This is a genomic window from Pseudarthrobacter sulfonivorans (assembly GCF_031454915.1).
GTDB lineage: Bacteria > Actinomycetota > Actinomycetes > Actinomycetales > Micrococcaceae > Arthrobacter > Arthrobacter sulfonivorans_C.
In genome coordinates this window covers 1-57,671 of record NZ_JAVDRS010000007.1, presented here as the reverse complement: position 1 = coordinate 57,671, position 57,671 = coordinate 1, and the positions used below count along the sequence as shown (strand labels likewise).

Annotated in this window: 39 protein-coding genes and 4 pseudogenes (1 of these 43 running past the window's edge); 22 read left to right on the top strand and 21 right to left on the bottom strand. The window is 64.2% G+C overall.

What is annotated here, in order from left to right; all coding sequences use genetic code 11:
- The 6 genes and pseudogenes from J2808_RS15545 to lepB all read left to right on the top strand — a co-directional run.
- Nucleotides 1–1,374, top strand: partial view of an amylo-alpha-1,6-glucosidase gene (locus J2808_RS15545; protein ID WP_309818414.1) — the 3' portion only. The gene continues 783 nt to the left of window position 1, outside the view; 1,374 of the gene's 2,157 nt are visible here — the last part of the coding sequence; the start codon falls outside the window, past its left edge; the stop codon is at nt 1,372–1,374.
- Between the two features lie 183 nt (nt 1,375–1,557).
- Nucleotides 1,558–1,647: pseudogene (locus tag J2808_RS22355) on the top strand (CBU_0592 family membrane protein); the annotation flags it as partial.
- Between the two features lie 219 nt (nt 1,648–1,866).
- The gene (locus J2808_RS15540; RefSeq protein ID WP_309818412.1) at nt 1,867–2,328 is read left to right on the top strand and encodes an Hpt domain-containing protein; all 462 of its coding nucleotides are present in this window, start codon (nt 1,867–1,869) and stop codon (nt 2,326–2,328) included.
- A 126-nt stretch (nt 2,329–2,454) separates the two neighbouring features.
- Entirely contained in the window at nt 2,455–2,967 is a 513-nt protein-coding gene (locus tag J2808_RS15535) for a hypothetical protein (protein ID WP_309818411.1), read from the top strand.
- Between the two features lie 126 nt (nt 2,968–3,093).
- The gene (locus J2808_RS15530) at nt 3,094–4,710 is read left to right on the top strand and encodes a multicopper oxidase family protein (protein WP_309818409.1); all 1,617 of its coding nucleotides are present in this window, start codon (nt 3,094–3,096) and stop codon (nt 4,708–4,710) included.
- Nucleotides 4,707–5,267 carry a signal peptidase I gene (lepB, locus tag J2808_RS15525; RefSeq protein ID WP_309818407.1) on the top strand — a complete coding sequence of 187 codons (561 nt, stop codon included), beginning with the start codon at nt 4,707–4,709 and terminating at the stop codon, nt 5,265–5,267. The genes J2808_RS15530 and lepB overlap by 4 nt, the downstream gene beginning before the upstream one ends.
- Nucleotides 5,268–5,320: 53 nt before the next feature.
- On the opposite strand, the gene J2808_RS15520 is transcribed toward lepB, so the two are convergent.
- The 7 genes from J2808_RS15520 to J2808_RS15490 form a co-directional block, all read right to left on the bottom strand.
- Nucleotides 5,321–7,216, bottom strand: a complete 1,896-nt coding sequence (locus J2808_RS15520; protein WP_309818405.1) for a bifunctional copper resistance protein CopD/cytochrome c oxidase assembly protein — start codon at nt 7,214–7,216, stop codon at nt 5,321–5,323.
- A gap of 20 nt (nt 7,217–7,236) precedes the next feature.
- Nucleotides 7,237–9,273: a multicopper oxidase family protein gene (locus J2808_RS15515; RefSeq protein WP_309818403.1), complete on the bottom strand. Its 2,037-nt coding sequence runs from the start codon at nt 9,271–9,273 to the stop codon at nt 7,237–7,239.
- A 207-nt stretch (nt 9,274–9,480) separates the two neighbouring features.
- Nucleotides 9,481–9,807 (bottom strand): hypothetical protein, encoded by a 327-nt coding sequence (locus J2808_RS15510; protein WP_309818402.1) that lies wholly within the window; start codon nt 9,805–9,807, stop codon nt 9,481–9,483.
- A 135-nt stretch (nt 9,808–9,942) separates the two neighbouring features.
- Nucleotides 9,943–15,162: a peroxidase family protein gene (locus tag J2808_RS15505; protein ID WP_309818401.1), complete on the bottom strand. Its 5,220-nt coding sequence runs from the start codon at nt 15,160–15,162 to the stop codon at nt 9,943–9,945.
- A 104-nt stretch (nt 15,163–15,266) separates the two neighbouring features.
- The gene (locus tag J2808_RS15500; protein ID WP_309818399.1) at nt 15,267–15,755 is read right to left on the bottom strand and encodes a hypothetical protein; all 489 of its coding nucleotides are present in this window, start codon (nt 15,753–15,755) and stop codon (nt 15,267–15,269) included.
- Between the two features lie 131 nt (nt 15,756–15,886).
- Complete coding sequence (locus J2808_RS15495) at nt 15,887–16,597, bottom strand: response regulator transcription factor (RefSeq protein WP_309818397.1); 711 nt, start codon at nt 16,595–16,597, stop codon at nt 15,887–15,889.
- A complete protein-coding gene (locus J2808_RS15490; protein WP_309818395.1) occupies nt 16,594–18,045 on the bottom strand; it encodes a sensor histidine kinase in 1,452 nt (483 codons plus the stop codon). Before J2808_RS15490 ends, J2808_RS15495 begins: the two co-directional genes overlap by 4 nt.
- A 451-nt stretch (nt 18,046–18,496) precedes the next feature.
- Between J2808_RS15490 and J2808_RS15485 the strand changes: the two genes are divergently transcribed.
- On the top strand, nt 18,497–19,777 hold the full coding sequence (locus J2808_RS15485; protein ID WP_309818393.1) for a BTAD domain-containing putative transcriptional regulator: 1,281 nt from the start codon (nt 18,497–18,499) through the stop codon (nt 19,775–19,777).
- Nucleotides 19,778–19,792: 15 nt separating this feature from the next.
- Nucleotides 19,793–21,199, top strand: coding sequence for a sensor histidine kinase (locus J2808_RS15480; RefSeq protein ID WP_309818391.1), 1,407 nt, complete (start codon nt 19,793–19,795; stop codon nt 21,197–21,199).
- Nucleotides 21,200–21,643: 444 nt separating this feature from the next.
- Here J2808_RS15480 and J2808_RS15475 read toward each other — a convergent pair whose 3' ends face one another.
- Complete coding sequence (locus tag J2808_RS15475; RefSeq protein WP_309818390.1) at nt 21,644–23,776, bottom strand: fibronectin type III domain-containing protein; 2,133 nt, start codon at nt 23,774–23,776, stop codon at nt 21,644–21,646.
- Nucleotides 23,777–24,249: 473 nt separating this feature from the next.
- Between J2808_RS15475 and J2808_RS15470 the strand changes: the two genes are divergently transcribed.
- Nucleotides 24,250–25,164: an AEC family transporter gene (locus J2808_RS15470; RefSeq protein ID WP_309818784.1), complete on the top strand. Its 915-nt coding sequence runs from the start codon at nt 24,250–24,252 to the stop codon at nt 25,162–25,164.
- Here J2808_RS15470 and J2808_RS15465 read toward each other — a convergent pair.
- Both J2808_RS15465 and J2808_RS15460 read right to left on the bottom strand, forming a co-directional pair.
- Nucleotides 25,132–26,685: a carboxyl transferase domain-containing protein gene (locus J2808_RS15465; protein WP_309818387.1), complete on the bottom strand. Its 1,554-nt coding sequence runs from the start codon at nt 26,683–26,685 to the stop codon at nt 25,132–25,134. The two genes, J2808_RS15470 and J2808_RS15465, sit on opposite strands and share 33 nt — an antisense overlap.
- Before the next feature lie 2 nt (nt 26,686–26,687).
- A pseudogene (locus J2808_RS15460) lies at nt 26,688–27,182 on the bottom strand (CoA transferase); the annotation flags it as partial.
- Between J2808_RS15460 and J2808_RS15455 the strand changes: the two are divergent.
- Nucleotides 27,178–27,351, top strand: a pseudogene (locus tag J2808_RS15455) (SLC13 family permease); the annotation flags it as partial. The pseudogenes J2808_RS15460 and J2808_RS15455 sit on opposite strands and share 5 nt — an antisense overlap.
- 495 nt (nt 27,352–27,846) lie before the next feature.
- On the opposite strand, the gene J2808_RS15450 reads toward J2808_RS15455, so the two are convergent.
- Nucleotides 27,847–29,376 carry an MFS transporter gene (locus J2808_RS15450; RefSeq protein WP_309818386.1) on the bottom strand — a complete coding sequence of 510 codons (1,530 nt, stop codon included), beginning with the start codon at nt 29,374–29,376 and terminating at the stop codon, nt 27,847–27,849.
- An 84-nt stretch (nt 29,377–29,460) separates the two neighbouring features.
- Here J2808_RS15450 and J2808_RS15445 point away from each other — a divergent pair, with 84 nt between their 5' ends.
- On the top strand, nt 29,461–29,844 hold the full coding sequence (locus tag J2808_RS15445; RefSeq protein WP_309818384.1) for a MarR family winged helix-turn-helix transcriptional regulator: 384 nt from the start codon (nt 29,461–29,463) through the stop codon (nt 29,842–29,844).
- 65 nt (nt 29,845–29,909) lie between these two features.
- Here J2808_RS15445 and J2808_RS15440 read toward each other — a convergent pair whose 3' ends face one another.
- Nucleotides 29,910–30,104, bottom strand: a complete 195-nt coding sequence (locus J2808_RS15440; RefSeq protein WP_309818382.1) for a helix-turn-helix transcriptional regulator — start codon at nt 30,102–30,104, stop codon at nt 29,910–29,912.
- Complete coding sequence (locus J2808_RS15435) at nt 30,101–30,439, bottom strand: hypothetical protein (protein ID WP_309818380.1); 339 nt, start codon at nt 30,437–30,439, stop codon at nt 30,101–30,103. The genes J2808_RS15440 and J2808_RS15435 overlap by 4 nt, the downstream gene beginning before the upstream one ends.
- 98 nt (nt 30,440–30,537) lie before the next feature.
- On the opposite strand from J2808_RS15435, the gene J2808_RS15430 reads away from it, so the two are divergent.
- The 6 genes from J2808_RS15430 (at nt 30,538) to J2808_RS15405 (ending at nt 38,618) form a co-directional block, all read left to right on the top strand.
- Nucleotides 30,538–30,993, top strand: a complete 456-nt coding sequence (locus J2808_RS15430; RefSeq protein WP_309818378.1) for a nucleoside deaminase — start codon at nt 30,538–30,540, stop codon at nt 30,991–30,993.
- 195 nt (nt 30,994–31,188) lie between these two features.
- A complete protein-coding gene (locus J2808_RS15425; protein WP_309818376.1) occupies nt 31,189–32,787 on the top strand; it encodes a PucR family transcriptional regulator in 1,599 nt (532 codons plus the stop codon).
- On the top strand, nt 32,784–33,716 hold the full coding sequence (locus J2808_RS15420; RefSeq protein ID WP_309818374.1) for a glutaminase: 933 nt from the start codon (nt 32,784–32,786) through the stop codon (nt 33,714–33,716). The genes J2808_RS15425 and J2808_RS15420 overlap by 4 nt, the downstream gene beginning before the upstream one ends.
- Before the next feature lie 73 nt (nt 33,717–33,789).
- Nucleotides 33,790–35,310 carry an amino acid permease gene (locus tag J2808_RS15415; RefSeq protein WP_309818372.1) on the top strand — a complete coding sequence of 507 codons (1,521 nt, stop codon included), beginning with the start codon at nt 33,790–33,792 and terminating at the stop codon, nt 35,308–35,310.
- Between the two features lie 55 nt (nt 35,311–35,365).
- The gene (locus J2808_RS15410) at nt 35,366–37,120 is read left to right on the top strand and encodes a thiamine pyrophosphate-dependent enzyme (protein ID WP_309818370.1); all 1,755 of its coding nucleotides are present in this window, start codon (nt 35,366–35,368) and stop codon (nt 37,118–37,120) included.
- A gap of 214 nt (nt 37,121–37,334) precedes the next feature.
- Nucleotides 37,335–38,618 carry a M20 family metallo-hydrolase gene (locus J2808_RS15405; protein ID WP_309818368.1) on the top strand — a complete coding sequence of 428 codons (1,284 nt, stop codon included), beginning with the start codon at nt 37,335–37,337 and terminating at the stop codon, nt 38,616–38,618.
- A 63-nt stretch (nt 38,619–38,681) separates the two neighbouring features.
- Here the strand turns inward: J2808_RS15405 and J2808_RS15400 are convergent, their stop codons facing one another.
- The 3 genes from J2808_RS15400 to J2808_RS15390 are packed head-to-tail and all read right to left on the bottom strand — an operon-like array spanning nt 38,682 to nt 42,972.
- Nucleotides 38,682–39,947 (bottom strand): ArgE/DapE family deacylase, encoded by a 1,266-nt coding sequence (locus J2808_RS15400; protein WP_309818366.1) that lies wholly within the window; start codon nt 39,945–39,947, stop codon nt 38,682–38,684.
- Between the two features lie 8 nt (nt 39,948–39,955).
- Nucleotides 39,956–41,281, bottom strand: coding sequence for an MFS transporter (locus J2808_RS15395; RefSeq protein ID WP_309818365.1), 1,326 nt, complete (start codon nt 41,279–41,281; stop codon nt 39,956–39,958).
- Between the two features lie 2 nt (nt 41,282–41,283).
- Nucleotides 41,284–42,972, bottom strand: a complete 1,689-nt coding sequence (locus J2808_RS15390) for an amidohydrolase (RefSeq protein ID WP_309818363.1) — start codon at nt 42,970–42,972, stop codon at nt 41,284–41,286.
- Between the two features lie 126 nt (nt 42,973–43,098).
- On the opposite strand from J2808_RS15390, the gene J2808_RS15385 reads away from it, so the two are divergent.
- From J2808_RS15385 to J2808_RS15375, 3 genes are all read left to right on the top strand, one after another.
- Nucleotides 43,099–44,298: a PucR family transcriptional regulator gene (locus J2808_RS15385; RefSeq protein ID WP_309818361.1), complete on the top strand. Its 1,200-nt coding sequence runs from the start codon at nt 43,099–43,101 to the stop codon at nt 44,296–44,298.
- A 123-nt stretch (nt 44,299–44,421) separates the two neighbouring features.
- On the top strand, nt 44,422–46,170 hold the full coding sequence (locus J2808_RS15380) for an ABC transporter ATP-binding protein (RefSeq protein ID WP_309818359.1): 1,749 nt from the start codon (nt 44,422–44,424) through the stop codon (nt 46,168–46,170).
- Entirely contained in the window at nt 46,167–48,221 is a 2,055-nt protein-coding gene (locus J2808_RS15375; protein WP_309818356.1) for an ABC transporter ATP-binding protein, read from the top strand. Before J2808_RS15380 ends, J2808_RS15375 begins: the two co-directional genes overlap by 4 nt.
- Before the next feature lie 221 nt (nt 48,222–48,442).
- Here J2808_RS15375 and J2808_RS15370 read toward each other — a convergent pair whose 3' ends face one another.
- The 4 genes from J2808_RS15370 to speB are packed head-to-tail and all read right to left on the bottom strand — an operon-like array spanning nt 48,443 to nt 53,732.
- Nucleotides 48,443–49,771 (bottom strand): D-arabinono-1,4-lactone oxidase, encoded by a 1,329-nt coding sequence (locus J2808_RS15370; RefSeq protein WP_309818354.1) that lies wholly within the window; start codon nt 49,769–49,771, stop codon nt 48,443–48,445.
- Complete coding sequence (locus J2808_RS15365) at nt 49,768–51,273, bottom strand: aldehyde dehydrogenase family protein (RefSeq protein WP_309818352.1); 1,506 nt, start codon at nt 51,271–51,273, stop codon at nt 49,768–49,770. The genes J2808_RS15370 and J2808_RS15365 overlap by 4 nt, the downstream gene beginning before the upstream one ends.
- A 12-nt stretch (nt 51,274–51,285) precedes the next feature.
- On the bottom strand, nt 51,286–52,737 hold the full coding sequence (locus tag J2808_RS15360) for a purine-cytosine permease family protein (RefSeq protein ID WP_309818350.1): 1,452 nt from the start codon (nt 52,735–52,737) through the stop codon (nt 51,286–51,288).
- Complete coding sequence (gene speB / locus J2808_RS15355) at nt 52,734–53,732, bottom strand: agmatinase (protein ID WP_309818348.1); 999 nt, start codon at nt 53,730–53,732, stop codon at nt 52,734–52,736. The genes J2808_RS15360 and speB overlap by 4 nt, the downstream gene beginning before the upstream one ends.
- Before the next feature lie 177 nt (nt 53,733–53,909).
- Here speB and J2808_RS15350 point away from each other — a divergent pair, with 177 nt between their 5' ends.
- Nucleotides 53,910–55,403, top strand: coding sequence for a PucR family transcriptional regulator (locus tag J2808_RS15350; RefSeq protein ID WP_309818346.1), 1,494 nt, complete (start codon nt 53,910–53,912; stop codon nt 55,401–55,403).
- Between the two features lie 54 nt (nt 55,404–55,457).
- On the opposite strand, the gene J2808_RS15345 is transcribed toward J2808_RS15350, so the two are convergent.
- Nucleotides 55,458–56,897: a GntR family transcriptional regulator gene (locus tag J2808_RS15345; RefSeq protein ID WP_309818344.1), complete on the bottom strand. Its 1,440-nt coding sequence runs from the start codon at nt 56,895–56,897 to the stop codon at nt 55,458–55,460.
- Nucleotides 56,898–57,274: 377 nt separating this feature from the next.
- Here J2808_RS15345 and J2808_RS15340 point away from each other — a divergent pair.
- Nucleotides 57,275–57,580: pseudogene (locus tag J2808_RS15340) on the top strand (ABC transporter ATP-binding protein); the annotation flags it as partial.
- Nucleotides 57,581–57,671 lie beyond the last annotated feature (91 nt).

Genomic DNA, 57,671 nt, shown 5'->3' with positions numbered 1-57,671 from the left:
CGCATCGAGGATCCGGCCCATCCGGAGCGGGTGGTGGTGGCCGCCGGCGCGCCCTGGTTCATGACGATCTTCGGACGGGACTCGCTGTGGGCCTCGGAAATGGCTCTGCCGGTGGACCCCTCGTTGGCACTCGGCACCTTGCAGACGCTGGCTGACCGGCAAGGCAGCGTGGTGGACCCAATGAGCGAGGAAGAACCGGGCAAAATCCTGCACGAGGTCAGGCTCGGCGTCTCCAGCGGGCTCTCCCTGGGCGGCAAGTCCGTTTACTACGGCAGTGTCGATGCGACTCCGCAGTTCGTGATGACCCTCGCGTCGGTTAGCCGCTGGGGCTTTGCCAAGGACACCATCGCTGCGCTGCTGCCCCACGCCGACCGCGCATTGGACTGGGTCAGGAATTATGGCGACAAGGATGGTGACGGGTTCGTTGAGTATGAGCGCCTCAACGAACAGGGCCTGATCAACCAAGGCTGGAAGGACTCCTGGGACGGTATCAACTTCGCTGACGGCCGCGTGGCCGAGCCACCAATCGCGCTGTGCGAAGTCCAGGCATTGGCCTACACCGCGTTTTTGTCCCGGGCATGGATGGCGTACGACGCTGGCGACCCGGCCTTGGCCGCCCGGCTCACCGACGAAGCGGCGCGGTTGAAGAAAAAGTTCAACGACGAGTTCTGGATGCCTGACCGCGGCTACTTCGCCATCGCACTCGACGGCAAGAAGCGGCAAGTCGACGCGTGCGCCTCCAACATGGGTCAATGTCTGTGGCACGGCATTGTCGATGAAGACAAGGCGCCCCAGGTGGCCGAACGGCTCATGTCCCCCGAAATGTTCAGTGGCTGGGGCGTGCGGACACTCGCAAGCGACATGGGCGCCTACAACCCCGCCAGTTACCACAACGGTTCAGTCTGGCCGCATGACAACGCGATCATCGCCGCCGGCCTGATGCGCTACGGTTTCGTTGAGGAAGCACAGCGAATCTCTACCGCCCTCTTCGAGGCCGCCGATTACACCGACGGCCGGCTCCCGGAACTGTTCTGCGGCTTCAGCCGTGACCAGGTGGCTGAGCCCGTGCCGTATCCGACCGCATGCTCCCCCCAGGCCTGGGCGGCGACCACACCGATCATGCTGGTGACCAGCCTGATGCGGTACGACGCCCATATTTCCCACGGCGGGTTCTGGATGGACCCGGCACTCCCGGACTCCTATGGCGACCTGCACATCTCCAATGCGCCCATGGCGGGAAGCCGGATCACCATCGACATCACGGGTTCCGAACCTTCCGTGCAGGGACTGCCCGGAGGAGTGGCATTCCACCGTGCACACCGGCCATGGCTAACAGAACTCATAGAGCAGGCCGCGCTGGGAAAGGATGACTGAAGGGTCAGGGAGACCCCGGCCATGCTTACCTCCAAGTCGAGGAGTCACCAGGCGACGCCGCGGCGCAGGTCCTGCCCGCAGATTCAGGGTTGAAGACCTTCCGAGCCAGCCAAATGTATGGCGATTGAGCAACGAAGACCAGGCTGAAGGGGGAGCCCAAGCAGCGTCCAAACAAACAGTGCCAACGGTGCGGCCCACGAAGCGTGGCCGTCCGTGGTCACGAATATTGCCTGGTTCCTCATTTCCGGCATCGCACTTCTTCGCATGCGATCATTACGGCTGCCGTTCACGGTGACGTCGAGGGACGCACGGCTGTATGCCAAGCAAGCCTTCGCGACGGCCACGCCATGGACTCTGCGCACCCAAACACCTGACCTGCCGGGTTCAGACCGCCCGCAGTGACGGAGTCACGGACCGGTCCAAGGAGAACAGTAGGAAACCACAAGTCGGCCCGCAGGGTTCCCCCAATATCCGGTCCGTACTGTCCAAAGCATGCTTACTACAACCCAGCTGCACGAGATGAGTTGGTCCCGGCCCGCCGGGACATCACCCTTGATAGGGGCCGAGGAAACCTCCCAGCCCCTCTTGGACCACAAAGTGTTGGACAAGTTGCGCGAGGACCTCGATGAGTTCGAGGTCTGGAGGGTGTTTGTGCAGAACTTCATCACCGCTTTGCCCCTGAGGATCGAAAGTGTGCGTCTGACTTTGACTACCGGCGATGCGGTGGGCGCCATGGATGCGGTCCTCAGCCTCAAGAGCGCCAGCCAGATGGTGGGCGCCGGACGCCTCGCGAGTCTCGCCTACGGCCTCGAGGTGGCGCAGCGTGAGGGCATCCGCGTCGCTGCCCCGTCTGTTGTCCTGCCTCAGCTTGCCGTGGACCATCTGCAGCGAATCAAGCAACGCGCAGAACAAACCTCCTACGTCCTCGAGGCACATCTCCGCACAGCTCCATGACCGCGGACCGCCGGTGTCCGCGGCTGACCGGACCGGCTGGCTGTTCGGCCTACTCAGGAACCTGCATCCAGGCTCGCGCTTCGGGCTCCAAGGGATTCCCTAGGAGCCGGCAGGAGACTGGCCGGCATGGCATCCGCAGCATTGATTAAGCGCACAAAGATTCTTGTTCCGGCGATCTTGCTGGCCCTCGTAGGGACCCTGGTGGCCAGCGTCCTGACAGCCGCGCCGCGGACGCCTCCTGCCATGTTGGGGGCCTCAGCGAGCCTCACCGGCGGTCTGGCACGAATCCACGGAGTAATTCCTATCGAGGCCGATGGATGGATGCCCCCCACACCTTCCGCAGCGCTCGCCAATCCACCCGGCGACGAACTGCATCGCGTCCGCATACTGCTGGAGCTGACCGCAATGGAGGTGGACGGCCTTTCCTTCGACCCGGCAGAGTACGCCGTCTCGGCCCTGGGCACCCGCACGTGGAAGGCAGTCTGGTTTTCTCCCGCTCCCGCGACCGCGCGCCAAGGGGAAAGCATCAACGCCACGCTCGTGTTCGAGCTCCCGGACCGGGCCATCGATCTGACCCTGGAATTGCCAGGAGGACCCGGGCTGTCCCTCGGTAAGGGACATCACCGGGGCGGCGAATAGTCCGTCTGCCAATTCAGGGGCTTTCACTGCGGCTTTCAGGGTTTCTCCAAGAAGTGGGGGCCTTGCGCAGGAAATTTGCAAGTTGGGTGCGGCAGTGTCGGGGTACTGAACAAAAGGAGACCGATCGTGACAATTTCACGCCGTCAGGTTCTGTTGATCGGGGGGCTCGGAATCCTCGGAGCAGGTGGTGCCATGTTGCCCACGGGGTCGGTGGAGGCCAAGTCGGCCAGCCGGCTCAGTGACGGGGAGATGCCCCGGCCATACCAGGCATCCTTTGTCCAGGCGCCAATCCTCGAGCCTTATTCAAAAGGCACCGATCCCGTGGACGGATTGCCGGTCAATTACTACCGTTTGACGCAGAAGGCCGCCATGGCCAATATCCTGCCGCGGCTGAGCACCCCCATTCTTGGCTACAACGGGCTGTTCCCCGGGCCCACGATCAGCCTCGACCAGGGCACAAAAGCTGTCATCAGGATGCGCAACCAGCTTCCGGCCACGCATGCGCTGGACGGGCACGCCCTCTCCACGTCCACCCACCTGCATGGGTCCGCATCGCTGCCGCAGTATGACGGCTATGCCAGCGACATCACGCACCCGGGGTTCTACAAGGACTATCACTACCCCAACTTCCAGCCGGCCCGCACGCTCTGGTACCACGATCATGGTGTCCACTTCACGGCCATGAACGCCTATTCCGGCCTTGCGGCGCAGTACCACATGCACGATCCCATCGAACGGCAGCTGCTTCCGCAGGGGCGCTACGACGTGGCATTGACCGTCAGTGATGCAATGTTCGCCTCGAACGGCGCCCTGGGCTACGACGACAACAGCCATTCGGGCCTTTGGGGCGACGTGATCCTGGTTAACGGCAAGCCCTGGCCCGTCATGAAGGTGCAGAAGCGCGTGTACCGGTTCCGGATCCTGAACGCTTCCATCTCCCGCTCCCTGCGGCCTGCCCTCAGTACCGGCGATCCGCTGGTGGTGGTGGGCACCGACGGCGGCCTGGTTCCGGTGGCGCAGAGCGTTGCGAACTACCGCCACGGCGGGGCGGAACGGTATGAGGTCCTGATCGATTTCCGGAAGTACAAAACGGGGCAGCGGATCGAGCTCCGGAACCTGTCCAACAAAAACAACGTGGACTACGACTACACCAACAGGATCATGGCCTTCGATGTCACGGACGAGCCGGTGGACACTGCGGACCCGACCTGGAACCGTATCCCCACAACGCTGGTGGGCAGCGAAACCATGTCGCTTAAGACAACGCAATCCGTGAAAACACGGAGATTCCGGGTCAAGCGGAACGACACCACCAACCTGTGGACCATCAACGACGACAGCTGGCAGGACGTCATCGCCAGCGGGTACAAGAGAGTCATTGCCGATCCCGCCCTCAACTCGGTGGAAATCTGGGAAATCGAAAACAAGTCGGGCGGCTGGTTCCATCCGCTGCACATCCACCTGGTGGATTTCCAGGTCATCAGCCGCAACGGAAGGGCGCCCTTCGCCTACGAGCGCGGCCCGAAGGACGTGGTTTACGTCGGTGAAGACGAGACTGTAAAGCTCCTGATGAAGTTCACGCCGCACAAGGGCGTTTACATGATGCACTGCCACAACCTGCCCCATGAGGACCACGACATGATGGCCCAATTCCGGGTAGGCCTCAAGGCAACCGATGTGGATCCGGACGATCCCATGACAGCGGCCAAAGCTGAATGGGACGACGAAGAAGCAGAGGATTGAACACGGTAGAGGTCAAGCGCCACGGCAGGCGGCGGCTCCCGGGCCGCCGCCTGCCGTGGCCGGACCTGCGGTTAACCAAGGGACGGTGGCCCCGCGTCGTTGTGTTCGCGTTGATACCTGGCCTGGTGGTTCTTGCCGCGCGCGCTTGGCTGGTGGAACCTGTCACTGTTTCGTCGGACAGCATGGAGCCGACCATCTCCACGGGCGCCGTTGTACTCCTCTACAAGCCGGCTGCGGCTTCGGGTTGGGTCCGGAACGGCGTGGTGGTTGCCTTCACCAGCCCGGTTGACGGCCGGACGGCCATCAAGCGGGTCGTTGCGGGGGAAGGGCAGAGCGTTGCCATCCGCGATTCGGAACTATACGTCGACGACGTCGCCATTGCTGAGCCTTTTGTCGACCACAGCCGCATCGATGGCACCTACTTTGGACCCGAGACGGTGCCGGCCGGAAGCGTTTTTGTGCTCGGGGATAACCGCGGCGTGTCCATAGATTCCAGGGACTTCGGGGCCGTGCCCCTGACGTCGATCCAGGGCACTCTGCTGACGGGACAGAAGTAAAGCCGGTATGGCGTAGGTTCGCATGGATCCTGCCAGCGGTATGCCGACTTTTGCTAACTTGCCATGTCCATGCGGTGGTCCGGGGCGGCGCTGCCGGCGGGCCCCTGGCTTGGGGTTCCGGGATGTGGGTCATTTCGCCGGATCACGGTGGCGGTGATGATGGCCAGCGCCACCGCCGCTATGGTCCACATCATGGGGCCGCCCATTTCGGCCGCGGCAGCCGGTGATGGCCCCCAGAGCCGTCCAACAGAGGTGTTCCAGGGCAGTTCCATTGCCGGAGCCTGCTCTACCAGTTTCCACCCGCCGAAAGCGTAGAGTCCTGCTATTCCAGCCAGGACGGGAAGCCGGTTTCGTGGGGAGCTGCTGGTGCCAGGGTCTGGCGTTCCGGTAAGGGCTGCGGTGACGAGACAGCCGCTCAGCAGGGCCAGCACGCTCATGAGGCTGTATCCGATTTGTCCCTGGGCTGCCCACTCAAGCAGAGGGGTGTAGTAGATGGTGAAGAGTGAGGCAGCAAGGACAAAGATTGTCAGGGACGGATCCCTGCGCAGCGCTGCCAGCACGGGTTGCACGGATCGTTCCAGGAACTCTTTGACCCAGGTGCTGCCGTCCGTTCGTGCGGTGACGGTCAGTCTGGCCAAGGTCAGCGGGGCGGCCGGGACGAGCAGCAGCGGCACCACGGCAGTGAGCATCATCTGGGTCAGTACGTGGGCGTTGAAGAGGTAGCCCTGGTAGACGTGGACGCCTCCGTTGGTCACCATGACCAGGACCGCCAGCCCCACCAGCCAGAGCAGCGTGCGGTAGGCGGGCCAGGACCTGCCCTCCGCCCGGAGGCGCCGCACGCCCGCCAGATACGCAAAAACGGCGAAGCCGCAGAGCAGGCTCCACAACGGATCGGGGGCCCACCGAGATAAGTATTCCCAGGCGTCCGGCCCGGGCAGCGCCGCGTCCAGTCCTCCGGACGCGGCGGCTTGCGGTGGTTCCGTTCGGGCAAGCGCCGCGGCCATCCCGGAAGCGGCGCCCATGACTGCAAGTTCGACGACGGCGAGGGCGGCGAAGTGCCTGCCGCCCCGGTGCGGGTCCCTTGCGATCCGGCCCAGCGACCAGCGCCTGTGCACCACGCCGAACAGGCCGAGGATGATGAAAACTCCGGCCTTAGCCAGGACGATGGCGCTGTAGGGGCTGAGCAGGGCCTCCACTGTGCTGATTCTCGCCAGGGCGCCCAAGGTTCCTGAGACAACAAGGGCAACATAGGAGATCAACGCCAGCGTTGAGTAGCGCCGTACCACCACGCCCACTTGGCCAGCTGGCAGCACCCGCCGGAGCACCACAAGAGTCAGCAGGCCGCCCAGCCAGACGGCCGCGGCGGCCGCGTGCAGGAAGATTGCGGTAGTACTGTCCGCATGGTCGATGCCGCCGGCCGCATGGGATTTCAGGACCAGCGGCAATAGACCGGCGAACGCGGCAACGAGCGCGCCTGCAAGAATGCGGGGGCTCCGCACCCAGAAGCACAAGATTGCCACACCGGCGGCTATCAGGGTGGTCAGAACGCCGGCACGGCCGGCATCAATCCTGGTGATGAACGTCAGGAATTCCTCCTCGAACCCGGCCGAGGGCGCCCTGTTGGCAAGGAGCAGGAAGCCTGCGTACGTGTGTACCGCGGCGCCCCATGCCCAGACCGCCGCCGACCACCCGGCAAACCAGCGCGCCGCTTCATAAGCGGTTCCGCCGCGGGGGAGTACGAAGACCGCCAGCACGAGTGCCCCGATGGTGCCGGCGGTCCCGAGGTTGAGCACGAGCTTCGCCGTCGGAAGTCCCCACGTCACGGCCGGGCCCGCCCGGTCCAATAAGCCCCCGTCCGCGCCGCCGCCGTAGCTGTATGCCCAGACGAGCGAGAGTATCCCGGCCACCAGCAGCGCTAACCACGCCACCATCTGCGTTTTCAGTGACATTCCCGCCCCTCCTTGGTTTGTCAGCGGGTGTCCACGCGGCGGGTGGCCGTGCCGCCGCGGCTGGATTCAGCCCGGACGGACGTGACCTGCTGCCCCGGGCCGGGCTTGGCCGTCAGGGACCAGTTGCCCAGAGAGTTGATGGCCACGGTGCCCAGCTTGCTGGAGCTACGGCCAGGGGAGACATCGTAAAGCGTGACCGACGCTGAACCGGGCGGGACGGGTCCCGTGACCTTGGAGGTGCCGGAGAAGGTCATATCCTTCCTCAGGCGGTGCCGGGCGGAGGTGATCGTGAGAACGTCCTTGGTAACCGTCGGGGGTTCAGCCGCCGGAGGCGTTGCGGCCGGGTCGGTGGGGGCGGGCGTTGCGGCTTCAGTTAACTCAGCAGTGCCGGTTGAGCCGCCGGTCTCAACTGTTTCGGTTGGTGCCGGTGACGGGGTTTCTGCTGGTTCCTCCACGGGTGCGTCCGGGGTGATCGGATGCGGACGCGAGGCCTCGATCGGATGATTGGGGTCGACGTCGTCGGTGTCCATGCCCACGCTGAACTGGGCCATCATGTCATGATCCTCGTGCGGGAGGTTGTGGCAGTGGATCATGTACCTTCCGCGGTGGTGCTCGAACTTCATCAGCAGCCGGACCGTCTCACCCTCGCCAACGTAGACGACGTCTTTTGGCCCGCGCTCATAGCTAAAGGGTGCTTTCCCGTTGCGGCTGAGGATCTGAAAGTCCACCAGGTGAATGTGGACCGGATGGAACCATCCGCCCGAGCTGTTTTCGATTTCCCAGATTTCCACATCATCGAGGTCCGGGTCTGCGAGGACTTTCCTGTAGCCGCTCTTGACCACCTCGTCCCAGGTCAGGCCGCCGATGGTCCAGATCTCGTTGTCCCGCTTCACGCGCATGCGCCGGGTCTTCACCGATTGGGAAGGCGTCAGGCTCATGGTGGTACTCGCGGTGAGCAGTGTCGGCATGACCCTTGCGGCCGGTCCGGACGTATCGACCGGTTCATTTGTCACATCGAAGGCCATGACCCTGCCGGTGTTGTCGTAGTCCACGTTGTTCTTGTTGGACGCGTTGCGCAGTTCCACGCGTTTTCCTGCCGGGTACTTGGAGAAGTCGATGAGGACCTCGTAGCGCTCCGCGCTGCTGTGCCGCCAGGACGTCACCTGCTGTGCTGAGGGCATCAGGCCGCCATCCGTGGCGACCATGGTCACGGGATCCCCTGTGCTCAGCGAGAAACGGTACGAGCGTGAAATGGAAGCATTGAGGATGCGGAAGCGGTAAATCCGCCGCTGGACCTTCATCACCGGCCACGGAGCTCCGTTGACCAGGATGACGTCGCCCCAGAGGCCGGAGTGAGTGTTGTCGTCATAGCCCAGGGAGCCATTCGCGGCGAACATGGCGTCGGAAACGGTCAACGGGACATCGAACTGGCCCTGGGGAAGCAGGCTCTGTTCAACTTCGTCGTGCAGGTGGTAGTGGCCTGCCAGCCCGGAATAGACACTTTGTGCCGTGTTGTGGACAGCATGGTCGTGATACCAGAGGGTCCGCGCCGGCTGGAAATTGGGGTATTCGTAGTCCTTGCAGTAGCCAAGCCCGGTCAGGTCGTTGGCGTACCCGTCGAACTGCGGCAGCGAGGCCGAACCGTGCAGGTGGGTGGAGGTGTCGAGCCGGTATCCCCACTGCGGATGGAGGAGCGGGAGCACGTTGTCCATCATCAAGGAAATACGGTTGCCCTGATTCACCTTGATGGTGGGGCCCGGGAACGTCCCGTTGTAACCCAGGATGGGCGTGCTCAGCCCCGGCACGATATTCGCCGAGCCCAGCTTCTGCTGAATGCGGTAGTGGTGCCTTGTGTGGCCGTCGGCATCCACCGTGGTTTTTGAGGGCGCAAGCACCGGAGGGACAGTCAAAGTCCGCTGGTAGGGCCTGGGCATGTTGCGGGGATCCAACCGGCTCGCAGACTTGGCCTCAACCGACCCCAGGGGGACGGCCAGCCCAAAGGCGCCGATGATTCCGATACCACCTATTTGCAGTGCCTGCCGGCGTGAAATTGCCATGAGTAAAGAATGTAAGGAGCACACTGCAAAAACGTTGGGGAATTCTGGGTCCGGGCAGCAAGCACTACAGGGTCCTGCCCGCCGAGCGGACAGGACCCTGAGTTTTTTCGGTGTTTCGGCTGGCGGGGGAGGCTGCCGCGGTGCGGTGCGGTGCGGTGCCGTGCCGCCGCGGCTGGACTGGGGCAGTACACAGGTGATGTTGCGCTGCTAGAAGCAGCGACCGCCGTCGTCATTGGCTGCGTCAATGAACGCGGACAGGGTCCTTGCCTCGGTGGGCAGGAGAAAGACTTCAAAGGGCTTGATTTGCCCCGCGATCTCCAGTGTCAAAGTGAAACCTTCAGACCCGACGCTGGGGCGGGCAGACCAATTCTCGAGGATTGGCGCAAGGTCCCGGCCCATGAGGACATTGCGCCCTTCCATGTCCCAGGGGGAGCCGGCTTCGATCAGGGCCTTGTGCTCAGCACAGATATAGGCCTCGTGATAGCCGGCAGCCAGGTTGAGGCATCCTGCCATAAAGGCGGAGCCGGGGTTCATGCACCGAAGGACTGAGCAAGTAAACATGCTGCGACGGTACTGAGGGGATGTTGGGGGAACCTGTGTACCGGACCTTGGTGTTTCCTAATTGCCAAGGTCCGGTACACATGTGCGGGCTAATCTACGCCGCGCCGTTTATGGCGTAGGCGTTGTGGAACTTGCGTCTTCCTTGGAGGGTGCTTTCATGGCGTTGGCGCGGAGCCGGAACAGTTTGTACGCCAGCAAGCCGCCGGCAGCCAGCAGGCCTCCTGTCGTGATGGCCAGGACGGTGGCACCGGGACCGGTCGCAACGTACCCGCCCAGTGCCGCCAAGGCGATCGGCGTCGCCGGGCCAAAGACGCCCCCGAAAGGTGCGGAGCCGGCCGCCGGATCCGCTCCGGGTTCTGCCGCCAACGGCGCCGTGACGGCCTGGTTCAAGGTCGCGCGCTCTTCCGCCGTGGCACCGGGAACCACGGGTGCGGTCAGGTCGGAGAACACGGGTTCTTTGCCGCCGGCCGGGGCAACCTGGAACCGGTAGGCGGCCCCGTTCTCCAGGCCTCCAATCACCATCCGCGTGGCACCGGTTTCAGCGGTCTGGATGGCCCCTACCTGGGCGCCCGTCGAATCCACAGTCCGGACGGAGAAGCCTCCGGCGTTCGACGCCGGCGCTGGCTTGACCGGCTTCGGCTTCACGGGTGCCGGTTTCACGGGTGCCGGCTTCACCGGCGCCGGGTTCACCGGTGCCGGGTTCACCGGTGCAGGATCGACAGGGGCGGGATCGACGGGTGCGGGGTCCGCAGGTGCTGGATCGACTGGTGCGGGATCGACAGGTGCTGGATCGACTGGTGCGGGGTCCGTGACGGGCTCCGGGTCCGGGGTGACAATCACGATGACCTCGCCGTCGCCCGGAATGACCTCGTCGATGCCGCCGTCGTTTCCTTCGTCAGTCCCGCCGTCGGTCCCGTCCTCGGTCCCATCACCGACGCCGTCCTCGACTTCGTCCACCTCGTCGATCTCGTCGTCTTCGACCTCGTCCTCGGTCCCGTCGTCGTCTCCGGGGTCAGTTCCGTCGCCGAAGACGAGGAGCTCGATGTTGTGAAGCGTGTCGGTGCCGTCCTCGCCGCTGTTGTGCTGGACGGTGGTGACAGCTCCGGGGGAGCCCATGGTGCCGTCTCCGCCGGTTGTGGTGATGGTGTAGTTGGATTCAAAGTCCGAGAAGGCTGCGGTGTCGGTTCCTTCGGCCGACGTGAGGATCTCCCGGACAACAACGATGTTCGCGGGGTCTACGGTGCCTGCGAATACGGACTGCTGGAGCGTCGGGCCGGTGAGTGCGCCGGCCGAATCGCGCTTGTACTGGGCGGTCATCGAGGTGGCGCTGCCGATTTCCGTGGATGCCTCGTCCGCGTCTGTGCGGACGCTGAGCCGGACGCTGAGGTAGCGGTCGCCGTCGATGATGTCGTTGCCGCCGCGGCCTTCGATCAGGTCGTCGCCGCCGCCGCCGAGAAGGAGGTTGCCTTCACCCCAAACATGGGTTCCGGTCAGCACCGGGCATTCCCTGGATGCGGATGCATTGATGACCTCATCGATGGGTGTCGGCAAGGACGGGATGAGTTCGTTCAGTCCGGTGATGCGGTCCACGCCGGCCTGGTCCAGTACATCGCAGCCGATGAAGCCGCCGCCGCCCACTGTCTTGGGAGTGATGTCATCTCCGCGGAGCACGTCGTTGAAGGGACCACCGGAGAGCGCTTCCACCTCGTTGTACCTGTCGCGGACGCCCACCTGGAGGATGTCCAGCGGTGCGATCGGGAGGTTGAGGTCAGCGTCCTGCGGCTGGGGATCGGAGAGGCCGATTTCCCAGTCGTAGCCGGAGGCTCCAGCCACTTTCTCGACGCCGGGTCCGGCAAGGCCGATGTCGTCCCCGCCCTCCATGTCGTAGTCGTCATCGCCACCCTGGCCGACCAGGATGTCGTGGCCGGGCTTCTGTGAGTCGTCCAGGAAGAACAGGTTGCTGGAGTCACCGATCAGCAGATCCGGGCCGTCGCCACCCTCTGCCCAGTCGTTCCCGCCACCGCCGAATACTGCGTCGAGTCCTTCACCGGCGATCACAAAGTCGTCGTCTTCACCGGAGAAGGTCTCGTTCGAGTTCGCTCCGCCGTTGATGAAGTCCTTCCCGTCCCCGCCGATGAGGATGTCAAGGCCAGGTCCGCCGTCGATCGCGTCGTTGTCGGGCCCGCCCTTCAGGATGTCGTCTCCGGCCAGGTCGGTGATGACGTCGTTTCCTTCGCCACCCAGGACGATATCGGCGCCGTCGCCGCCTTCAACGACGTCGTTGCCGAGGCCGCCCCACATGGTGTCGTTGTCCACACCGCCATGGATGCGGTCTGCATTGACGGAGCCGTTGTACACGGCCTGTCCGTTGATGCCGGCCGGATCCACCGAGTTGGCAGCCCGGTACTTGATGGTGCCGTCGGGCATGCGGATCAGCAGCGCAGTTTCGTTGCACTCCGAGGCGGGGTCGTCCGCAACAGTGTTGCCGGCGGATGCAAAGCCCTGGGTTGTTCCGGCCAGGTTCTTCAGCTCGAATTTGCAGTCGGCAGTGGCGAAGGCGTCGGCCTTCAGTGCCTGTGCGTTGGTGTTGCGCATCATCATCTCGGCGAAGGAGTTTCCTTCGAGCTGCGCCATCAGGTTCATCCCGGGAGTCCGCGCCAGGTAGTACAGCCGGTCACCGTTCTGCAGATCGGTCATCTGGCTCTCGAAGACGTAGTTGAACGTGCTGCCGAGCAGGCCGCCGAACAGGTTGGTCCGTTCGGCGAGGCCGCCCATCCACAGGTCGATGTCGTCGAGTCCGGTGGTTGATGAAGCTCCGTTGTTGGCCCAGCCGTCGATGCTGTTCATGAACGCCACGGCATCGTCGGGGGCAACTTCACCGGCCAGGGCATCCGGGCTGACGATCAGCCGGGCTGCTGTCCGCTTGGCCTCCAGTGTGGTGGCCTGCACGATTGAGGGGTGCTTGCCATAAGCGGCCACGAAGTTGACCAGAGACTGTGGGTGCTTGATGTTCTCGCCAAAGTCGATCCAGTTGGTGTACGGCTTGAGCTGGCTGTCATTGGTGGCGCCGTGAAGTTCCCGGCGCAGTGCGTTCAGCGTGGGCAATCCTTCTGACCGGGCGCGGGTCAGGTTGATCGCGGCAAGGTCCATGGGCAGTCCCAGCAGTTTGTTGCGGAGTGTGTCGGTGACGAACTCGTCCAGTTCGCTGCCCACCTGGTCAGACATTCCCATGATGATGCTGCCTGCGGCTTCCTCCGAGGTCAGGGGACCGGCGGGGCCGCCGTCGGTGTAGGCGGGCGGATTCAGGAACCCTTCCAGGAGCGACACGTCGTTCTGCGAGCCCCGGACGTCATCCGAGTTCCCCCACACGCCGTCGGTTCCCGGGCTGTCCTCGTTGCGGCGGGAAATGGTTTCCGTGAGCATCGAGTGGCCGAAGCGGTATACAGCGTGCGCGAATTCGGCGTTGACGGCGGGATTGATGTCCGTCTGGGCGAAAGCGAAGGGCTCGAAGAGGTTGATGGCAGGCTGGATCTTCCGGGCGAACTCTTCGAAGACCAGGTGCTGGTATTCCATTTCGGTGATGAACCGTGCGGCCTGGAAGAGCCGTTCACCGTTCCAGCCCTCTGCTCCGGCGGCCAGCTTCCATTCGGCCAGGGCGGCAACGCCCTTGGTCGACTTGTCGTTGCCGAGGACCCGCTTGATATCAGCGACCACGCGGTCGTGCTCGGAGTGGAAAACCTGGTGGATGGCGGTCAGCCCGATGTTCTCGTTGACCCTGCCGTCGCCTGCGATGAAGTGCGCGTTCAGCATCTCGTCGTCGTAAGTGCCGGGGGCCTGCTTCGCGAAATCGGCGGAGGCCGCTTTGTCGCCGTCGGGTGCGGGGGCCGCTGCCGGGGTGGCGGGATTGTGGTCGGAGTCCTGCGGTGACGGATCCGCGTTGTGTGCGATGTCCGTCAGGAAGGGAGTATTGAAGTACAGCACGTCCGCGGGCACAAGCTTTCCCTTGCCCTCATTCTCAGCCCGGTCCGCCTCTACCAGGCCCGACTTCGTGACAAACTGCGGGAGTCCGTTTTTCGGTCCGGGGATGAACTTTCCGTAGGCATCGACGGCGAGCATCGGGACGTTGAGGACGTCCTTGTCCAGGAGCTGGATGCCCAGCCGTTCGCTGGCTTGCTTTTTGGTGCCCTCCCAGGTGGCCATGCCGCCGGCCGTGAGCGTGCCAGCTTCACCGCCCAGTAACGCGCCGGTCGACACGGGGTGCCCGGCGGGGTTGTCGGCGTACTCGCGCAGGAAGACCTGGTGCGAGGAGTGGGATGAGTAGGTCTGGCTCTGGTCGACCCAAGGCGAGTTGGTGTTCAGGGCGTCCTGGACATCGTCCGGGGTTCCCAGAACACCGTCCTGGCCCGGCTGGTTCTGGCCGCGGGTCAGGACCATAAAGCGCATGTGCGGATTGAGGTCATCGGCGTTGCCGAACACGTGGTCCGGTCCCGCGATCAGCGGGTCATCGGGCTTGAGCGGTACATAGACCGTGCCGCCGCCCTTGACGGTCTGGTCGATGCCGTGGTCGAAGAACTGCCCGAAGAGGGTGAAGAGGGAGTTGTAGGGCGGTGAGAGTCCGACGTCGGTAGTTACGTTGGGGATGAACAGCGTGTTGTGCGATGGGACGCAGCCGTCCGGCGCGGCCGGGACGGGGGGAACCGCATCAGGGTTGGGGTCGGTGGTGCAGGGCACCACACCCTCGTTACCTTGGGTCCGCGCCGGGAAACCGGCCGCGGCCACGGCGGCCGGGTTGGTGGACGTCTGATCGGCGATCAGGTTGCTGATGGTGCGGGGCCGCGTGTCGAAGACGCTTCCCGACTTCTGGGCGTAGCTTGTGGCCGCGGGGGGCCCGCCGAAGGATCCGCTCTCGGCGGCGTTGAATGACTTGGATCCCAGCCGCGGGAACACCTGGTCCGACGCGCCGAAGGTCTCCTGGCCCTGCTGCAGGTTGTTGCAGCTTCCGTCAACCGTACGCAATCCATAGGACAGCAGCGGGCTGGCAAGCTGGTTGGGGCCCGTCCCCACCAGTGCCCCGCAAGGCCCGGTCTCAGAGGTGGTGTTGGCGACGTGGGCTTCGGCGATCTTGATCTGCTTCAGGATGAAGGACAGGTCGGCAGGCGTCACGGTGAAGCCCGCGCCTACCGGAGCTTGCGTTGCGTTGGCCGCGACAGGCGGCAGGCCCATGGACGCGGCCAGAGCCAGCGCTCCCGATGCGGCCAAAAACCGCAGGCGCGTGCCGGCGGTGTTTGGGTGTGACGTGGGCGTTGACGTGCGCGGTAAGGCCTTCATCCTGCATCTGCTCCCCCAGTAGGGCCGACGCCCCAGTGGGTCGGCGAAACAAGGCCATGGTGCAGGGGAGTTCTAGGGAAAACCTTGGTGCGGCCGATCAGCCGCTAGTGATCGCCCCCTTTGTCGTCGCCGGGGGCGTCGTCGGAATCGTTGTCGTCCCGGAGGCCGCCTTTGTCGTCACCGGGGGCGTCGTCGGAGACGTCGGGAGCCCTGAGCCCGCCCTTATCGTCGCCGGGAGCGTCGTCGGAGACGCCGGGAGCCCTGAGGCCGCCCTTGTCGTCATAGAGGTCGTGCGTGGGGCCATCGGTTGCCTGCACCGGCGCGTACGTTTGCAGTTCGGCGGGGACGAGCCGGGTTTCGGGGGCTACATGGTCAGGTATTGCGGTGATGCTGGCCGTTGGTGTCGGCGTTGGCGTGGAAAGCGGAGTGGGCGAGTCCTCAGCCTTGACCGCGTCACTGCCGTCCGTCACGTCGGCCACCACCACTACTCCCGGGGAAACTTCGGGGGGCGGGCCTGCGTTGGCCTGGCCCCATACCGAGAGGCACGTTGCACCTATGACAGCTGCGATAGGGAGATACCAAAAATTCTTCATCAGATCACCTTTCTTGGTTGTGTTCCCACTCTGGCGGGCCATGGTGAGAGGGGTATGAGACTTTTATGAGAGACCTCTCATGCACTAGGCAGGAACCAACACGGGGTCAGATCCTGCCCAATAAACGGTGATTATCGGGCCGGATGTGACCCCGCGCTGGACTGGGACAGGGCCGCAGGGGCGGCAACAAAGCGGTAGCCGGCGCCCCTGACAGCCAGGAATCTTTCCGGGCCAAGCTTGTTGCGCAGGTACCCCACATAGACATCCACCACATTGGAGGACCCGTCAAAGTCGTAGCCCCATACCCGGCTCAGCAGCTGTTCGCGGCTGAGCAGCCTGCCCTCGTTCTCCACGAAGGCGCGGGCCATGGCGAATTCCCGGGCGGACAGCGGCACCGTCCTGCCCAGGACCTTGGCGCTGCGAAGGTCAACATCCAGGGTGACGTCGCCGGATGTTGGGTCCGGCACCCCCTGGACCCCCGGCTTATCGCGCAGCCGCAGGCGGATCCGCGAGAGCAGCTCCTCGAACCGGAACGGTTTGGTCATGTAGTCGTCCGCGCCGCCGTCGAGCGCGGCCAAGGTGTCTTGAAGCGAATCCCTGGCTGTCAGGACGATGACCGGAACCGTGCAATTTAAGGCTCGCAAGGCCGAGAGCACCGCGAACCCGTCCATTCGCGGCATGCCGATGTCCAGAATGAGGAGGTCAAACTCCCCGGAGCTGCCGTAGTCCAGCGCCCGGATGCCGTCCTCCACTGCTGAGGTGGTGAACCCGGCCGCGGTGAGCCCTTTGGCGATGAAGCTCGCGATCCGTGGTTCGTCGTCGGCGATCAGGATCCGTGTCATGTTGTTCCCCCTGGCAGTGACAGTACGAACGTGCTGCCTTGGTCTACTTGCGAAGTCACTCGAAGCGATCCGCTGTGTGCTTCGGCGATGGCTTTGACGATGGGCAGCCCCAGGCCTGATCCTTCCTTGCCCCGCGATACGCCGGCCCTGGCAAAACGGTCAAAGATGCGTTCCTGGTCCGCGGCGCTGATCCCGCAACCCGTGTCAGCCACCCAGATTTCAAGGCCGCCAAGGGACGTCCCTGTCCACGCTGCACCAAGGGAAATAACGTCCTGCCGCCGCGTGGACTGCACTGCATTCATCGCCAGCTGTTCCACCGCCTGGATGAGGCGGTTGCGGTCCGCCCGGAACCGGCCGCCGGGCATACTGTCGATCCGCCACCGGCGGTCCGCCAGGACGGCGATCCTGTCGATGGCCGCCCCAAGGAAGGCATCGGCGTCGATCCAGTCCAGACGGACGAAGTCCGGGCGCCCACTCCTGGCAAGCAGCAGGAGCTCATCCACCAGGGCCTGCATCCGGTCCAGTTCTTCCAGGAGCAGCACTTGGGTTTCGCTGACATCCCGGGGGTCTCCTGCCTGCAGCAGCTGGAGGTGGCCGCCGATGATGGTCAAAGGTGTCCGCAGTTCATGGCTGGCGTCGTCCACAAACTGACGCTGGTCCGCGATGCCTGTTTCCAGCCTGTCCAGCATGCGGTTGAAGTCGGTGGCCAACTGCGACACGTCGTCGTCTCCGGACGGGACCTGGACGCGGGCGCTGAGGTCCTCAAAGGTGATGGATTCAGTGGCCTGGCGTAAGCGCCGGACAGGAACAAACAGCCGGCCTGTCACCGCGAAGCCTACAGCGCCGGCCAACAGAAGGGTGGCCAGCGATGCCACTGCGAAGGTGCCGAAGGACCCGATCATCTGCTCCCGCTGCTGCCCGATTTCGTTTGCTGCCACCAACAACCCGCTGGACCCTCCGTCACCCAGCGATGCGGACGTAATGGCCAGGCGCACCGTCCGGCCGTCCAACGTCACATCGTGGAAGACTGTCTGGTTTTCACTGTGCTGTGCCCACGCTGTCTCGAGTAGCTCGGGAGTGGCGAGATTGCTGGGCTGCTCACCCGCGGGCAGGAATGTGCTGCCACCGTTGACAGTGGCCATCACGGATTCGTACCTGCCGGGAGCGTCACCCTGAAGAAATACGCTGAACAGCGCATCAAGGGTGGTAAATCGCCCTCCGCCCGGAACACCCTGCTCCGCGACGTTCCGGAGCCGTTCGGACTGCAGCAGGAGTTCCTCGCTGACGCGGCTGTTGAGGTTCCGCAGGTCAAGAGCCAGTGTGGTGATACCGGTAACCATCAGGCCGGCCGCCAGGAAAGACAGGACCGTGGCAAGTACTCGAAAGCGGACAGTTCGCAGTTCGCCCTGTACGCTGCGCCATCGCCGACCCCGCGTCGTGGTGCGCATCCTGGCAGAACCTTTGTGGGTGGTTGCGGTCCCCAATGTCATGCTGTTCCCGTCACATTGACAGATGATTCGCTCGTTCCCGCAAAAGTAGGCGGTCCGGCTTGGGGAAACTTTGGTACTGGGGTCTATTCTTGTGCCGCGCTACCTAGGGTTTTCCCAACCTTGAAGCCGGAGATGAATTCCATGGTTTCACCAGCGCAAACGCGTCCAGCCGGTTGCCTTTTCCCTAAGCAGTGCGGGGCCTCCGCCGCATTGGTTCTGCGTAGGGCCCGCAAAACCAAGTGCACTGAGCTTTAAGAAGCGAGTACTCGGTACTGTTGTTCGCGAGTTTTCCCATCGTTTCAATGAGACCACGCACTATCGAACCGCTTGGGGGAATGCTTTCGTGAACACTTTGGCACTGGCGACTGACAGAGGCGATATACGTCTGGTTCCCGAAACGTTGCCACGGATGGCGACGCTTCAGATTTCGGTGTTCGGCCCGTTGACGATTCGCCGCGGCGACAGAGAGCTAAGCGCCAACGATCTTGGCGGACCCAAACCCCGCCAGGTGCTCGAAATCCTTCTGATGAATTTTGGCTCGGCAGTGTCCAAGACCCGCATCATGGATTTGCTGTGGGGCGGTAACCATCCGGCCGTTGCACTGCCTACCCTGGAAAGCTATGTGAGCGTCCTCCGACGCCACCTGCAGCCCGGCACCGGACGGACGGGTCCCCTGCGGACGGTCACTGGCGGCTATGCGATAGACCGGTCCCTGGTGGATCTGGATCTGGACAAGTTCGAAACGCTGACCAAAATGGCCGGCCAAGCTGAGCCCCGCGTGGCGCTGGCCCTCCTCACCGAAGCGCTTGAACTCGCTTCCGCTCCGCTGCTGGGAGACGAGCTGTTGCCGGCCTGGGCCGAGGAGGAACGGGCTTCACAGGCCGCGCGCGTCGGCCTTGCCCGCGTCGCGGCCGCAGAAGCCGCCCTCTCGGTGGGGGAAGTTGGCGTGGCAATTGCCTTAGGCGGTGCGGCTGCGAAGGAAGATCCCCTCAATGAACGAGCGTGGACGGCCTTGATTCTTGGGCTGGAGCGGAACGGCGAGAACACGGAAGCCCTGCGGGCATTTGAACGCTGCCGCCGGGTTATGGATGAGGAATTGGGCTGCGCCCCGGGTCCGGCGCTGAGGGAGGCACAGGCCAGACTCCTGGCGAGTACCGCGGCAACTTCCTGGCCTTCGGCCGTCGGCGGCCCCGTCCATATGGCCACGGAGAGCCGTCCCACTGCCACGGTGACCAAGAAGGAAACGGAACGCCTGCGGATCCTGATCGTTGATGACCACACCACGTTCTCTGACCTGTTGGCTGGGGCCCTGGACCGCGAACCGGACCTGACGAGTGTGGGAGCGGCGAAGTCGGTGGCATCCGCGGTGACGATGTTCAGGGACCTGCGGCCCGACGTCGTGATCATGGATTTGTATCTTCCGGACGGTTCAGGGCTCACGGCTGCCGAGAACATCCTTACGGAAGCACCGGAGACCCGCATTGTTATGCTGACAGGTAATCCGTCGCAGGAAGCGCTGCGTGAGGCCGCCCGCTTGGGTATCTGTGGATTCCTCCCGAAAGACGGCGCCTTGGGAGTCATGCTGGACACGCTGAGGCACGCCCATGCCGGTAGCATGATCGTGAATCCGTCCCTGGTGGCGAGGTGGGGCGGCACTCCCGCAGCTACGCCAGTAACTTCGGGCATGTAGCCGGGCAGACTCAACGTGCTGAGACTTCACACGGGGGAGCCGTCGCGCAGCGCTAGCAGCGACGCCACTGCGCGGCGTGAGGTCAGGGCAGCCGTTGGCCGTTTCCTCACAGCCGGTCTTGTGGCCCTCGTTCTGGTTGCCACCCCTGTTGCTTTCTGGATCCGCGCTGAAGCTGAACGGCACGCTTTGGCCAATGCAAGGGACGTCACCCAGCGCCTGGCCGATAACGTCGTTGGCCCCTTGATAACGGACCAGCTCCTCGCCCGGGAGCCCGCCGCACTGGAACTGCTCGACCGGAGGCTGGAGCCCTGGCTGGCTGAGAGCGGCGTGACGAGGATCAAGGTTTGGGACGAGCGCGGCCGGGTGGTCTACTCCGATGTCGCGTCGCTCATCGGGCAGGATTTCGAACAGGAGGAATGGGCTCGACTGCTCCTTGAAGGCGGGCCGGCGACGGCTACCTTTGAGCCCCAGACGGCCGAAGAAAATGAGTTCGAGGCGACCTCCGGCGAACTTGTGGAAGTCTATGTCCGATCCGCCTCCCAGAGCGGAGCCCCGATGATCTTTGAAACGTACTCTTCAGGTGACGGAGTTCGCCGCGAACAGCACGCAGTCCTCATGGGGATGATCCCGCCAATGGTGCTGGCGTTGGCCGTTCTTCAGCTGGCGCAACTCATTCCGGCGGTCCGCCTGGCACGGAGGATGCAGGTGAACCAGGCGGCACGCAACGTTTTGTTGCGGTGTGCGATCGAGGCCTCGGACCAGGAGCGCCGCCAGATCGCCGCCGAACTCCATGACGAGGTGATCCAGGACTTGTCCGGGTTGGCGTATGCCTTGGAATCTGAGGAGCGCCGCGGCCCGCCCGAGCTGCAGCACGTCTTTACGAACGCCCGGACGATGCTCCAGAACAACATCCGCAGCCTGCGGGCCATGACCAGTGAGCTCTATCCCCCCGACCTCGAAGAGCTCGGGCTCAACGCTTCACTCATGAGGCTGGAGGCGCCCCTGGTGGAGCGTGGAATAGGCCTGACTGTCGAGATTCCGGAAACGTTTGTGCTGGACCGGGACCGGGCAGTCCTGCTCTATCGGGTGGCGCGCGAGGCCTTGGTCAATGTCAGCAAGCATTCCTCGGCGCGGGCGGTTGCCATCCGGGTCCGGCAGGCCGGCCAGCGTACCGAGATCACAATTTCCGATGACGGCGTTGGCTTCAACCCGAGCGAATCCCGCGGGGAAAGCCATCTTGGCCTGAGGATCCTTGGGGACACGATTCGCCAGGCCGGCGGCGCCTTTGAGGTCCGTTCTGCTCCGGGGGAGGGAACCTGCGTCATCGCCACCTTTGGCGCGGCCGCAACAGGCCTCCGCCTCACCGGCAGGCGCCCCGCTGCTTCGGCACGGCAGCACGTGACCGTACCAACGGCTCCTTGAGCCCTTAGTCAGGCATTTTTGGCGCTGGTCACTAGTTGGCGCTGGTCACTGCTGGCGAGTGCCCGGGGATCCGATGCTCACCTGACCCCGGTGTCTTAAACCAACGTACGGACCAAGGCTGCCTGGCCCATGGTGCACGGACCAGGCATCCTGGCCCTGGCCCAGGCCCAGGCCCAGGCCCAGGCCCAGGCCCAGGGCCAGGATGCAGGGCCGGGGTGCAGACTCCTGCGGACACCACGGCGACGAATCTACGGACCGGCTTCTCCAACAGCTCAGGCCACCCGGTGCTGCCCCGAGCCGCCGATTTCAGGAACCTCAAGAAGAGGTTCATGCCCTGCGCTGACCTAAGCGCACGGCCGGACGAGGTAGCCGGACGCACCAAGGCCCGGTGGCTTCCGGAGTATTACCGGAAGCCACCGGGCCTTGGTGGTGATGGCAGTTTGTCTATTTATTCACGACGGCCACCGGGCCGGCCGTACCTCCTACGGTGGACTCGATCCAGACGGTGCCAGGGTTGGTGGTGCCGGCGGCGGCGTTGCGTAGCCGGAGGAAATACTCGCCGCCGGTCGCCGGGGCAGCTGCCGCGGTGACGTTTACCTGGCCCAGCACCCGGCCGGCAGGCCCGCCAACGCGGATGGTGACGATGCCGCCGATGACGTTGCTGGTGCCGCTTATTCTCATATCGCCGCTCTTCCACTGGGCCTGGCCGATGGTGACCCTGTCCGGAACTGGTGTCACCTTGACCTCATCCGTACGGACGGTCGTGCCGACGGTGACTGTCAGCTTGAACGTGAGCGGGTTGTTGGTCATGGGCGTTCTGTAGACGGGCAGGCTGAACGTTGGCTTCAGTGTGGTGCCCGCATTCAGGGTGACCTTGTCCGGATCTGTGGCTCCGGTCAGGATCTGCTCCCATTTGTAGGTGGCGCCGGTCGTTGTGGATCCGGTGCCGTCCAGGCTGACAGTGGTGGCTGTGGTCCGCCGGGCGACGCTCTGATCCGGTCCGGCAATCGAGACAACAGGACCCTGCACGGTCACGAAGGCGCTCTTTCCCGATTCGGGTCCATCGCCGTTGGTGTTGCTGGCCCGGACCGTGAACTGGTAGGCGGTGTCACCGTTCAGTCCGTCGTAAACCAGTGTGGTCACGTCGCCGCCGGTCACCTTCTTGGGATCGCCGAACGCCCCGCTGGCCGTGTACGCCTGAACGGAGTAGCCATCAATGGTGAGTCCGTCCGCTCCGGCGTAGGGCTTTGTCCAGGACACTTCCGCCGTTCCCAGTCCTGCCTTGAGCTCGCCGGTGATGACCGGAGCGGCCGGTACGGGGTCGTTGGTGATATTGAATTCGATGGTTTCCTTATCGGAGGCGTTGCCCGAGGGGTCGATGGCAGCGAACGTGAACTTGCTGTCTTCGGTAACCTTGATCGGCCCGGTGTAAAGGGTTGCGCCCTCGACGCTAACGCCGCCGGAAACAGGGTCTGTTCCATCAAGGGTGTAGTAGATGTCGCTGCCCTGTTCGCTTGCTTCCAGCGTCAGGTCCTGCGCGGTGGAGAAGGTTCCGCCGTTGGGTGAGGCCGTCACGGATGGGGAGGTAGTGTCCGTTTCCGCGAGGGCGTGGCTGGCCGGGAAGGTCTCACCGACGCTGCTGACGGATACCACGTAGACGTCATATTCTTCTTCGGCGCTGAGACCCTTAAGGGTGGTGCTGGCGGCCTTCTGGTCGCTGATGCGGACACCGGATTCCACCTGCTCGTTCCCGGAAACAGTCTGGGCCACAGCGGTGACACGGTATCCGGTGATGGCCGGCGTTCCGGGCACAGCCTGGGCTGGCGTCCAGTTCACCTTAAGCTCGCCGTTGACTTTGGCTGCTTTCACGTCGGTGGGCCCGACAGGACCAGAACCCAAGGGTCCGTTCGGGCAACCGCCCATTCCGGGACCACCCAGCTCGCCGAACTCGGCTATGGTCAGGCCCTGCCGGTTGGCATCAGCGTCCTGTTCCTGCCAGGCCATGGAGCGGGCACCGCCAGCGGCAGCTGCAAGCTCAGCAGCGGCCAGCTCGTCGAATTCGTAGGTGGCGGTGAAGGTGTCCGGGCCGTCAAGACCAAATTCAAGACTGGACCGGTAGCCGTCATCTGCTGTCAGCGGTCCGGGGGCTGCACGGACGTCGCGGCGACCCACGGTGGTGTCCTTGAATGCGGGATCGATAATGCGTTGTTCCATCTGGTCCTTGTTGACTCCGCCCCCCACATGACCCTTTACGGTCACTTTGTTGCCGTCGCGAACGGAGGTGGCATTGACGTAGGTGTCCTGGACAGTGGTGGTCCCTGCCTCGACGCCGCCAAATTTGATGGACACGGCATCGCCGGGCTGGATGTCGGGGGTGACGTTCAGCCGTGTGCCGGCGCCCCAGCAGACTCCGCCGGGGTGGTTGATTTCAAAGGCGACGTCGCCGGCAGCGACGACGCTCTGGGCGGAACCGACCACCCCAACTCCGGGACGGGTTACCTCTACGGTGGCGGTCTCGCCTATCTTGTCCTGGTAGCCCTCAATCGTGACGAAGTCGCGATCGGGGAAAACTACCACGTTGTTCGGGAATGCGGGGACGGCCGCATTGGCGGTGGGAATGGCTAAGAGGGAAGTGGCGCAGAGTACGGCGGAAACCGACCCAATAATCCCGGCTCTTCCAAGACTTGGGACGCGGAACCTCGGCTCTCCTGGTTCGTGTAGTCCATTTTTCATGACAACCTCACTGATCCTGGGTGCGTGCGCAAAGGGTTCACGCACGGTCACAAGTTAGGTCGGCCACCTTGGGGAAATGCTGGCCACCATCCCGCTGAACTGGACGGCGGGCACCAAGTCGAGCGCAGGATCTCCGGCTTTTCCCAAGGAACGGAAACGTTCCCCGCCGGCTCCTAGGGATTCCCTAGAAAGCCAACGGAGGCTGCTGGTATGGGTCCTGACCGTCCAATTCACAATGTCAGCCCTAGCCCTAAGGTCCCGTACGGTAAACAGCAAATGACAACGTGAACTGAATTGAGGGCTGACGCTTGGACGGAGTGCTAAAAGGCTTCTTCGTCGTAGGCGCAGTTCTTCTGGTCGGTTACGTGCTGGGCAAGACGAATGCGCTGGGTCCGCAGGGGACGAAAGTACTGTCCACGCTGACTTTCCTGGTGGGATTGCCCAGCCTGATGTTTTCGATGATCGCCTCACGCCACATCTCGGAGGTCCTCAGCCCGACAGGCCTGATCTCGGTAGCCACGGCAGCGGCCGTCATGCTCCTGTTCGCAATAGTCGGAGCGATCGGCCGTTGGGGTGTTCGCCGGACCACCATCGGGGCCCTGGCTACGGGCATAGTCAATTCCACGAACCTCGGCGTTCCGCTGTCCCTTTACATTCTGGGAAGTGCCACGTTCGTGGCGCCGATCATGCTTTTCCAGCTGGCCGTCGTCACCCCGGTCGCCCTGACGATCCTCGACCTCACGGATCCGTCCAGGAAGAAGGTGTCGCTGGGGCACATGCTCTCCATTCCGCTGCGCAACCCTGTGACGGTCGCCGCAGTGCTTGGGATCCTGGTCAGCGCTTCCGGACTCCAGATGCCTGACTGGGCGTTGGATCCCATGAAGCTGGTGGCACAGCTGACGGTTCCACTCATGCTGATCATTTTCGGCATGTCCCTCAACGGGATCTCCACCGCCCAGGGTGCAGGAGACAGGGTGCCAACGTTCCTGGCCGTGCTGCTCAAATCCTGCGTCCACCCGATTCTTGCCTGGGTGCTGGCCACCTTCGTCTTCCACCTCGACCCGTTCAGCACGTTCGTCGTCGTAGCCTGCGCCATTCTTCCCACGGGCCAAAACGTGGTCCTCTACGCAGTCAGGTACGGGGTCGCCCAAAAGATTGCCCAATCCGCAGCCGTGATTACGACTGTCCTCGCCGTACCCCTACTTCTCGGGGCCTCCTGGCTCCTGGGCTGAATCCTCCCAACCAAGTTCGCCGCCTAACCTCCGGTATTTCGCGAGCCGTTGCGGAAGCAGATTACTTATCCCGGCGTTGGACAGGGCTGCCAGTTCGTATTCGATTGCCTGCCCCATGCGCATGCAGAACGCTTTCGGCTCGAGGGCCGCGTCGGGGCGTTCGTCCACGATGTGTTCAACGAGGCCGTTGGCGTGGAGGGAGGCGACGTTGACGCCCTGGGCTTCTGACATGGACGGTGCGTGATCGGTGTTCCGATGAACGATGGCGCTGGCGCCCTCGGGGGGCAACGGTGAAAGCCACGCGTGCTGGGCGGCGATGGTGCGGTCTGCGGGCAGGAGCGCCAGGGCCCCTCCGCCGGTTCCCTGGCCCATCAGTACCGACAGGGTGGGCGAGTTCAGCCCGATGAGGTCGTGCAGGGACCGGGCGATTTCCCCCGCGAGCCCTCCTTCCTCGGCCTCCTTGGAGAGAGCCGCGCCGCTGGTGTCGATGACGGTGAGCAGGGGCAGTCCGAGTTCCTCGGCCAGCCTCATGCCACGGCGGGCCTCGCGGAGGGAGGCCGGACCCATTGCAGTCTGCTGGGATGGCCGGGGCCGGGTGTGGCCGATGACCACGCAGGATTCCTCGCCGAAGCGGGCCAGGGCAAGCTGGAGGCCGGGGTCTTTCTCGCCCTGCCCGGTGCCGTTGAGAGGCAGCACGTCCCTGGCGCCGTAGGCGAGGAGTTGGCGCAGGTCCGGCCGCTTCGGATTGCGGGAAATGCCGATGGATTCCCAGGCGCCGGCCTCGGATGGTCTGACCGAAAGGGTCTTCGGTGGCTCAATCCGCGGGTGCGGCCCGGTGACCAGGATGCTCAGTGCGCGGTCAACGACGTCGGACAGTTGCGACGGCGGGACCACCGCGTCGATGAGGCCCTTGTCGAAGAGGTTCTCGGCTACCTGCACGTTCTCGGGGAAGGGGGTGCCGTTGATGGCCTCGTAGACGCGGGGGCCGAGGAAGCCAAGCAAGGCGCCGGGTTCGGCGACAGTGATGTGGCCGAGGGATCCCCACGATGCCATGACGCCGCCGGTGGTGGGGTGCCGCAGGTAGACGAGGTAGGGCAGCCCGGCCTGGCGGTGGGCGCGGACGGCCGCACTGATTTTGACCATGGACAGGAAGGCGACGGTTCCTTCCTGCATGCGGGTGCCTCCCGATGCGGGGCCGGCCAGGAGCGGCAGGCCCTCCCGGGTTGCCCGTTCGACGGCGGCAACGATCCGTTCGGCTGCGGCGAGGCCAATGGAACCGGCAAGGAAGCGGAATTCGCTGACGATGACAGCCACGCGGCGGCCGCGGATGTGCCCTTCGCCGGTGAGGACGGATTCGTCCACACCGGTCTTTGCCCGGGCGGCCGCCAGTTCCTGCCTGTATTCGGGCCCCGGATCGGGGTCCACAACCGGCACATCCCAGCTCCGGTATGTGCCGGGATCGATCACCGCGGTGATGAGCTCAATGGCATCCAAGTGCTTGGCTTTCTGCTCTGTCAGCATGTTCAGCGCCCTTCCTGTGCCGCGTCGGCCGGCACCAACCCGAGCCACTGCCGGATCTGTTTGCCGTCTTGGTCCAGCAGTGGGGGTGCGGTGTGGGTTGTCAGCGTCGTTTCCGCGGTGTCGGCGGCGCTGAAGAACCGCAGCGGCGGGCCGGGCAGGCTCACTGTGCCGAGGATCTTATGGTCTACATCGATCACAAGCCCCTGGGAGTGGACCTGCTCCCAGGCGTAAACCTCATCCAGGGTGCGGACCTTGCCGGCCGGGATGCCGGCGTCGTTGAGCTTGGTGAGCAGCGGCTCGGCCTCGAACCCGGAGAAGGCCTGCTCCACCACTTCGATGACGAGTCCGCGGTTGCGGACGCGGTCCGCGTTGGACGCGAATTCCGGCCGTTCGGCGTCGATCCCGAACGTGGACGCGAAAGAGCGCCAGAGCTTTTCGCTCCCCACGCTGATCTGCACCTGGCCCTGCCGGCAGCGGAACAAACCATAGGGCACGATCGTGGATGTGTCCCCCTTTTCCACCAACGGTGCCCTGGTACTCGCCAATGCGCCCGAGGACGTGGACAAGGACAAGTTCTACAAACAAATTTTGGCCTACAGCGGCATCGTCGTCGCGGTAGGACCCGCGATCGCCTGGCTGGTCATGGTGGTGCCGGGCTGGATGTAGCCCGCCGATTCAGCCCGAGCCCCCACACCGCTAACAGAGGATTACCGCTATGAGCACCGAACCAACTACCCAAAACGACGGCCCGCTGTCGGGGTACCGCACAGCGAAATGGCATCTCCATGGAGCAGAACGGCGTCCTCGTGTTCACGCTGAGGGACGGAAAAGTCACCGAGGTCAACGAGTTTCAAGAGGACACTGCCAAGGCCTCCGACTTCTGGTCGTGACGGCCGACGGAGACCCTCATCCCAACCCCGTATTGGCCCTCGGAGAACTGAGCACTTTCTCCAGCGGGAACCAGCTCCATGCCCAGCCCCGGACGTGAACTGACCTCCGCACCAGAGATTGCGCGGGACAGACGTTCGATGGAGGGACGTTCGCACTCCCGGGAAGCGAAGTCGCGCGCCGCTCCAACATCGCTAACGGCGCTCCGAGACCGGCCGGAGGGCATGCCAGGACCACCCGTCGACGCTGTTGGAACGGGACCGCTTCAGCTGCTCACAATTCCTGAAGGCTCACTGTGGAATCTTGTAGACGCCCGTCGGTCTCAACTCCCGTCTGTGGCCTTCTACGCAGCGGTAGCTTAGGCGTGGCGGCAACGAGGAGGGCTGCCACAGCCACCGCGGCGCTCAGGATCAGGCCCGGGCGGTACTGTTCCAGCATCGCGGCCGCATCGACGGCGGCACCTGCTTCGGGCGCGTTACCGTGACCGCTCACCATTGCCGTGGTGACGGCCAGTACAAGGGCGGCGCCGACTTGGGTGCTGGTCTGGATCAGGCCCGCGGCCAGGCCTTGCTCGGCATCGCGGATGCCAGTGGTGGCCTGGACGTTGATGGAGGGGAAGGCCAACGCGAAGCCGACCCCCAGCAGCAGGACGGACGGAAGAATGTCGGTCACATAATTGGGCGAGGTGCCAACGCGAAGGAACAGGACGTATCCGAGCGTCAACGACGCCAGTCCCGTCAGGATCAGCCGCGGGGCGCCGAATCTCTCGATGAGCCGGTCTGCGAAGGGTGCGCTCGAGGCGACAAGCAGGCCGGTCGGGAGCAGCGCCAGTGCCATGCCAAGGGGACTCCATCCCAGCACGGACTGCAGGTAGAGCGTCAGGATGAACTGAAAACTCAGGTAGGAACCGAACAGCCCCACAGCACTGAGGTTGGCCCGGGCAACCCAGCCTTCCTTAAGGATGCTGAACCGGATCAGAGGGTGCCTGACGCGGGTTTCGATCACGGCGAACGCTGCCAGCACCGCGGTGGAGGCCACGAATCCGGCGATAGTTGCCACAGATCCCCAGCCGTTCCCCGGCGCCGACACCAGCGTGTACACCAGCCCCAGCATGCCGCCCGCGAGCGTGATGGCGCCCCAGACGTCATGCCCGCTCTCTTGCTCCCCGTCTGCGGCCTTGCCTGCCGCTCCGTCCCGGGGGATGTACTTCAGGCCAAGGATCACGACGGCGACTGCCACCGGAACGGAGACCAGGAAGGTCCAGCGCCAGCTCAGGGCCGTCATGAGGCCTCCGACCACCAGGCCGAGGGAGAATCCGCTGGCACCGAACGTAGTGAAGATGGACAAGGCGCGGTTGCGTTCGCGCCCTTCCGCGAAGTTGGTGGTGATGATCGAGAAGGCAGCGGGAGCCGTGAATGCGGCAGCCAGGCCCTTGACGAAGCGGGTGGCGATCAGCAGGGCAGGGTCATCCACCAGCCCGCCGAGCAGGGATGCTGCGGCGAAAACGCTGAGCGCAATCAGGAAGATGCGCCGCCGGCCGAGCAGGTCCGCCATCCGTCCGCCCAGCAGCAGCAGGCTTCCGTAACCGAGCACGTAGGCGGAGACGATCCACTGCAGGGATTCGGTTCCGAGGTGAAGCTCGTTGCCGATCGAGGGCAGGGCCACGCCGACCATTGATACGTCCAGCGCGTCGAGTGCCAGAACGGTGCACAGGACCAGGAGGAGCATCCATTGTCCACGGGTCCAACGCACGGCTGTAAGCCGGTCTCCGGCTGATCTTTCAAGGGTGGAAGTTGAAGTCATGGGAACAACATATATGACGCGTCATTGAATGACAAGGAATATTATGACGTGGACTTTTAATTGGTCATGAACTAGAATCGCAGCATGGCAACACCGCAGGACCGCCAGTTGGTTGAGCAATGGCGCAGCATCCAGACCACGTACTTCCATACGGCGGGGGCACTGGAGCGTGCGCTCGCGTCGAAGTTCAGCATCGGCCTGACGGAGTTCGAAATCCTGGACCTGGTGGCCGAAAGCACCGACGCGGCCTGCCGCATGAAGCAACTCGGTGAGCGCACTCCCATGACCCAGAGCGCCATGTCCAAGGTGGTGGACCGGCTCGACAAAGCCGGACTGATTTCCCGCCAGTCCTGCGAAGATGACCGGCGCTCACTCTTCCTGGAACTCACTGACGCCGGCCGCGCGCTCCACCGGGAGGCCGCCGTCGAACACCGCGCACTGCTCAGGGAAAACCTGGGCAAGGACTGACCGCCGGCCCTGCCGCGTTGGCCAGGGCTCGTCGTCGTCCGCGGTCGCCGATGTGATTGGGCGCGTCAGTGATCGTCGGTGAAGATCTCTTCGATCGTCAGGCCGAACAGCTTCGCGAGGCGGAATGCGACAGGGAGGCTCGGGTCGAACTTCCCCGTTTCGATTGCGTTGATGGTCTGCCTCGACACGCTGATACGCAGGGCCACGTCAGCCTGCGTCCATGCGCGTTCAGCCCGAAGGTCCGGGATGCGGTTCTTCATCGATACCGGATATGGCCGGCGAGGATGGCAATCATGAAAACGATGCTCAGGAGCGCGGGGAAGAGTCCGGCATTGACCTCGCTTGTGATGAGGCCGGCAGCGTCCGCGACCACATAGGCGAATCCGCCGACCCACCCCACTCCGAGGGCGACCACCAGCGCATCCTGGATGATCTTCCGTTGCAACTCATCAATTGCCCGGAGATACCGCGCAAAGGCGACGATCCAGCCGATGCCGACGGCGGTGTTGGCGGCGACCGCTGCCCAGCTGGCCACCGGCTGCGAATCCCAGAAGAGGTCGGGTCCGAACTTGGCAGGGCAAGGGTTGCCAGCCAAGCCATTGTCCGGGACAACTGGTCCCGGACCGGACCGGGCCGGGCCGCATGGCCGCGAGCGTCCCAGGAGTATCGACGCGCGCGATCTAGACTGCACGCATGTCCCAAACCGAACGAACCGTCACAGACCTGTCCTTCGAGGCTGCCTACGACGCCGCACAAAAGAGCCTCCGAGAGGGCGGCATCCCGATAGGTGCTGCCTTGGCCCGCGGCGGGGTGGTCATTGCCAGCGGCCACAACGAGCGTGTCCAGCACGGTGACCCAATCGCCCACGGCGAGATGTCTGCATTGCGGGCTGCCGGAAGACAAACGAGCTACCGGGACACAACCCTGTACACCACCTTGGCGCCGTGTGCGATGTGTACCGGGACCATCATCCAGTTCAAGATTCCGCGCGTGGTAGTGGGCGAGGCCGAGACGTTCCCCGGCGAATTCGAACTTCTCCGCTCCCGCGGCGTCGAAGTGGTGGTGTTGGATGATGACCGATGTGTTGAGATGATGCGCACCTTCCAGGACGAACACCCTGAACTATGGGCAGAAGACATCGCCGAGTAGTCCACGTACAACGGAGCGCGCGTTGGCCTCTCCCCGCCCTAGGCCATACAGGGCCGTGCACCCTGGAAACTTGGTCCGCCAACCGAAATGCTGCCACTGCCTTTGGATTCGCTTCCATATTTTGCGGCCGCCTGCCTCGATAGCATGAGGTGACCGGACAGAGTCGTCCGGCCAGATCGACGCAGAAGGAAGCCCATGGCAGCGGTTACGGTGGACGATATCCTCTCGGATCTCCCCCTGGGTTTCGCAACCCTCATCCTCCGGCCTGCCCCGGCGAGTGCTGCGATCGAACGGTTCCTGATTGTGGATGCGGATGATGAAACGTCCGACGGCGGCGCAGCCTTTGTGCTGCTGATCGGCGTCCGCGGCCGCTCGGCTTTGCCCGCGCTGCGGCGGCTCCTGAAGAACGCTCCGCCGGTGGTCGCCGTCAAGGGAAGACGTGAAGAACTCGCCGAGGCCGAGGAACTGCTCCGCGATGCCGGCACGGGCTTGCTCCTGGTGGATCCGGGGGCTGACTGGGACCGGCTGCTGTCCATCGCCAAGGACCGCATCCAGCCGCGCAGCTACCAGAGCGAAGTTCTGACGCTGCTGGAAGAAGACCTGTTTGCCATTGCCCAGACCACCGCCAGGCTCACTTCCAGCCACGTGCTCATCGAAGATGCCGCCAACAAAGTGCTGGCATACTCCACCGTTTCGAACGACATCGACGAGCTGCGCAAGGCCTCCATACTGGCCCGGCGTGGTCCGCGTAAATACGAGCTGCTGCTGAAGGACCTGGGTGCCTACCGTGAACTGCACAGGACCCGGCTGCCAGTGCGGGTACCGGCCCGGCCCCAGGACGGGCTGCGCGAGCGAGTGGCCATCACACTGTTCGCCGGGGACCGGATCATGGGCTACATCTGGCTGCAGGAAACCGGGGACGGCTTCGGCCCGGACGTTGATTATGTGCTGAAAGGATCTGCTGCACGGGCATCCGCCGAGCTGATCCGTCACCGCAACCAGCAATCTGTGCACATGCGCGAGGACCGCATTGTGCGGATTCTGTCAGGTTCCGCGGAAGCCGCGGCCAGCGCTCACAGCGAGAAGATCTCCGCAGAGCGCCCGGCCGCCCTGATCCTGATAGGAATGCCCGATTCCGAAACCCAAGCCGACGACGCAGCACTGAAGCACGGCGAACTCGCCAATCTGGCGTCCATCCACGCTGCCGCCTACAAAGCATCCGCCGTCGTCGGCCAGTTCAAGGGCGACACGGCCGTCATTGTCCCTGGCCTGCAGTCAACCTCCGCGGAGCCCGGGCTGCGGAGCCTGGCCGAGTCCATCGTCCGGGATGCCGGCAAGCACCTCGGCATCAGCCCGTTCGCAGCGGTTGGTCCGGTAGCCGCGGATCTGCTGTCCCTGCACTCAACCACCCGTATCACCGAGGCCCTGTTGAGGTGTGTGGGCATGTCTCCAAACAGGGGAGTTGCCACGATCGACGACTTCGAGGGGGAGATCCTCTTCCGCGAGGCGGTGCAGAATTTCATGTCCTCCACGTTCCGCCACCACAGCTTTTCCGCGCTACTGCGGCAGGACGGCGAACTCGCGGAAACCCTGCACGCGTACTTCGAGGCCTCACTCGATGTCGCCGAGTGCGCCCGCAGGATGGGGCTGCATAAGAACACCGTCTATTACCGGATCAGCAAGGCCTCCCGGGCGACTGGGCTGAACTTCGGCAACCCCCGGGACTCGCTGGTGGCCCTGCTCCATATCCAGGAATGGGCCGGCACACGCAAAGAACAAATGGGCAGGAAATGACCACAGCACTCAAGGCACCGCCGCTGGAGCCGATACTGGACGACATCGTCCGCAGCCACAGGCCACAGCGGGAAACGGGCTCAGTCCCGGCCAACATCCCCTTCCTTGCAGCGGTACCCTTCAACAGGTTCGGGATCGCCGTTGCCACCGCTTCCGGTGAAGTGTTCAGTTCCGGCGATGCCGACGTTCCGTTCTCCATCCAGAGCATCTCCAAGGTGTTCACCCTGGCAATGGCGCTTCGAGCCGACAGCTCAGGAGCACTGTGGTCCCGCGTGCTGCGCGAACCGTCCGGCACCCCGTTCAACTCCCTGGTCCAGCTGGAAGTGGAACACGGCATCCCGCGGAACCCGTTCATCAACGCCGGCGCCCTGGTGGTCACCGACCACCTGATGGAAGAAACGCCCGACGCCGCCACCCGGCTGCTGCGGTTCCTCACCGCCCAGGCGGACAGCACAGGTCCCTTCATCGATGAGGCCGCCGCAGCCAGCGAGCTATCCAGCAGCAGCCGAAACCTGGCGTTGGCGCACTTCCTGAAGGGCTTCGGCAACCTGAGGCAGGCCGCGGAATCAGTGGTGGAAAACTACGTCCGCCAATGCTCCATCATGATGACCTGCTCTGAACTCGCCAAAGCCGGACTTTTCCTCGCCCGGGACGGCCAGGGAGCGCTCGGAACAGTGCTGACCCCCAGCGAAGCAAAACGCATCGGCTCCATCATGCTGACGTGCGGGATGTACGACGCAGCAGGAGAGTTCGCCTACCGTGTGGGCCTTCCAGGAAAGAGCGGTGTGGGCGGCGGGATTTTGGTCATCGTTCCAGGTGTCTGTGCCATCTGCGTCTGGAGCCCGCGGCTGGACGCGAAAGGGAACTCCCTTGCCGGTACTGCCGCCCTCGCCGATCTTTCCGACCGCACCGGCTGGTCCGTTTTCTAGCCCCCGGGCCGCACATCCCCGCAACTACTTTCCCCACCCAAGCAGGATCTTCTCCGTATCGAAAGGATCACCCATGCCTATCAACCCCAATGACGAGGTTGTACTGAACCAGGCCGACGGCGGCCACGCGCACGCCTCTGAGTCCGCCCTGCACGCGGAGGACAAGGGCTACCACAAGAACCTCAAGCCCCGGCAGATCCAGATGATCGCGATCGGCGGCGCGATCGGCACCGGCCTGTTCCTCGGTGCCGGCGGCCGCCTCAACGCCGCAGGACCCTCGCTGGTCATCGCCTACGCGGTCTGCGGTTTCTTCGCCTTCCTCATCCTCCGGGCCCTGGGCGAACTGGTCCTGCACCGGCCCTCGTCGGGCTCGTTCGTTTCCTACGCCCGGGAGTTCTTCGGCGAGAAAGCCGCGTTCGTCTCCGGCTGGTTCTACTGGATCAACTGGGCCACCACCACCATCGTGGACATCACCGCCGCCGCCCTCTACATGAACTTCTTCGGCAACTACATCCCCTGGATGGCCGCCGTCCCGCAGTGGGCCTGGGCCCTGATCGCCCTCGTGGTGGTCCTCGCCCTGAACCTCGTCTCGGTCAAGGTCTTCGGCGAGATGGAATTCTGGTTCGCCCTGATCAAGGTCGCCGCCCTCGTCATCTTCCTCGTCGTGGGCACCTACTTCGTCATCTTCGGCACCCCCGTGGACGGCCAGCAGGTGGGCCTGAGCCTCCTCTCGGACAACGGCGGCGTCTTCCCCAACGGCCTGCTCCCCATGATCATCCTGATGCAGGGCGTCCTGTTCGCCTACGCCTCCATCGAACTCGTCGGCACCGCCGCCGGCGAAACCGAAAACCCGGAAAAAATCATGCCCAAGGCCATCAACTCCGTGGTCTTCCGCATCGCCGTGTTCTACGTCGGCTCCGTCATCCTGCTCGCCCTCCTCCTGCCCTACACCTCCTACGAAAAAGGCGTCAGCCCCTTCGTGACCTTCTTCGGCTCCATCGGCATCCAGGGCGTGGACGTCATCATGAACCTCGTGGTCCTCACCGCCGCGCTCTCCTCCCTCAACGCCGGCCTCTACTCCACCGGCCGCATCCTGCGCTCCATGTCCGTAAACGGCTCCGCCCCCAAGTTCGCGGGCCGGATGAACAAAGCAGGCGTCCCCTACGGCGGCATCGCCATCACCGCCGGCGTATCCCTCCTCGGCGTCCCGCTGAACTACCTCGTCCCCGCCCAAGCCTTCGAAATCGTCCTCAACGTCGCCTCCGTAGGCATCATCATGACCTGGGCCACCATCGTGCTCTGCCAGATCCAACTCAAACGCTGGGCAGACAAAGGCTGGCTCAAACGCCCCTCCTTCCGGATGTTCGGCGCCCCCTACACCGGCTACCTCTCCCTCCTCTTCCTCCTGGGCGTCCTCGTCATGGTCTTCATCGAATCCCCCCTCACCATGCTCGTCACCGCCATCGCCTCGGTCCTGATGGTGTTCGGCTGGTACGCCTGCCGAACCCGCATCCGCGAAATCGCCGAAGCCCGCGACGGCTTCACCGGCACCGCACCCGTAGTCGCCAACCCACCCGCGGAGACGTTCAGATAGACCCCGCACCATCCACTGCAAACGCCGAACCAGTCCCAACAGCCAAAGAAAGACCATGACAACGGAAACCGAAACAAACCTGACCGCATCCCACACCCTGCCCACCGCCGTCGTACTCCCGGGTCAAAACCCACGGGAGGCCAGCCATTCGGACGTGCCCCAGGCCGGTACCGGCCAAGCCCTGAAATCAGCCGGGCACGTCATTGTTGATTCGCTGGTAGCCCACGGTGTGGACCGCACGTACGTGGTTCCCGGCGAGAGTTTCCTGGACGTCCTGGACGGTCTGCACAAATCGGACATTGAAACCATCGTCTGCCGGCACGAGGGTGGCGCCGCCTATATGGCCGAGGCTGACGGGAAGATGCACCAGCGTCCGGGCATCGCGATGGTGACCCGGGGGCCCGGCGCGGCCAACGCGCATGTGGGGCTTCACACCGCATGGCAGGACTCCACCCCCATGCTGCTGTTCGTCGGCCTGATCCCCTTCGCGCACCGGGACCGCGAGGCGTTCCAGGAGTTCGACATCAAGGCCTGGTTCGATACGGGAGCGAAGCGCGTGATGGTCCTTGACCATGCGGAGCGGGCGTCCGAGATCGTCGCGGAGGCCATGTTTGCGGCCATGAGCGGGCGGCCGGGCCCGGTGGTGGTGGGCCTGCCGGAGGACATCATCCGGCAGCAGATTGACCCGGCGCTGCACCCCGTCATTCCGGTGGCGGCCGGCGGCATGAGCAGCACCGACGCCGCCGCCCTGGAGACTGCGCTGGCTGAGTCCAGCAAGCCCCTCTTTGTCACCGGCGGCAACGACTGGACGCAGGCAGCAGCGGACCAGCTGACCGGATGGCTGGAGCGGCACCATATCCCGGCAGCAGCTGAATGGCGGACGCAGGGAACCGTCTCCTTCGATTCCCCCTCGTATGTGGGCCCGATTGGCTACGGCCGCCCCCGCCCCACCTACGACCTGCTGGAGGAAACCGACCTGCTGGTGTTTGTGGGGACAGTGCCGGGTGATGTGATTACGGACGGATTCGTCTGCCGGCAGGACTGGAACAAAATGAACTTCCTGGTCACAGTGGACCCCTCACTCCGTGGGCGGTCGGGTCCCGTCTCGCGGCAGATTCTGGCCAAGCCCGAAGCCTTTGTCCGCGACCTTGAGGGTATCAATCTGCCGGTGAAGGAAGAGTGGAAGGCGTGGACCGGCCGGATGCGTGGCGAGCAGGAGCGGTTCGCCGCGCTGCCCCCGGCGGCGCCCGCAGCGGGGCAGGCGAGGATGGACACCCTGATGGCGAACCTGGTGCCCAGGCTGCCGAAGGATTCACTGGTGACGTTCGGCGCCGGCGAGCACACCAACTGGGCCCACCGCTACTTCCCCACGCGCCGCTACGCCTCCATGATCAGCGCCCGCAACGGCTCCATGGGCTACTCGGTCCCCTCGGCCATCGCGGCATCGCTGGCCGAACCCCGGCGCCGGGTGGTCACCATCGCCGGGGACGGGGAGTTCCTCATGAACGGCCAGGAACTTGCCACCGCGGCCCAGTACGGGGCCACCCCGCTGGTGATCGTCATGGACAACCAGGAATACGGCACCATCCGCACCCACCAGGAGCGGCACTATCCTGCACGCGTGTCGGGCACCCAGTTGAAGAATCCGGACTTCGGCCTGATGGCCCGTGCTTTCGGTGGTTTCGGGATCACTGTCACGGAGGACAAGGACGTTCCCGCCGCACTGGACGCCGCCCTGACTGCCATCGATGAGGACGGCGTCTTCGCCCTCATCCATCTCATCGTGGAACAGCGCGTCAAGGCTTACTGAGCCGGGCGCTGAAAGTGCAGCGGACGACGGCGGGACATTCCGCCGTCGTCCGCTGCCGTTCGACCGGGGTGCCGCACGCCGAAGCGGATCTCGCCCGAGCCTGCTGTGCAGAATCACAATTCAACCAAGTCAATTGGTTGTCCGGAGCCAGTGCTTGAGCCACGCTGTCCTGCGACGATTATGTAAACCATCAATCGAGCACAAAGGACTAATCATGAGCAACGGTGCAGTGCCGGAACCTGATCCCACCAAGTTCACAGGAGCTGACGCCGCGTTCCTGCAAGACTTCGCCACCCTGTGCACATTCGGCGCTACCGTGGGCGGGGGGGTGGAACGGCAGGCCGGCTCAGCCGCAGACGGGAAGCAGCGGGCCTGGCTGACGCGGATTCTTCAGGACAAGGGATTCGACGTCTCCTTTGACCAGGTCGGGAACCAGTTCGGCCTGCTGGAACTGCAGCCCGGTGCGCCTTACGTGCTGGTCGGCTCCCACCTCGATTCCCAGCCGACGGCGGGACGCTACGACGGCGCCTATGGTGTCCTTGCCGCCGCCCACGCAGCCTTCCGCCTTGCAGCAGAATGGCAAGCCGACGGAACTGCTCCCCGCTACAACCTCGCAGTAGTGAACTGGTTCAACGAGGAGGGTGCCCGCTTTAAGCCGTCGATGATGGGCAGCTCCGTCTACACCGGAAAGATGACGCCCGAGAACGCGCTCGCCACCACGGACGCGGCAGGCATCACTGTTCGGGAGGCGCTGGAAGCCACCGCCGCACTCGGCCAGGGAACCGGTCCGGCCGCCGCCTACGCCGCCGAAATCCACATCGAACAGGGCCGCAGCATGGAACGCGACGGCATCACCATCGGCGTCGTCGACTCCAACTGGGCGGCCAACAAGTACCAGTTCGAGGTCCACGGCGAACAGGGCCACACCGGCTCAACCGTCATTGCCGACCGGCGCGATGCGCTCCTTGGTGCGTCGATGCTCGTGGTCGCCGCGAGGGAGATCGCGGACCACTTCGCCGACGGCGCCGTCCACACATCCGTAGGCCAGCTGGACGTTTATCCCAACTCGCCCGTCGTTGTACCCTCGCTGGTCACCTTGCTCCTTGACCTAAGGTCCGCCGACGAGGAACTCCTCGCCGCGGCCGACCGGATGCTCCACGACCGCATCGACCAGATTGAACGGGCAGCCCGGGTGGAGATCAGCAAGACCGGATCCCATTGCTGGCCGGTCACTCCGTACCAGCCGGAAGGTGTGGCACTGGCCGAGAAGACCGTGGCGAACCGCGGGCTGACCTATGCGCGGGTGAAGACGTTGGCCGGACACGACTCCACTAACCTGAAGGACATCGTTCCCACGGTGATGCTGTTCGTCCCGTCGGTGGAGGGCATCTCCCACAACGAACACGAGTACACCACCGACCAGGACATCATCAGCGGCCTGCACGTGCTCACGGACGTCGTCCGCAGCCTCTGCCTCGGGGAACTCGACCCCCGCTAGCAGCCCACACAACAGAAGGCGCCCGGGCCAGTGGCCGGGCGCCTTCCGTGTTGCTGCGAGGCGTTACGCGGTTTCGGTTACGCCGCACCAGTCCGCGATGAACAGCGCGATGGTCTTGGTCACCTTGCGTACGGATTCGATATGCACGCGTTCATCGAATCCATGGATCGCTTCCGACACGGGCCCGTAGACCAGCGCCGGGATTCCCCCATAGAGGGTGAACACCCGCCCGTCGAGGTATCCAGGCGTCGTGAAGCTCTGCAGGGCTGAGCCGAAGACATCCTGGTGCGCGGATGCCAGCACCGATTCGGAGTCGGATCCCTCCTCCAGGACGTAGCCCTCGGAGAAGAAGCCCGTCCGCTCGGCCGACACTTCTGCTCCGGCCCCGGTGGTCCGGAGGCACTCCTGGATCTCGTCCCACGCATCAGCGGCCGGGATCCCCGGGTATAGGGCAACACGAACATCGAACTCGCACCAGGACGGCACGCTTGAGGGCCAGTCGCCGCCGGAAATCATGCCGACATTGAAGTTGATCGGGTGATCAATGTCCTCGAAGTACCGGTGACTGCCTTGATCGGCGTTCCACTTGGCTTCCAGCTCCCGGAGCGCGCCCATGACGGTGTAGGCAGCATCGATGGCATTAAAGCCGGACGCCATCTCCCGCACATGGGTCGGCTTGCCGGAAACCCGCACGCGGAACCAGATCACCCCCACGTTCGCACGCACCAGCATGTTCTCTTCCGGTTCCGGAATAACGACGGCGTCTGCCGTGTACCCGCGCTGCAGCGCAGCCAGCGACCCGTTGCCCGTGCACTCCTCCTCCACAACGGACTGAATGTGGATGGTCGCTGCCGGCGCGAGCCCGGCAGCACGGATGGCGTCGAACGCAAAGACGTTGGCTGCGAGGCCGGCCTTCATGTCACCGGCACCCCGGCCGTACATCCAGCCGTCCTTGACCTCGGCATCCCACGGGCTGCGCTCCCAGGTCTCCTCAGGTCCGGTGGGAACAACATCGATGTGTCCGTTCAGAATCAACGACCTGCCAGTCTCCTCCGCGGGAGTGTAGGTGCCCACCACGTTGGTGAGGTCCTCGAAGGCCACAGTGCTGGGACCGTAGCCCACATGCGTAGCCAAGGCTTCGCCGTCGAGCGCCCATCGGTCCATGGCGAGCCCGCGGGACTCGAGCTCAGCGAACATGAAGTCCTGGGCGCTGGCCTCGGCAGCCCTCAGTGAGGGATGCCGGACCAGCTCGGCGGTGAACTCAAGTTGGCGGTCAAAGGCTGCATCAACGGCGTCGGTAATCCGGCGCGCTGTTTCTGAATCCAGCATGGCGCTCCTTACTTCACGATCGCTTTGTCCTTGACGCGCAGACGCTCGCCGAAGAATCCACCGGCAGCGGTGATCAGCGACACCACGATCAGCAGCAGGGAAGCTGTCCAGGATGCTCCACCGGAAACGCCGAGCAGGGCGACGGCGATCAGCGGCAGGAACCCGCTCAGGGCGCCGGCCAGGTTGTAGCCCAGGGAAACGCCGCTGTAGCGCAGCTCCGGCGGGAACAGCTCGGTCAACAGGGCACCGGTGACCGAGTAGGCCACGGACAGCAGCGCAATGCCGAGAGTGACGGCGAGGATGATGGCCGCCGGGTTGCGTGTGTCGATCAACCAGAAGAGCGGGAACGCTGCGGCAGCGGTTACCAGGCCACCGAAGAACGTCATCCGGCCAGGGCCAACCTTCTCGCTGATACGGCCAATGACCAGGATGACTCCGATCTGCACGACGGCGGCGATCAGGGTTGCGTTGACCATCAGTCCTCGGTCCATGCCGAGGGTGGTGGTGCCGTAGCTGATGACGAAGGTGGTCATGACGTAGAACCCGCCGACCCCCAGGAAAGCGGCAGCGACAGCAACGATCAGCCGGCCCCAGGCCATACGGAAGACATCAACCGCCGGGATCTTCGCGCGCTTTTCCAGTTTGACCAGTTCACGGAAGATCGGGGATTCCTCGACCTTCAACCGGATGTACAGGGCGATCAGCAGCAGCGGGAAGGCCGCCAGGAACGGCAGGCGCCAGCCCCACGAATCAAAGACCTCAGAGGGCATGAGCAGCACCAGGGCGAAAGCGCCGGAGGACATCAGCGTGCCGACAGGGGAACCGACCTGCACGAGCGCTGCATACCGGCCGCGCTTCTCAATCGGTGCGTGTTCGATCGCGATGGTCATTGCACCTCCCCACTCACCGCCGACCGCAAGGCCCTGCACCAGGCGAAGGATGGCAAGCATGATGGGTGCTGCGAGGCCGATGCTGCCGAAATCAGGCAGGACACCAATGAGACCGGTCGCCACGCCAATGGCCACGATGGTGATCAGCAGCGCTGGCCGCCGTCCTACCCGGTCACCGATGTATCCGAACAGGACAGCACCAAGCGGCCGGGCAGCGAAGCCGACGCCGAACGTGGCGAACGCTGCCAGCGTCGCCGCCGTCGGGTCCAGGGATGTGAAGAACAGCCGGTTGAACACGATGGCAGCGGCGGTGCCGAAGAGGAAGTAGTCGTACCATTCAAGGGCGGTGCCGACGAACGCCGCGCGGGCAATTGTGCCCGCGTCGGCTCCGCTGACGGCCGGTACGGACGCTTCCTCTCCCTGGGTTGTCTCATGTGGTTGCATGATCAGTCTTCCTGCCTCTCAAGGTGGAACGGGGATGGGACGGTGTTGTGGGTGGTCTGCAGTTCATTGAGATAGTCGTGCCCAAATATGCAACTGCCGTCGAGCACAGTCGCCAGCACAGCGATCCGGCCGATCTCCTCGACAGGCACGTCTGCCGGGTGGGCCGAGAGAAAGACAAAATCGGCGAGTTTTCCCGGTTCCAGCGTCCCTCGGCGGTCCTCCTCGCCTGCGGTCCAGGCGGCGTCGACGGTGTACGCACGCAGGGCAGTCCCGGCGTCGACACGTTCCTGAGGGCTCAGTGTTGCCCCGCCGGACGTACGGCGGGTGACCATCGACTGCATGCCGAGCAGGGGTGCCCCGGACGCAACCGGGCGGTCTGAGCTGCCGGGAACCCGTACCCCGAGGTCGAGGAAGGATTTGTGGCGGTAGACCCATGCTTCCCGCTCCGCGCCGACGGCAGCCGCCATGGTGTCGCCCACCTCAAACAGGAAATGCGGCTGCGGAACCGGCGTGATTCCCAGCGACGCGAACCGCGAAATCTGGTCGGGCCGCACCATGCCGGCGTGCTCAATGCGGTGCCGCGCTTCGGCCCGTGGCAGCTTCTGCTGCGCAGCCGCGAAGGCGTCCAGGGCGACGTCGACGGCGGAATCTCCGATTGCGTGCGCCGCGACGTTCCAGCCCGAACAGTGGGCGTCCACAATCCGACGTGTGAGCTCTTCGAGGGAGAGCTGGAAACTGCCGGTGCCGTGGCCGTGATCGCAGAACGGCTCGGTCACGGCGGCAGTCCTGCCAATGAGGGAACCGTCGATGAAAATCTTCATGGCACCGAGCCGGATCTGGTCGTCGCCGAACCCCGAGGCGATGCCGAGGTCCAGACCGAAAGTGATCCCGTCGGCAGAATGGGACTGCATCGGGTGCAGGACATCGCTGGACGCCATCAGCTGAACGCGGGTTTTCAGGAGGCCGCGGCGTCGGGCTTCGACGTAGGCGGCGAGTTCCACGGGGCTGCGGCCAATCCAGCCGGAGCCGATGCCGGCCTCCACCACGTGCGTCAGGCCTTCAGACGCGTAGACCTCGCTCGCCGCGCCGATCGCGTCTGCGAGATCCGTCACGGCGTAGGGGACTACCAGTGCGGTGACCAGCTTCTGTGCCTGTTCCTCAAGTAATCCTGTGGGTCCCTCGGGATCCCGGACGATCATGCCGCCTTCAGGGGAAACCGCTGAACCGTCCAGAATGCCCGCGCGTTCAAGCACCTCGGTGTTGACGGTGCACATATGCCCGGAACGGTGCTTAAGCCAGACCGGACGGCCCGGCGCGGACCGGTCGAGTCCGCTGCGGTGCGGGTGTCCGCCCATCACAGTGTCGTCGTAGCCTGAGCCCACTACCCACGCATCGTCGGGGAGGTCGTGCGCAAACCGGGAAACGGCGTCGTACAGCTCGTCCAGGGTCCGGCAGCCGGACAGATCCAACTCGGCCAGGGACTGCCCAAACCACGCCATGTGATTGTGCGAATCGCCAAAGCCGGGGACGACGACGGCGCCAGCGCAGTCGAGCGTGCGGCGCGCCGGGAGGGGAAGGACATCGTCGTCAAAACCGATGATCCGCCCGTGAAGCACCCCCATGGAGTGCGCCGTAGATGGGGCGTCGGCAAGGGTGAAGATACTGGCGTTTACAAGTTTCAGATCAAGCATGGTCTTCGGGGGATGCCTTTCCAGACAGCAGACGCAGCCGCACAGAACCGGCTCACTCAATGGTGGTCTGGATCACTCGCGTAAACAATGGATGAACACAGTGCAGTCCGGTTTTAGAATGGGCATATGCCCAGCGAAGCGTCTTCAGACGCCACCAACGCGTCCCGCGAGACCGCTCCCCGCTCGGTGGTATCGGATGTGGTGGCCGACTGCCTTGCCGATATCGACCGGATAGCGCACGAGTACTTGCTTGAGGTGGAGAAGATCGAAGGCTATGCGGGCTCCCTGGTGGTCACCCGGGACCTCGAAGAGACAGCCGTTGCGTCGATGGAACTCCTTCTGCGGCTCGTGGGAAACCTTCCCATACCCGACCGGCTGGCCGGGATATCCGACGCCCTCGGCCACCGGCGCGCCCAGCAGGGCCTGCCCCTTGAATCCCTCCTGCGGGCGGTGCGCATGGACTTCCGGGTCCTCTGGACCGCAATGCTGGAGAAAGTTCCCGTCGCGTTCCTGCCGGACTTCACCAAGGACGCGGTGCGTGTCTGGGAAGCGGTCGAGTTCCACACCATCCGCGTGCATGCGGGTTATCTGAACGAGCTTGCCACCATGGCACAGGAGAAAGAGTCTCAGCGGGCGTTCCTCCTGTCGCGGCTCATCAACTCGGACGGAAAGGACCCACAGCTGCTGGGACAGGCTGCCCGCGCGCTCGGCGTGAAGCCGGAGAGCAACTTCATCGTTGCCGTTGCAGCAGGACACGCGCAGAAGGCATTCCGGGCCGGCGTGCTACGCGCCGGCGTCGACCAGTTTCTGCACGAGCGCGACGGCGCGCTGATCCTCATTCTTGAGGACGTTCCAGCCCGGGCCGGGCGGAAACCGGAAGGGACGCGTACATGGCTTGGCGCGCTGGACTGTTTTGTGGCTCCCCCCGCCCGGTCATTGGCCGAAGTGCCTCCAATGCTTCGGATCGCACTGGAATCGTTGCCGGTGGTAACGACGGACCGTCCCGGTCCGCGGACGGTGCGTGATGCCTGGGGATATGTTGCTGCCAACCGGTTGGGTGAATACGGAACCGTTCTGGCGGAGACCGTGCTGGGACCGCTTGCAGCAATCGCCGCCCACGAGAGGGATCGGCTCATCGAGACGGTCCAGGCATACTTTCGTTCCGGGTCGGTGTCCGAAACTGCCGGGGAGCTGTACTGCCACCGCAACACTGTGCTCAACCGGCTCGCCCGGTTCGGGCAACTCACGGGCTTCGACCCCGCCAATCCTCAGGACGCCGCTACGGTAATTGCTGCCTTTCACATTCAGCAGGCGCAGGGCGAGTAGCCGCTGCCCAGTGCAACTCTTCCAGCACACATCCCCACGCCGGAAAACCAGCCCACTTCCCAGCCTCCGGACGTAAACTGACCTCCGCACCATTTATCGCGGGACAGACCCTTTGGAGCGCGGATGCTCTGGAAACTGCTTGTTGAATACCTGCGGCCGCACCGGCAGCTGCTGATGGCCGTCGTGGTTTTCCAGCTGGCGCAGTCCATCGCGTCCCTGTACCTGCCCACGCTGAACGCGGACATCATCGACGAAGGCGTGGCCAAGGGCGACACCGGCGTCATCCTCAGCCTGGGTGCCCTGATGCTGGCGATCACGCTGCTCCAGATAATCTGCGCCGTCATCGCCGTGTACTTCGGGGCGAAGGCTGCGATGGGCGCGGGCCGCGACCTAAGGGGCGCCATCTTCACACGGGTCGGTGAGTTCTCCGAGCAGGAAGTCACCAGGTTCGGCGCGCCCAGCCTGATCACGCGGTCCACGAACGACGTCCAGCAGGTCCAGCAGCTGGTGCTGATGGGTGCCACCATGATGGTGGCCGCGCCCATGCTCGCCATCGGCGGCGTGATCATGGCCGTCCGGCAGGACCTGCAGCTGTCCTGGCTGATCGCCGTCGCCGTGCCCGCCCTCATGATCGGCGTGGGGCTGATCATCACCCGGATGGTGCCGCTGTTCCGGAAGATGCAGAAGCGGATCGATACGGTGAACCGGGTGCTCCGCGAGCAGCTCACCGGCATCCGCGTGGTGCGCGCCTTCGTCCGCGAGGACATCGAGACCGCCCGCTTCGCCCAGGCGAACGACGACGTCACGGACACCGCGCTGCGTGCCGGCCGGCTGATGGCGCTCGCCTTCCCCGTGGTGATGCTGGTGCTGAACATTTCCAGCGTGGCGGTGATCTGGTTCGGCTCGTTCCGGATCGAGGAGGGCTCCATGCAGGTGGGCACACTCATCGCGTTCCTGAGCTACCTGATGCAGATCCTGATGTCCGTCATGATGGCCACGTTTATGGCGGTGATGATCCCGCGCGCAGCCGTCTCCGCGGACCGGATCGGCGAGGTTCTGAACACGGAATCGAGCGTGCGGCCGCCGCTGAAACCGGTCAGCAGCGCGGTGTCGCCGGACGGGCACCGGCGCGGCCAGCTGGAAATGCGCGACGTCGGATTCGCCTACCCGGGTGCCGACCAGCCCGTCCTCGCCGGGCTCAGCTTCACCGCCAAAGCCGGCCAGACGACGGCGATCATCGGCAGCACCGGCGCAGGCAAGACCACCCTGGTGAACCTCATGCCGCGGCTGTTCGACGCCACCACCGGCTCGGTCCGGATGGACGGCGTGGATGTGCGCGAGCTGCACCCGGACCTGCTCTGGGGGCACATCGGCCTGGTGCCGCAGCGGCCCTACCTGTTCAGCGGCACCGTCCGCAGCAACCTGCAGTACGGCAAGCCGGACGCCACCGAGGACGAGCTCTGGCAAGCGCTGGAGATTGCCCAGGCCAGGGACTTCGTGGAGGAGATGGAGGGCGGGCTGGATGCGCCCATCTCCCAGGGCGGCACCAACGTCTCCGGCGGGCAGCGGCAGCGGCTGGCCATCGCCCGGGCGCTGGTGAAGCGGCCCGAGCTGTACATCTTCGATGACTCGTTCTCCTCGCTGGACACCGGCACCGACGCGCGGCTGCGGCGGGCCCTCAAGCGCAACACCTCCGGCGCCACGCTGGTGATCATCGCCCAGCGCGTCTCCAGCATCGTGGACGCGGACCAGATCCTGGTGCTCGACGACGGCAGGATCGTGGCGCGCGGAACGCACGGGGAGCTGCTGGAAACGTCCGAGACGTACCGCGAGATCGTCTCCTCCCAGCTGGCAGCGGAGGAGACGGTATGAGCGCGCCGCACCGGCCGCCGTCGGGCGCTCCCCACTCAGCTGGATCCAGCGCCGCTGCCCCCGGCGGGACCGCAGCGGACTCGAAAACCGGAGCTGCCGCCGTCGTCCGCATTCCCCGTCCGGCGCGCGGACCGGGGCAGGGCGGACCGTTCGGCGGGATGAACATCCCGGCGGAAAAGGCGATGAATTTCTGGCCGTCGGCCAAGCGGCTGCTGGGCACGCTGCGGCCGGAGCGGGCGTGGCTGCTGCTGGTGCTTGTGACGGGCATTGCCAGTGTGGCGCTGTCGGTGATCGGGCCGCGGCTGCTGGGGGAGGGCACCAATCTGATTTTCGCCGGCGTGGTGTCGCGGGAGCTGCCCGCCGGGGTAAGCAAGGCGGAGTTGATCGCGCAGCTGCGGGCCGCGGGGGAGAACCAGAGGGCGGACATGCTCACGCCCATGGCGCTGACGCCGGGGGAGGGGATCGACTTCGCGGCGCTGTCCAGCGTGCTGCTGTGGGCGCTGGTGCTGTATGTGCTGGCGTCGGCGTTTATGTGGGTGCAGGCGTATGTGCTGAATGGGGTGGTGCAGCGGACGGTGTTCGGGCTGCGCGGGGAGATCGAGGCGAAGATCCACCGGCTGCCGCTGCGGTACTTCGATTCGATCCAGCGCGGCGAGCTGCTGAGCCGGGTGACGAACGACGTGGACAACGTCTCGCAGAGCCTGCAGCAGTCCATCAGCCAGGCGGTCACGTCGGTGCTGACCGTGGTGGGTGTGCTGGTGATGATGGTGATCCTCTCGCCCACGCTGGCGCTGATCGCGCTGGTGACCGTGCCGCTGACGCTGGGGATCACGGCGCTGATCGCCAAGCGCTCGCAGAAGCTGTTTGTGGCGCAGTGGAAGCACACGGGCGAGCTGAACGGGCAGATCGAGGAGACATACACCGGGCATGCGCTCGTGAAGGTGTTCGGCCGGCAGCGCGAGGTGGAGGAGCGGTTCCGGCAGAAGAACGTGGAGCTGTACGACGCGAGCTTCGGCGCGCAGTTCATTTCCGGGCTGATCATGCCGGCCATGACGTTCATCGGGAACCTGGTGTACGTGGGGATCGCCGTGGTGGGCGGCCTGCAGGTGGCGTCCGGGGCCATGCAGCTGGGCGACGTGCAGGCGTTCATCCAGTACTCGCGGCAGTTCACCATGCCGCTGGCGCAGCTGGGGTCCATGGCCAACCTGCTGCAGTCCGGGGTGGCGTCGGCGGAGCGGGTGTTCTCGCTGCTGGATGAGGACGAGGAATCTGCGGAGCCTGCTGCTTCTGCTTCGCCGGTATTTGGGCGGGGGCGGCTGGTGTTTGAGGACGTTTCCTTCTCGTATTCGCCGGACAAGCCGCTGATCTCTTCGCTTTCTTTGGTGGCCGAGCCGGGGCAGACGGTGGCGATTGTCGGGCCCACCGGGGCGGGGAAGACCACGCTGGTGAACCTGATGATGCGGTTCTACGAGCTGGACGCCGGGCGGATAACGCTCGACGGCGTGGATGTCACCTCGGTGCCGCGGCGTGAGCTGCGCTCGCGGCTGGGGATGGTGCTGCAGGATACGTGGCTGTTCGGCGGGACCATCCGGGACAACATCGCGTACGGCCGGCCGTCGGCTACGGAAGACGAAATCCTGGAGGCTGCGCGGGCGACGTATGTGGACCGGTTCGTGCGGTCCCTGCCGGAGGGGTACGACACGGTGTTGGAGGATGAAGGCTCGAACGTGTCTGCCGGGGAGAAGCAGTTGCTGACGATCGCCCGGGCGTTCCTGGCCCGGCCTTCCGTGCTGATCCTGGATGAGGCTACGTCTTCAGTGGACACACGCACCGAGGTCCTGGTGCAGAAGGCAATGCGGGCTCTGCGGTCCGACCGGACTTCTTTCGTCATTGCCCACCGCCTGTCCACCATCCGCGACGCCGACCTCATCCTGGTGATGGAAGCCGGCCAGATCGTGGAACAGGGGACGCACGCATCGTTGCTGGCAGCCGGCGGGGCGTATGCGCGGCTGTATGAGGCGCAGTTTGCGGCTCCCGTGGCGGAGGTTTAAGCGATTGCGATCGAATGAATGAGAGGCCCCGATACTCGTATGAGTACGGAGCCTCTCATTTTGTTCCGGGGACTATTGCCGCGCCGTTTGCTTGGTGGCGCTCACAGCCCGACTTTCAGTAAGTCTGGTTCTGGCTTGTTGTTGGTGCTATTGCGTCGACGCAGGAGTCTCTCCACTACAAAACCGAGCGCGGCTCTGGGGCATAGGTTGGAATTGCCGAGCTAGCCTACGAGGGCCCGCGTGTGGTCGTTGAGGAATATGCCGCGGGGATCGAACTCGCGGCGGACCTGGATGAAGGTGTCCAGTTCCGGGTAGAGGCGCTCAAGACGGCTCCTGGTCATGAAGTGGATTTTGCCCCAGTGTGCCCGCGGCTCGAATTCCTGCAGGACGGCATCGGCGTCCCGGAAGAACTGCCAGTAGTCGGTGCCCGGTTCGGTGGTCAGCGTGATGACAGTGCTGTCCCGGGCTTGGAATTGGGACATGTAGGCGTCGTCGGACTTTACCCAGCGGACCTCAACGGGGTACTTCTGCTCGGGGTACTTGCTGCGGATCAGGTCTTGGATGGCCTCGACGGCGGCCAGGCCGTCCTCGCTCCGGACGAAGTACTCCAGTTCATGGAACTGGGTGGTGAAGCCGCCGGGATAGATCCGGTACGAGCGGTCCAGCCGGGCACCTTCAATGCCTGAGATCTGGCGTTCGTCCTGGACGTCCACGATGTTGTACTTCTTGGTGTAGCTCCGGCCTCCCATGCCGTAATCCGGCGAACCCGGAAGATCGAGCAACTCGCACGAATCGTCTTTGGGACACCAGAGGAAGGAGTAATGCCTGTTGGAATCGATGTCGGCCTGCCACGTTTCCACAGTTTCCGCCCACGTCGGGTACGTGATCTGTTCCTGCAGGTAGTAGCTGTCCTCAACGGCCAGTTCCACCTCCAGGAAGATCCCGAGAGTGCCCAATGCCACCTGTGCGGCCCGGAGTTCGCGGAGCTGGTCCTCGCCAATCTCCACGATGTCGCCGTAGCCGTTGATCAGCTTCACCCAGCGCAGCTTGGAGGAGAAGCTGCCCAGGTCTTTGCCGGACCCGTGGGTGCTGGTGGCCAGGGCCCCTGCGATCTGCTGCTTGTCGATATCCCCCTGATTGCTGAGCGCCAGTCCCTTCTCCCACAAGGCATCACCGAAGGCATTGATGGTGGTGCCGGCCAAGGCCCGGGCGCGGCGCCCCACCCGATCGGTGCCGGTGATCGCCGACAGGCCGGACATGTCCATCAGCACTCCGCCGGTTTGGACCAGCGGAGAAGACGAGTGCCCTGAGCCGACCGCCCGCACAGGCAAGCCCTCGCGGATGGCGAAACGGACGGCGTCGAGAGCTTCTTGTTCATTCCCCGGCCGGACCGTGAAGGCTGGAGTGGCGCTCTGGTTCCCGCCCCAGTTGGTCCAGGTGACGTCCGTCCCGAAGGGGGCGGAAGGCGTGGAGGCACCTGCCAAAGAGGCAGGACGGAAAACGTTGGTGGTCATGGTGAAAGCTCCGTTGCTTGTCTGGGTGCTGCTCATGCGCCGTGGTTGATCATGACGTGCTTGGTGCGGGAGTAATCATCCAGGGCGTAGAGCGATAGGTCGCGGCCGTAACCGGATCCCTTGAATCCGCCCCACGGTACCTCGCAAGCCAGGACCAGGTGTGCATTGACCCAGACAGTGCCGAAATCGAGCTGCTTGGGAACCCGCAGGGAGAGGCTCGAATCCCGGGTCCACACTGAAGCGGACAAGCCGTATGGGCTCTCGTTAGCCCGGGTGATGGCTTCCTCGGTGGTGCTGAACGTCTCCACGGTGACCACGGGGCCGAAGATCTCGTGAGTGGCGATGGGCGCGCCGGCAGGAACGTCGGTGATGACCGTGGGTTCGATGAAGTAGCCGGGACCATCCAGGGCCGAACCCCCAATGGCCACATGAAGGCCGGCAGCGCGTGCTTCTGCCAGCGATTCCTTGACCCGCTCGAAGTGGGGGAGCGAAATCATGGGACCGATTTCCACATCGTCCCCCGCTTCAGGTGAACCAACCACCAGCGTGCTGACTTCGCGGACCAAAAGCTCGGTGAATTCCTCAGCCACAGATTCGTGAACCAGCACGCGGCAGGCAGCGCCACAGTCCTGGCCGGCGTTCCAGAATCCGGCGTTCCGGACTCCGGCAGCGGCGGCGCGGAGGTCGGCGTCGGGAAAGACCACAACGGGAGCCTTGCCGCCGAGTTCAAGGTGGACGCGCTTGACGGACTTGGCTGCGGTCTCCGCCACCGCCTGGCCGCTGACCACGCTGCCAGTCAACGCGACCAGGGCGACGTCAGGGTGTTCGGACAGCCGCTGCCCTACAGTCCGGCCCCGTCCCGTGACCACGTTGAGGATGCCGTCGGGGATACGCCCGGCCAGGACTTCCACCAGCTTCAGGGTGGACAGCGGCGTTTGCTCGGAGGGCTTGATGACGATGCTGTTGCCGGCGGCAAGAATGGGTGCGATTTTCCACGCGGCCATCAGCAGCGGGTAGTTCCACGGAGTGATCACACCAACCACGCCAACGGGTTCCCTCAAGATTACTGACGTGTGGCCCGTGGCGTAGTCGCCGCCTGCCATCGACGTCAGCGTGCGCGAGGCCCCGGCCATGAACCGGAAGGTATCGATGGTGCTGGTGACATCATCCCCGGCTACTGCCCGCGGCTTGCCGGTGTTAGCTGACTCGATGAGTTCGAACGCTTCGCGGTTGCTTTCAATGATGTTGGCAATGAGGTTCAATACGTCCGCGCGTTCCTTCGGGGTGGTGGCACCCCAGGATTTTTGGGCTCCGACGGCGGCGGCAACAGCGGCGTCCACATCATCGGCTGTGCCGGCTTGAACTGAGGCGATGACCTGCTCGCTGGTGGGATCCACGACGTCGATGGACTGGCCTGACGTCCCGGGCACGAAGGATCCGTTGATGAAGTGGCCCGTGGGTGGAATGACGCCTGCGACGTCTGCGGAATTGGCGGAGGAACGTCGAACGGTGAACTGCTCGGTCTGGGTGGTAGTCATGATGATTCGCTTTCAGATGAGGTCTGGGGTGAGTGCGGTGGAAGGAAAGGGGGCGGCTTCGGTCTTCTTGCGGAAAAACAGGGCCGCGAAGTAGTAGAGCGGAGCAACAACCACCAGGCCGACGATCCAGGAGATGTCCACGCCGCCCATCGCGGCGGCCAGTGGTCCTGTGTACACGGCCGTTGCGGAGAACGGGACTTGGATCAGGGCGCCTGCTACGTAGGAGCCGATGGCCACCCAATTGAACCGCCCGTACACACCGCCGTCGCGCTTGAAAAAGTCTTCAACCCGGTAGTCGCCATGCCGCAGAAGGTAGTAGTCCACCAGGTTGATGGCCGTCCAGGGAACCAGGACGTACATCAGGAAAGACAGGAAATTGGTGTAGAAGAGGATGAAGTTATCGCGGGCGAACAGCGCGATGGAGACGGCGACAACGAAGAGGATGATCGCCGCGATGCTCCGGGTCTTGGCGTGTGGCAGCCACGTTGGCTTGAACGTCTGCCCGATGGTGAGGGTGCAAAGCACCCCGCAGTACAGGTTCATGGCGTTCGAGGCCGCGACGCCCAGGCAGAAGATGCCGACGATGATCAGGGTCCACGGCTGGAGCAGCGCACCCAGGCTGCCAACGATCTCGACGTCGCCCGCCTCGCTGCTCATGGTCACGGCGAGCGTTCCCACCAAGGCGCCCAGGATCATGGGGAACAGTGTTCCCAGGACGCAGCCAGAGTAGGAAGCCCAGAACGCCGGTGCCGAGCCCGTGCCTTGCGGCATGTAGCGGGAATAGTCCGAGACATACGGGGCGTACGCGAGCTGCCACAGGGCGGCCACGGAGATCGTCCCCATGAAGCCCACCCAGTTGAAGTTGCCCTGCTCCAGGAAGCTGGCGGGCAGGCCGTGGACCAGCAGGATCCAGCCGAAGGCCAGTACCAATGCCAGGCCGGCCGCAATGCTCAGGACCCGGGCGTAGGCGTGAATGAGCCGGTAGCCGAAAACCGTGGCGATGACGCTGACCACGCCGATGATGATGATGCCGGCGTCCACACTGATGCCGGGGCTGACGGCGGCCATGGCTTCGCCGCCAAAGACCAGGTTCGCAGCGAAGAAGCCGACGTACATAATCACCACGATGACCACGATCAGCAGGGCGCCGAAGGAGCCGAACTGGCCGCGGGTCTGGATCATCTGTGCCACGCCCAGTTGCGGGCCCTGGGCGGAGTGCAGCGCCATGAAGATGCCGCCCACCACGTTGCCGATGATGATGCCCACGATCGCGGGTACAAAGCCGAGGCCGAACACCGTGGTGGCGAGTCCGCCGGTCACGATGGTCATGATCATGATGTTGGAGCCGAACCAGATGGTGAACAGGTCACGGGCCTTTCCGTGGCGTTCGTTGGCCGGGATGGGCTGGATGGTTTTGTCCTCGAGCCGGGGTACTTCTGTTACGGGAGTGACGGTGGTGCTCATGATGCGGTCCAAGACGCTTCTTGAAGTTCCCGGACAGAGGTGGCCTTGCTGCGGTTAACCATCAGCGCGAGAAGGTCGAAGACCAGGGTGGCCGCGGCCACGGTGGTGATATCCGCATGATCGTAGGCCGGGGCGACCTCCACGACGTCGGCGCCCACAATATTGATACCGTTCAGTCCGCGGAGCAGAGCAAGGAGTTCGCGGGAGTGGAGCCCGCCCATCTCCGGCGTGCCGGTGCCAGGTGCGTAGGCCGGATCCAGGACGTCGATGTCGATGGAGACGTAGACCGGGGTGTCGCCGAGCCGCTCCTTCACTTGGGCGATTGCCGCCGGAACACCAATGACGTCCAGGTCTGAACAACGGATGATCTGGAATCCGAATTCGTGGTCGCGGAGGAAGTCGTTGCGGTCATAGACCGGTCCGCGGATGCCCACATGCATGGACTTGTCCTCCACGAGGAGGCCTTCCTCAAATGCCCGCCGGAAGATGGTTCCATGCGTGACGGGCTGGTCGAAGTAGGTGTCCCAGGTGTCCAAATGGGCGTCGAAGTGCAGCAACGCCACCGGACCATGGACCTTGTTCAGGGCCCGAAGCATGGGAAGGGCGATGGTGTGGTCGCCGCCGATGGAGATTAGTCGCTTGTCCTCGCTGATCAGCGGCAAGGCCTGCTCTTCGATCTCACGGACTGCACGGCTGATGTCGTACGGAGTGCACGCGATGTCGCCGGCGTCCACAACCTGGGCTTCGTACACGGGCTCAACCTCGAGCTCGGGGTGGTATCCGGGTCGCAGGAGGCGGGAAGCTTCGCGGACTGCGGCAGGACCGAAACGGGCGCCGGGCCGGAAGGAGGTTCCACCGTCAAACGGTACGCCGACAATTGCTATGTCGTAATCCGGGACGCGGTCAATTTGGGGGAGGCGGGCGAAGGTGCCGAGGCCTGCATACCGGGGGACTTTGGTTGCGTCGACAGGGCCGATGGGCTTGTGCGTTGTCATGCCGGGATCCTTGGGGTTGAGGGGTGCTCGCCATTGAGCGGGAACTAAGTAGTTCCATTGTTGGTGACGCGGATCACCGCGGATAGCGCTACATTGGCTACAAATGGTCGAGGCGTTTAGACGAATGTCTAAGTACCGCTCTAACAGGCCGTAATCAAGCAACCAGGACGGAATCCGATGGCAATTACCGTGGCCGAACTTGTGGCCGAACCGCAGCTGGGGCTCACCCTCCTTGCCGGTACGGCAGGCCGGGACAACCGCGTCACCTGGGCTCACACCTCGGACCTGCCCCGGCTGTGGGAATGGGTCACCGGTGGCGAACTCATGATGACCAATGGCCTGTCCATCCCCGCTGATGCCGCCGGGCAGGTGGCGCTCGCGGAGGCCCTGATGGATTCCGGTGCCAGTGCCTTGGCCATCGGCGAGAAGATGCATGCGCCGCCACTGCTTCCGGAGTTCCTTGAGGCCTGCGACCGGCTGCCGCTGCCCCTGATCAACATCCCCTACCCGTTGCCGTTCATCGCGATCGCCCGCTCGGTTGCCGAGTCTTCCCTGCTCGAAGAGTCCCGGCGCCTGCGGCAGACAGCCCGGGTATACGATCTGCTCAGAACGGCGGGGGCCTCAGAGGACCATTGGCAGAGCCTCGTCCAAAGATTGGCGACGGAACTGGATGCTGAGCTCTTCGTGGTGGATCATCGCTGCCTTCATCCGTGGCATCCTGACGGGCAAGCCCTGCCAGTGTTCCTCGCGGATGAGTGGGCGCCGCTCTGCGGGCAGGTGTCCCTGGCGGGGAAGAACTTCCAGTGGCATCGGGTGCGGGGCCACCACGTGTTGACCATGGACATCCCGACCCACGCCAACGCGCTCCTTGTGGTGCTGCCCAGGAGCGAACCGCACCCTGACGCCGTCGTACTTTTGCACGCGGCAACCGTGCTGGGACTCCAGCTTTCGCGCATAGTCCTGTCGCTGGAAGGACGGCATCGGCTGGCTGGTGAGTTCCTGCTGCAGGCAATTGACGGCCGGCTTGGGACGGCGGAGATGGAAAGCCGGTTGACGGCTTTCGACGTCCCGGCGCAGGCCTTTATGGTCGCCTCTATCGCAGCGGACGACGGCGAACTGTTGGCTAACGTCCACATCGAACTTTGGCGTCACGGAGTTTCAGCCGCCTCCTTAAGGCGGAACAACAGGCTTCACGTTGTGATTCCGGCCGACGTCGCCGACGACGTGCTGGTCCACTGTGCCGGGTCCGGCGCCGCGATGGGCATCAGCGCCCCGGCTACGGTTGCCGGCATCCAACGGGCTTTGCAGGAGTCCCTCTGGGCGCTGGGATCGGCCCGGGCCAACAAGCTGGGCCTGGCCCGTTACGCGCAAGGTCCATCATGGCTGGGGCTGACCGGCTTTGAGGAAGGAACTGCCCTGGTTCGTCGTCTTTTGGGCCCGATCTTTGAATACGAGCAGAGCCAGGAAGGCGATCTGACAATCACGCTGAGGACGTATTTGGACTCGCAGCGTTCGTGGCAAAAGACTGCTGCTGCCCTGTTCGCGCACCGGCAAACCATCATCTACCGGATACGGAAAATCGGGGAGCTGACCGGGTTGGACATGGGTGAAACGTCCACGGTTGCACAGTTGTGGTTCGCCCTGCAGATTCACGAGGCGATGCGGCGCTAGTGAAGAGATCATGCGGTCGACGCGCCCGACTAGTGGCCCGTCGTCGGAAGTGCCTCATTCTCCGGTGGGGCCGGCGGTAGGGGTGCCGACGAACAGCCGCCACGGCATGGCGTGGAGATCTATCTGCTTCCCGGCGTATTGTCCGGCTGAGTAGGTTCCTCCCATAAAGCGGCCGGTGTTGGTTGCGATGATCGCATCCTGCTGGTCGACGAGGCACGTATTGGGAGGCAAGGCCCGAAGGTGGGGTTCGAGGTGGCTCTGGATTCCCCGGACGAGGACATCTGCAGCGACGATCCCGACCATTTCCTCTTCCACGAAAACGGCTTTGCTGAAGGTGAGGACGTTTTCGTTGCTCCCGTTGGCGTCCAGGTATGCATGGCTGATGTGGACGGTTCCGTCGCCGTAGTGTTCAGGGCGCCACGCTACGGTTCCGATGTCATATAAGTCCCAGTCGATCACGAGCCGCTGAAGTGATTGCGGTCCTGTCGGGGCATGGCACCACGCCACGCCCGCATGGCCGAATGAGGTGTCAGGAAGAAATCCCGCTCCGTACAACAGTGCGACGTTCCCTTCGAGAGTCCGTCGCGACACGTCGTAGATAGCGTCCAGGGCAGAGCTGTCCGCCTCACGCTTAGAGCCGAGCTGGACGCGCACCGCGTCTTCAATCGAACGGATCGAGGAGGACGCCGTATCGGCCAGCAGCTCAGAAAAGGATTCGATCAACGCGACTTCGCGTTCTTCTTTGACGGGGTCGGGAAAAGATTCTTTCCGTGATGCATCCACGCTCATGCGCAGGTCGAGTACCCGGTTCATATCCGCACGGACATGATCTTCGGCCAGAGCGCGGGCACGTGCCCTGTCGCCGGACCGTATCGCTTCAACGATGGCGACATGTTCCGATGCCGCGTCTCCGTACCCGGCGGGGGCAGCCCAGATCAGCGGCCCCACCTCGGCCTGCATCGCCATTTCCTCGCGGGTGAGCCTGACCGAACCCGAGCTGGCGGCAAGCTCAATGTGGAACCTGCTGTCGTCGCGGATCGCCTGCGCGGAATCCTCAGCCGACTCGATCTTCACGGCCATGGATGCCAGGCGTGCAAGGGAAAGCCGTCCGCTCCGCTCCGCGGCGGCAGCAGCTGCCGATCCCGCAAGGAAGGCCCAGTAGTCCCGGATATCGCGCAGGTCATCAAGGGAGTAAGCCATGATCGATTCACGCTCGGCCTTGATGATGTCGCCGGTACTGGCTTTGACGAAGCTTCCGCCGCCTTTGCCCCGCCGCGTCTCGAGCAAGCCGCGCCCGCGCAGCTCGGCCAACGCCGCGCGAAGAGTCAGCGTGGAGACGCCCATCTTGGCTGCAAGTTCGTTTTCGCTGGGCAACTGGGTCCCGTCTTCAAGCACTCCGAGCTCGATGGCATACCTGAGCCGCCTGCCGACCTCTTCCCCTCGATCAAAGGTGGCCAAGGGGGCGAAGGCGAGCTGCTCTCTCCATGTGGTCATGGACCGTTGCTCCTTCGTCGGGCGTGCATGGCGCCGCCCTCTCATTGTCTAACCTTTAACCTCAAATGTCTATTGACATGTAAGGTTAAAGGTCTAAGATTTATCTCAGGACCTCAGAGATGAAGACACCTCCACAAACCGGGTTTTGAAAGGAAATGATCAGCATGACGCGAGAAGAAGCCTATGCAGGTTGCCCTTCGGACTCGTACGTCGAGTTCTACGGAGGCCAGTGGCTTGTCGTCCCGCTTGCGCCAGTTGAGCAGCCCTCCTTTTTCAGCTGTCTGCCTCGCAGCAGGCGGGGCTCCCACCACTAGATTGGGCGACATGACCCACCGGTTAGCTCCGCCTGTCAGCAGGTAGCGCATAAGCCCCACCCATCCGGGGCCATGCAGCTGGGCGACGTGCAGGCGTTCATCCAGTACTCGCGGCAGTTCACCATGCCGCTGGCCCAGCTGGGGTCCATGGCCAACCTGCTGCAGTCCCGGGTGGCGTCGGCGGAGCGGGTGTTCTCGCTGTTGGATGAGGACGAGGAATCTGCGGAGCCTGCGCCTCCTTCGGGGCCTGTGTTTGGGCGGGGGCGGCTGGTTTTTGAATCTGTGTCCTTCTCGTACTCGCCGGACAAGCCGCTGATATCTTCGCTGTCCTTGGTGGCGGAGCCGGGGCAGACGGTGGCGATTGTCGGCTCTCCGTGGTTCGTGGTGAAACGGATTCCGTGTCTTGAAAGCTGAAGGGCTCGTAGCCCTGCTGTGATGGATGTTCTCTACGCATTCATCA

Bases quoted from the DNA above. Each gene is read 5' to 3' on its own strand.
- J2808_RS15520 (WP_309818405.1), bottom strand. From the start codon at position 7,216: ATGTCACTGAAAACGCAGATGGTGGCGTGGTTAGCGCTGCTGGTGGCC.
- J2808_RS15365 (WP_309818352.1), bottom strand. From the start codon at position 51,273: ATGACTACCACCCAGACCGAGCAGTTCACCGTTCGACGTTCCTCCGCC.
- J2808_RS15385 (WP_309818361.1), top strand. From the start codon at position 43,099: ATGCCCAGCGAAGCGTCTTCAGACGCCACCAACGCGTCCCGCGAGACC.
- J2808_RS15405 (WP_309818368.1), top strand. From the start codon at position 37,335: ATGAGCAACGGTGCAGTGCCGGAACCTGATCCCACCAAGTTCACAGGA.
- J2808_RS15500 (WP_309818399.1), bottom strand. From the start codon at position 15,755: ATGAAGAATTTTTGGTATCTCCCTATCGCAGCTGTCATAGGTGCAACG.
- J2808_RS15440 (WP_309818382.1), bottom strand. From the start codon at position 30,104: ATGAAGAACCGCATCCCGGACCTTCGGGCTGAACGCGCATGGACGCAG.
- J2808_RS15490 (WP_309818395.1), bottom strand. From the start codon at position 18,045: ATGCGCACCACGACGCGGGGTCGGCGATGGCGCAGCGTACAGGGCGAA.
- J2808_RS15375 (WP_309818356.1), top strand. From the start codon at position 46,167: ATGAGCGCGCCGCACCGGCCGCCGTCGGGCGCTCCCCACTCAGCTGGA.
- J2808_RS15370 (WP_309818354.1), bottom strand. From the start codon at position 49,771: ATGAGCAGCACCCAGACAAGCAACGGAGCTTTCACCATGACCACCAAC.
- J2808_RS15510 (WP_309818402.1), bottom strand. From the start codon at position 9,807: ATGAACCCCGGCTCCGCCTTTATGGCAGGATGCCTCAACCTGGCTGCC.
- J2808_RS15505 (WP_309818401.1), bottom strand. From the start codon at position 15,162: ATGAAGGCCTTACCGCGCACGTCAACGCCCACGTCACACCCAAACACC.
- J2808_RS15420 (WP_309818374.1), top strand. From the start codon at position 32,784: ATGACCACAGCACTCAAGGCACCGCCGCTGGAGCCGATACTGGACGAC.
- J2808_RS15390 (WP_309818363.1), bottom strand. From the start codon at position 42,972: ATGCTTGATCTGAAACTTGTAAACGCCAGTATCTTCACCCTTGCCGAC.
- J2808_RS15415 (WP_309818372.1), top strand. From the start codon at position 33,790: ATGCCTATCAACCCCAATGACGAGGTTGTACTGAACCAGGCCGACGGC.
- J2808_RS15515 (WP_309818403.1), bottom strand. From the start codon at position 9,273: ATGGCAATTTCACGCCGGCAGGCACTGCAAATAGGTGGTATCGGAATC.
- J2808_RS15485 (WP_309818393.1), top strand. From the start codon at position 18,497: ATGGCGACGCTTCAGATTTCGGTGTTCGGCCCGTTGACGATTCGCCGC.
- J2808_RS15430 (WP_309818378.1), top strand. From the start codon at position 30,538: ATGTCCCAAACCGAACGAACCGTCACAGACCTGTCCTTCGAGGCTGCC.
- J2808_RS15445 (WP_309818384.1), top strand. From the start codon at position 29,461: ATGGCAACACCGCAGGACCGCCAGTTGGTTGAGCAATGGCGCAGCATC.
- J2808_RS15465 (WP_309818387.1), bottom strand. From the start codon at position 26,685: ATGCTGACAGAGCAGAAAGCCAAGCACTTGGATGCCATTGAGCTCATC.
- J2808_RS15360 (WP_309818350.1), bottom strand. From the start codon at position 52,737: ATGAGCACCACCGTCACTCCCGTAACAGAAGTACCCCGGCTCGAGGAC.
- J2808_RS15450 (WP_309818386.1), bottom strand. From the start codon at position 29,376: ATGACTTCAACTTCCACCCTTGAAAGATCAGCCGGAGACCGGCTTACA.
- J2808_RS15425 (WP_309818376.1), top strand. From the start codon at position 31,189: ATGGCAGCGGTTACGGTGGACGATATCCTCTCGGATCTCCCCCTGGGT.
- J2808_RS15350 (WP_309818346.1), top strand. From the start codon at position 53,910: ATGGCAATTACCGTGGCCGAACTTGTGGCCGAACCGCAGCTGGGGCTC.
- J2808_RS15495 (WP_309818397.1), bottom strand. From the start codon at position 16,597: ATGACACGGATCCTGATCGCCGACGACGAACCACGGATCGCGAGCTTC.
- J2808_RS15395 (WP_309818365.1), bottom strand. From the start codon at position 41,281: ATGCAACCACATGAGACAACCCAGGGAGAGGAAGCGTCCGTACCGGCC.
- J2808_RS15400 (WP_309818366.1), bottom strand. From the start codon at position 39,947: ATGCTGGATTCAGAAACAGCGCGCCGGATTACCGACGCCGTTGATGCA.
- J2808_RS15345 (WP_309818344.1), bottom strand. From the start codon at position 56,897: ATGACCACATGGAGAGAGCAGCTCGCCTTCGCCCCCTTGGCCACCTTT.
- speB (WP_309818348.1), bottom strand. From the start codon at position 53,732: ATGACAACGCACAAGCCCATCGGCCCTGTCGACGCAACCAAAGTCCCC.
- J2808_RS15535 (WP_309818411.1), top strand. From the start codon at position 2,455: ATGGCATCCGCAGCATTGATTAAGCGCACAAAGATTCTTGTTCCGGCG.
- J2808_RS15410 (WP_309818370.1), top strand. From the start codon at position 35,366: ATGACAACGGAAACCGAAACAAACCTGACCGCATCCCACACCCTGCCC.
- J2808_RS15540 (WP_309818412.1), top strand. From the start codon at position 1,867: ATGCTTACTACAACCCAGCTGCACGAGATGAGTTGGTCCCGGCCCGCC.
- J2808_RS15380 (WP_309818359.1), top strand. From the start codon at position 44,422: ATGCTCTGGAAACTGCTTGTTGAATACCTGCGGCCGCACCGGCAGCTG.